52 protein-coding genes (2 of these 52 running past the window's edge) are annotated in these 57,671 nt (G+C 41.5%); 47 read left to right on the top strand and 5 right to left on the bottom strand.

The window, feature by feature from the left end; genetic code table 11:
- The 5 genes from A5870_RS10660 to A5870_RS10640 all read left to right on the top strand — a co-directional run.
- Window positions 1-158 carry the 3' portion of a sensor histidine kinase gene (locus A5870_RS10660; protein WP_077452577.1) on the top strand. 910 nt of this gene lie to the left of the window's left edge, so only the last 158 of its 1,068 coding nucleotides appear in the window; its start codon lies off the left edge, out of view; the stop codon is at window positions 156-158.
- Window positions 159-161: 3 nt separating this feature from the next.
- The gene (locus A5870_RS10655; protein ID WP_077452576.1) at window positions 162-791 is read left to right on the top strand and encodes a response regulator transcription factor; all 630 of its coding nucleotides are present in this window, start codon (window positions 162-164) and stop codon (window positions 789-791) included.
- Window positions 792-877: 86 nt separating this feature from the next.
- Window positions 878-1,543, top strand: coding sequence for a potassium channel family protein (locus A5870_RS10650; protein ID WP_005229566.1), 666 nt, complete (start codon window positions 878-880; stop codon window positions 1,541-1,543).
- 11 nt (window positions 1,544-1,554) lie between these two features.
- Window positions 1,555-1,854, top strand: coding sequence for a HesB/YadR/YfhF family protein (locus A5870_RS10645; protein ID WP_086292793.1), 300 nt, complete (start codon window positions 1,555-1,557; stop codon window positions 1,852-1,854).
- Between the two features lie 58 nt (window positions 1,855-1,912).
- On the top strand, window positions 1,913-2,857 hold the full coding sequence (locus A5870_RS10640) for a glycosyltransferase family 2 protein (protein ID WP_170924078.1): 945 nt from the start codon (window positions 1,913-1,915) through the stop codon (window positions 2,855-2,857).
- Window positions 2,858-2,921: 64 nt separating this feature from the next.
- On the opposite strand, the gene A5870_RS10635 is transcribed toward A5870_RS10640, so the two are convergent.
- Together A5870_RS10635 and A5870_RS10630 are read right to left on the bottom strand one after the other, a co-directional pair.
- Window positions 2,922-3,917, bottom strand: coding sequence for a phosphoglycerate dehydrogenase (locus tag A5870_RS10635; protein WP_086293418.1), 996 nt, complete (start codon window positions 3,915-3,917; stop codon window positions 2,922-2,924).
- A gap of 26 nt (window positions 3,918-3,943) precedes the next feature.
- The gene (locus tag A5870_RS10630; RefSeq protein ID WP_077452571.1) at window positions 3,944-4,753 is read right to left on the bottom strand and encodes a DUF1189 domain-containing protein; all 810 of its coding nucleotides are present in this window, start codon (window positions 4,751-4,753) and stop codon (window positions 3,944-3,946) included.
- Window positions 4,754-4,885: 132 nt separating this feature from the next.
- Here A5870_RS10630 and A5870_RS10625 point away from each other — a divergent pair, with 132 nt between their 5' ends.
- The 14 genes from A5870_RS10625 (at window position 4,886) to A5870_RS10560 (ending at window position 19,465) form a co-directional block, all read left to right on the top strand.
- A complete protein-coding gene (locus tag A5870_RS10625) occupies window positions 4,886-5,329 on the top strand; it encodes a GtrA family protein (RefSeq protein WP_034878673.1) in 444 nt (147 codons plus the stop codon).
- A gap of 76 nt (window positions 5,330-5,405) precedes the next feature.
- Window positions 5,406-6,011, top strand: a complete 606-nt coding sequence (locus A5870_RS10620) for a superoxide dismutase (RefSeq protein ID WP_081119170.1) — start codon at window positions 5,406-5,408, stop codon at window positions 6,009-6,011.
- Window positions 6,012-6,155: 144 nt separating this feature from the next.
- Window positions 6,156-6,356, top strand: coding sequence for a cold-shock protein (locus A5870_RS10615; RefSeq protein WP_005229578.1), 201 nt, complete (start codon window positions 6,156-6,158; stop codon window positions 6,354-6,356).
- 109 nt (window positions 6,357-6,465) lie between these two features.
- On the top strand, window positions 6,466-6,867 hold the full coding sequence (gene tagD, locus A5870_RS10610) for a glycerol-3-phosphate cytidylyltransferase (protein WP_086292789.1): 402 nt from the start codon (window positions 6,466-6,468) through the stop codon (window positions 6,865-6,867).
- A 168-nt stretch (window positions 6,868-7,035) separates the two neighbouring features.
- Window positions 7,036-8,091, top strand: coding sequence for an ABC transporter ATP-binding protein (locus tag A5870_RS10605; protein WP_086292787.1), 1,056 nt, complete (start codon window positions 7,036-7,038; stop codon window positions 8,089-8,091).
- A gap of 45 nt (window positions 8,092-8,136) precedes the next feature.
- A complete protein-coding gene (locus tag A5870_RS10600) occupies window positions 8,137-8,946 on the top strand; it encodes an ABC transporter permease (RefSeq protein ID WP_086292785.1) in 810 nt (269 codons plus the stop codon).
- A gap of 186 nt (window positions 8,947-9,132) precedes the next feature.
- The gene (locus A5870_RS10595) at window positions 9,133-10,161 is read left to right on the top strand and encodes an LCP family glycopolymer transferase (protein ID WP_081119167.1); all 1,029 of its coding nucleotides are present in this window, start codon (window positions 9,133-9,135) and stop codon (window positions 10,159-10,161) included.
- Between the two features lie 311 nt (window positions 10,162-10,472).
- Window positions 10,473-12,593 carry a peptidoglycan D,D-transpeptidase FtsI family protein gene (locus A5870_RS10590; RefSeq protein WP_086292783.1) on the top strand — a complete coding sequence of 707 codons (2,121 nt, stop codon included), beginning with the start codon at window positions 10,473-10,475 and terminating at the stop codon, window positions 12,591-12,593.
- Window positions 12,594-12,783: 190 nt separating this feature from the next.
- A complete protein-coding gene (locus A5870_RS10585) occupies window positions 12,784-13,065 on the top strand; it encodes a hypothetical protein (RefSeq protein ID WP_008379625.1) in 282 nt (93 codons plus the stop codon).
- Window positions 13,066-13,068: 3 nt separating this feature from the next.
- Window positions 13,069-15,105: a cation:proton antiporter gene (locus tag A5870_RS10580; RefSeq protein ID WP_081119165.1), complete on the top strand. Its 2,037-nt coding sequence runs from the start codon at window positions 13,069-13,071 to the stop codon at window positions 15,103-15,105.
- Window positions 15,106-15,308: 203 nt separating this feature from the next.
- The gene (locus A5870_RS10575; RefSeq protein ID WP_086292781.1) at window positions 15,309-17,216 is read left to right on the top strand and encodes an ABC-F family ATP-binding cassette domain-containing protein; all 1,908 of its coding nucleotides are present in this window, start codon (window positions 15,309-15,311) and stop codon (window positions 17,214-17,216) included.
- Between the two features lie 17 nt (window positions 17,217-17,233).
- Window positions 17,234-18,181, top strand: a complete 948-nt coding sequence (locus tag A5870_RS10570; protein ID WP_086292779.1) for a thymidylate synthase — start codon at window positions 17,234-17,236, stop codon at window positions 18,179-18,181.
- A gap of 43 nt (window positions 18,182-18,224) precedes the next feature.
- The gene (locus A5870_RS10565; protein WP_086292777.1) at window positions 18,225-18,971 is read left to right on the top strand and encodes a hypothetical protein; all 747 of its coding nucleotides are present in this window, start codon (window positions 18,225-18,227) and stop codon (window positions 18,969-18,971) included.
- Between the two features lie 5 nt (window positions 18,972-18,976).
- Window positions 18,977-19,465 (top strand): dihydrofolate reductase, encoded by a 489-nt coding sequence (locus tag A5870_RS10560; protein ID WP_086292775.1) that lies wholly within the window; start codon window positions 18,977-18,979, stop codon window positions 19,463-19,465.
- Window positions 19,466-19,526: 61 nt separating this feature from the next.
- Here the strand turns inward: A5870_RS10560 and trhA are convergent, their stop codons facing one another.
- Window positions 19,527-20,180 (bottom strand): PAQR family membrane homeostasis protein TrhA, encoded by a 654-nt coding sequence (gene trhA, locus A5870_RS10555; RefSeq protein WP_086292773.1) that lies wholly within the window; start codon window positions 20,178-20,180, stop codon window positions 19,527-19,529.
- A gap of 126 nt (window positions 20,181-20,306) precedes the next feature.
- On the opposite strand from trhA, the gene A5870_RS10550 reads away from it, so the two are divergent.
- From A5870_RS10550 to lepB, 7 genes are all read left to right on the top strand, one after another.
- Window positions 20,307-21,149: a DegV family protein gene (locus tag A5870_RS10550; RefSeq protein ID WP_170924079.1), complete on the top strand. Its 843-nt coding sequence runs from the start codon at window positions 20,307-20,309 to the stop codon at window positions 21,147-21,149.
- A 210-nt stretch (window positions 21,150-21,359) separates the two neighbouring features.
- On the top strand, window positions 21,360-22,346 hold the full coding sequence (locus A5870_RS10545) for an SGNH/GDSL hydrolase family protein (RefSeq protein WP_086292769.1): 987 nt from the start codon (window positions 21,360-21,362) through the stop codon (window positions 22,344-22,346).
- Window positions 22,343-22,993, top strand: coding sequence for a YpmS family protein (locus tag A5870_RS10540; protein WP_077452560.1), 651 nt, complete (start codon window positions 22,343-22,345; stop codon window positions 22,991-22,993). Before A5870_RS10545 ends, A5870_RS10540 begins: the two co-directional genes overlap by 4 nt.
- Entirely contained in the window at window positions 22,993-23,514 is a 522-nt protein-coding gene (gene msrA / locus A5870_RS10535) for a peptide-methionine (S)-S-oxide reductase MsrA (RefSeq protein ID WP_086292767.1), read from the top strand. The genes A5870_RS10540 and msrA overlap by 1 nt, the downstream gene beginning before the upstream one ends.
- Window positions 23,507-23,728 carry a YozE family protein gene (locus A5870_RS10530; RefSeq protein ID WP_086292765.1) on the top strand — a complete coding sequence of 74 codons (222 nt, stop codon included), beginning with the start codon at window positions 23,507-23,509 and terminating at the stop codon, window positions 23,726-23,728. The genes msrA and A5870_RS10530 overlap by 8 nt, the downstream gene beginning before the upstream one ends.
- A gap of 75 nt (window positions 23,729-23,803) precedes the next feature.
- Window positions 23,804-25,234 carry a S41 family peptidase gene (locus tag A5870_RS10525; RefSeq protein WP_081119155.1) on the top strand — a complete coding sequence of 477 codons (1,431 nt, stop codon included), beginning with the start codon at window positions 23,804-23,806 and terminating at the stop codon, window positions 25,232-25,234.
- Between the two features lie 32 nt (window positions 25,235-25,266).
- Window positions 25,267-25,815, top strand: a complete 549-nt coding sequence (lepB, locus tag A5870_RS10520) for a signal peptidase I (protein ID WP_086292763.1) — start codon at window positions 25,267-25,269, stop codon at window positions 25,813-25,815.
- Between the two features lie 134 nt (window positions 25,816-25,949).
- Here lepB and A5870_RS10515 read toward each other — a convergent pair whose 3' ends face one another.
- Entirely contained in the window at window positions 25,950-27,434 is a 1,485-nt protein-coding gene (locus tag A5870_RS10515; RefSeq protein ID WP_086292761.1) for a helix-turn-helix domain-containing protein, read from the bottom strand.
- Window positions 27,435-27,768: 334 nt separating this feature from the next.
- Here A5870_RS10515 and A5870_RS10510 point away from each other — a divergent pair, with 334 nt between their 5' ends.
- The 15 genes from A5870_RS10510 to A5870_RS10440 all read left to right on the top strand — a co-directional run bounded on the left by A5870_RS10510 (window position 27,769) and on the right by A5870_RS10440 (window position 47,648).
- Window positions 27,769-31,344 (top strand): SpaA isopeptide-forming pilin-related protein, encoded by a 3,576-nt coding sequence (locus A5870_RS10510; RefSeq protein ID WP_086292759.1) that lies wholly within the window; start codon window positions 27,769-27,771, stop codon window positions 31,342-31,344.
- Between the two features lie 52 nt (window positions 31,345-31,396).
- Window positions 31,397-33,265, top strand: coding sequence for a SpaH/EbpB family LPXTG-anchored major pilin (locus A5870_RS10505; protein ID WP_086292757.1), 1,869 nt, complete (start codon window positions 31,397-31,399; stop codon window positions 33,263-33,265).
- A 22-nt stretch (window positions 33,266-33,287) separates the two neighbouring features.
- Window positions 33,288-34,193: a class C sortase gene (locus tag A5870_RS10500; protein WP_086292755.1), complete on the top strand. Its 906-nt coding sequence runs from the start codon at window positions 33,288-33,290 to the stop codon at window positions 34,191-34,193.
- 422 nt (window positions 34,194-34,615) lie between these two features.
- Window positions 34,616-35,482 carry a ribosome biogenesis GTPase YlqF gene (gene ylqF, locus A5870_RS10495; protein WP_016613223.1) on the top strand — a complete coding sequence of 289 codons (867 nt, stop codon included), beginning with the start codon at window positions 34,616-34,618 and terminating at the stop codon, window positions 35,480-35,482.
- Entirely contained in the window at window positions 35,466-36,230 is a 765-nt protein-coding gene (locus A5870_RS10490) for a ribonuclease HII (RefSeq protein WP_077452551.1), read from the top strand. The genes ylqF and A5870_RS10490 overlap by 17 nt, the downstream gene beginning before the upstream one ends.
- Window positions 36,231-36,298: 68 nt before the next feature.
- Window positions 36,299-37,177 carry a DNA-processing protein DprA gene (gene dprA / locus A5870_RS10485; protein ID WP_086292753.1) on the top strand — a complete coding sequence of 293 codons (879 nt, stop codon included), beginning with the start codon at window positions 36,299-36,301 and terminating at the stop codon, window positions 37,175-37,177.
- 142 nt (window positions 37,178-37,319) lie between these two features.
- On the top strand, window positions 37,320-39,398 hold the full coding sequence (gene topA, locus A5870_RS10480) for a type I DNA topoisomerase (RefSeq protein ID WP_086292751.1): 2,079 nt from the start codon (window positions 37,320-37,322) through the stop codon (window positions 39,396-39,398).
- Between the two features lie 150 nt (window positions 39,399-39,548).
- Window positions 39,549-40,850: an FADH(2)-oxidizing methylenetetrahydrofolate--tRNA-(uracil(54)-C(5))-methyltransferase TrmFO gene (trmFO, locus tag A5870_RS10475; protein WP_086292749.1), complete on the top strand. Its 1,302-nt coding sequence runs from the start codon at window positions 39,549-39,551 to the stop codon at window positions 40,848-40,850.
- 119 nt (window positions 40,851-40,969) lie between these two features.
- Window positions 40,970-41,395, top strand: a complete 426-nt coding sequence (locus tag A5870_RS10470; protein ID WP_086292746.1) for a hypothetical protein — start codon at window positions 40,970-40,972, stop codon at window positions 41,393-41,395.
- A gap of 13 nt (window positions 41,396-41,408) precedes the next feature.
- Complete coding sequence (locus tag A5870_RS10465) at window positions 41,409-42,845, top strand: flotillin family protein (protein ID WP_086292745.1); 1,437 nt, start codon at window positions 41,409-41,411, stop codon at window positions 42,843-42,845.
- A gap of 195 nt (window positions 42,846-43,040) precedes the next feature.
- Window positions 43,041-43,979 (top strand): tyrosine recombinase XerC, encoded by a 939-nt coding sequence (gene xerC / locus A5870_RS10460; protein ID WP_086292742.1) that lies wholly within the window; start codon window positions 43,041-43,043, stop codon window positions 43,977-43,979.
- 22 nt (window positions 43,980-44,001) lie between these two features.
- On the top strand, window positions 44,002-44,544 hold the full coding sequence (hslV, locus tag A5870_RS10455; protein WP_005229630.1) for an ATP-dependent protease subunit HslV: 543 nt from the start codon (window positions 44,002-44,004) through the stop codon (window positions 44,542-44,544).
- Window positions 44,545-44,558: 14 nt separating this feature from the next.
- Window positions 44,559-45,956, top strand: a complete 1,398-nt coding sequence (gene hslU, locus A5870_RS10450; protein WP_086292740.1) for an ATP-dependent protease ATPase subunit HslU — start codon at window positions 44,559-44,561, stop codon at window positions 45,954-45,956.
- Window positions 45,957-45,969: 13 nt separating this feature from the next.
- Entirely contained in the window at window positions 45,970-46,761 is a 792-nt protein-coding gene (codY, locus tag A5870_RS10445) for a GTP-sensing pleiotropic transcriptional regulator CodY (RefSeq protein WP_086292738.1), read from the top strand.
- 11 nt (window positions 46,762-46,772) lie between these two features.
- On the top strand, window positions 46,773-47,648 hold the full coding sequence (locus A5870_RS10440; protein WP_086292736.1) for an aldose 1-epimerase family protein: 876 nt from the start codon (window positions 46,773-46,775) through the stop codon (window positions 47,646-47,648).
- A 53-nt stretch (window positions 47,649-47,701) separates the two neighbouring features.
- Here A5870_RS10440 and plsY read toward each other — a convergent pair whose 3' ends face one another.
- Entirely contained in the window at window positions 47,702-48,340 is a 639-nt protein-coding gene (gene plsY / locus A5870_RS10435) for a glycerol-3-phosphate 1-O-acyltransferase PlsY (protein ID WP_077452543.1), read from the bottom strand.
- Between the two features lie 284 nt (window positions 48,341-48,624).
- Between plsY and parE the strand changes: the two genes are divergently transcribed.
- The 6 genes from parE to A5870_RS10405 form a co-directional block, all read left to right on the top strand.
- Window positions 48,625-50,652, top strand: a complete 2,028-nt coding sequence (parE, locus tag A5870_RS10430) for a DNA topoisomerase IV subunit B (RefSeq protein ID WP_086292734.1) — start codon at window positions 48,625-48,627, stop codon at window positions 50,650-50,652.
- Between the two features lie 11 nt (window positions 50,653-50,663).
- Complete coding sequence (gene parC, locus A5870_RS10425; protein WP_086292732.1) at window positions 50,664-53,126, top strand: DNA topoisomerase IV subunit A; 2,463 nt, start codon at window positions 50,664-50,666, stop codon at window positions 53,124-53,126.
- Window positions 53,127-53,395: 269 nt separating this feature from the next.
- Entirely contained in the window at window positions 53,396-55,624 is a 2,229-nt protein-coding gene (gene pflB / locus A5870_RS10420) for a formate C-acetyltransferase (RefSeq protein WP_077452540.1), read from the top strand.
- 104 nt (window positions 55,625-55,728) lie between these two features.
- Window positions 55,729-56,484: a pyruvate formate-lyase-activating protein gene (gene pflA / locus A5870_RS10415; RefSeq protein WP_010749400.1), complete on the top strand. Its 756-nt coding sequence runs from the start codon at window positions 55,729-55,731 to the stop codon at window positions 56,482-56,484.
- Window positions 56,485-56,578: 94 nt separating this feature from the next.
- The gene (locus A5870_RS10410; RefSeq protein ID WP_086292730.1) at window positions 56,579-57,508 is read left to right on the top strand and encodes a manganese-dependent inorganic pyrophosphatase; all 930 of its coding nucleotides are present in this window, start codon (window positions 56,579-56,581) and stop codon (window positions 57,506-57,508) included.
- Window positions 57,509-57,596: 88 nt separating this feature from the next.
- Window positions 57,597-57,671 carry the 5' end (the start) of a DUF1803 domain-containing protein gene (locus A5870_RS10405; protein WP_086292728.1) on the top strand. The gene runs 735 nt beyond the window's last position, so 75 of the gene's 810 nt are visible here — the first part of the coding sequence; its start codon is at window positions 57,597-57,599; its stop codon lies off the right edge, out of view.

The raw sequence follows: 57,671 nt of genomic DNA, 5'->3' as shown, positions 1-57,671 counted from the left end.
GAGTTGGCTTTGATCCCCAAGATCAAAAGGCCGGCAGCTATGGCTTGATGAATATCCGAGAACGGGTGAGTGCCGTTGGTGGTACGTTGAAAATTATTAGTTTTAAAAAGCAAGGAACTAGCATTGAAATCAAAGTTCCACTGTTGAAGGAGGCATAACGGATGATAAACGTGTTGTTAGTTGATGACCATGAAATGGTTCGTCTGGGGGTATCTTCTTACTTATCGATTCAAGACGATATAGAAGTGATTGGGGAAGCGGAAAATGGCCGAGTAGGTTATGAAAAGGCCTTGGAGCTGCGACCAGACGTGATTTTAATGGACTTAGTGATGGATGAAATGGATGGGATCGAATCTACGAAATTGATTTTAAAGGATTGGCCGGATGCAAAAATCATTATTGTCACTAGTTTTATTGATGACGAGAAAGTCTATCCTGCAATTGAAGCAGGTGCGGCCGGTTACCTGTTAAAGACGTCTACTGCTCATGAGATTGCGGAAGCCATTCGTGCCACCCAGCGAGGAGAGCGGGTCTTAGAACCCGAAGTCACCACGAAAATGATGGATCGTTTGACGAATCGGACACCAATCCTACATGAAGATTTGACCAATCGGGAACAAGAAGTGTTACTGTTGATCGCCGAAGGAAAGAGCAACCAAGAGATTGCGGATTCACTCTTCATTACGCTGAAAACAGTGAAGACACATGTATCGAATATCTTATCAAAATTAGAAGTAGAAGATCGTACACAAGCGACAATATATGCTTTTAAACACGGTTTGATAAAATAAATTCTCGATAATTATGCCTCCTCATGGTCAGTTGAGGAGGTTTTTGTTATACTAAATTATGATCTGGTAAAAAAGGAGCGTTTGTGGTGAAGCAAAATTATGCAATAATCGGTCTGGGCCGTTTTGGTGGCAGTATTTGTCGCACGTTGATTGAATCTGGACAAGAAGTACTGGCGATCGATAGTAACGAAGATCGGGTCAATGAATACATGAATATCGCCACCCATGCGGTGGTCGGCAATGCACAAGATGAGATGACCTTGCGTTCACTAGGGATTCGTAACTTTGACCATGTGATCGTTGCGATCGGTGAAGATATTCAAGCCAGTATATTGGTCACACTGATGGTTAAAGAAATGGGTGTTCCTAATATCTTAGCCAAAGCCCAAAACGAATACCATGCCCGTGTACTGGAAAAACTCGGCGCAGACCGTGTCGTCCATCCTGAACGTGATATGGGGATTCGCATCGCCCATAATCTAGTTTCCAAAAATATCTTAGATTATATTGAACTATCTGATGAATTTTCTCTAGCAGAAATTCGTGTGTCCAATCCACGCTTTTTCAATAAATCCCTGATTGAGCTGAATTTTCGACAAAAGTATGGTCTGACAGTTGTTGCGATTCGTCGGGGACCAGGACAAGTGATCGTTTCGCCAGATGCAGAGGCGATCGTGCGTGAAAATGACAATTTACTCGTGATCGGCAATACAGATGATGTAGATATACTTGATGAACATATGAATGATTAGGAGTGAAGAAAATGAACTTAACAATAAGTCCTGAAGCAATGCAATGGTTCAAAAAAGAATTGGTGGTAGACCAAGGAAGCGGGATTCGTTTTTTTGGAAAAATTTATGGCAAAACACAAGTGCATGACGGATTTTCCGTGGGGATGTCAGTCGATAAACCAGAACGTCCGATCGTTGAACGAACCATTGACGGCTTGCTTTTTTTTATTGATGAAGCGGATGAGTGGTTTTTCAAAGGCTATGATCTGACAGTTGATTATGATCAAACGTTAGATGAACCCAAGTATGATTTTAGTGAAGATAAAAAATAATATGAGTTTGGTCAAATGATGACCGATGTAACTCGATTGGCTCTAGGAGATGAAACCGATGTTATCAATTGTTGTACCTTGTTTTAATGAAGAGGCGAGCTTGCCGATATTCTTTGAGGAAACAGAAAAAGTGAAGAGACAATTAAATATGCCCTTTGAATATATTTTTGTCAATGATGGCTCTTCAGATCAAACACTACCTGTTTTAAGAGAGTTATATCGTGACCACCCCGAAAGTGTTCGCTATTTATCTTTTTCGAGAAACTTTGGCAAAGAAGCTGCACTTTATGCAGGCTTACAAGCGGCGAAAGGCGATTTTGTCACTGTGATGGACGCAGATCTACAAGACCCGCCGACATTACTGCCAGAAATGTTTGCGATGCTGGAAGCAAAACCAGAGCTTGATTGTGTGGGGACTAGACGGGCGGATCGCAAAGGAGAACCGAAGATCCGTAGTTTTTTCTCAGATGCTTTTTATAATATTATCAACAAAATTGCCGATACCGAAATGGTAAATGGTGCCCGAGATTTTCGCTTGATGCGCCGTAATATGGTAGATGCCGTTTTACAGCTGTCAGAATACAATCGCTTTTCAAAAGGGATCTTCAGTTGGGTCGGCTTTGATACAGAATACATCGCCTATGAGAACCGGGAACGAGTCGCTGGTGAGACTTCGTGGTCATTTTGGAAACTATTTCAATATTCGATCGACGGGATTGTCAACTTTTCGGATACCCCTCTGAACATTGCTTCGTTTATTGGGGCGCTTTCTTGCTTGGGCTCTCTGATTGCTTTGGTATTTATTGTGATCAGAACCTTTATCTTTGGTGATCCAACAACTGGTTGGCCATCGATGGTTAGCATTTTCTTATTTGTGGGCGGCTTGCAATTGCTTTGTTTGGGAATCATCGGGAAATATATTGGGAAAATTTTCTTAGAAACCAAAAATAGACCCTTATATTTCTTGAAAGAAACTGAAAAAGACCAAGAAAAACAACGATAAATTAAAAGTGTACAATCTGAAGGTTTCGCCTCCAACTGTACACTTTTTTTGCGGAAAGAATTTGTTAGTAGCCTTTATCCAAGTTTATCTCATTTTTTTCAAGTTCTTGTTTCGCCAAAAATTGTTGGAGATTCGCTAAGAAAATGTCCATAAATGCCTTTTGAAAATGGGGCGTATGCCCTGAGATATGGGGGGTTATCAAAAGGTTCTCGATGAGCCATAACGGATCATTCTCGGGCAATGGCTCTTCTTCAAAAACATCCAGTGCGGCAAATGCCAGCTGCTTTTTTTCTAGGGCTTTTGCTAATGCAGTGGTATCCACACTAGGCCCGCGGCCGACATTATAAAAGGAAGCACTAGGTTTCATTTGGGCAAAAAAAGCTGCATCATACAAGTGAGTGGTTTCTTCCGTCAGAGGAAGGATGTTGATGACGCAATCGGCGGTTTTTGCGCAAGCGTGTAAGTCAGATAACGCAAACGTTTTATCAAAACCCGCCACCTCATGCCCGCTAGTATTGATACCAATGGGACTTACACCAAAAAAGGTCAATGCTTGAGCTAACTTTTGACCAATTTGTCCCGTACCAACGATCAAAATTTCTTGATCCGACAATTTTGTATAGGGAATCGTATTCGGTGACCATTGCTGTTTTCTTTGTTGTTGGATTGCTTGGAAAATCCCGCGGTTTTCCATAAATAGTAGAGCCAATAGATGGTCTGTAATCGATTCAGCATGGATGCCGCTACCATTAGATAAGCGAATGCCGTATTTCGCAAACTCTTTTAAGGGTAAGGTGTCTACGCCAGCTGAAATTGCTTGGACCCATTTCAAATTTGTTTTCTCCTTTAGTAGGTAGTCCTTCCATTCGGGCTTCCAACCGATGGTAATTTCTACTTGTGACCAATCAATTGCTTGGTCCTTTCTGTACACAAGAAATTGATAGTCTTTTTCGATTTGTTTCACGTATGTGTCGCGAAACTCTCGAGTGGCTAAGATTATTTTTTTCATTGCCAAGCCTCCTTTTAACTTAAGTGTAGCAAAGAATGAGAAAAAAACCATGTTCAAGGAATTGAACATGGCCTAGATTAGGTTTTAAACTGAATTTTTGGAGAATGTTTGACCCCTTGTGTGAATAAGAATAAAGAACCAAACAAAATAAAGGTGGTTGCATCGAAGGAAGGCAATAGTAGTTGTACGATTACACTAATAAGCGTAGGCAATGCAGCACTTACGATCAGAATCTTTAAATTTTCAAAGAAAGTATAGGAGAATCGTTTTAATCTTGTATAGATCGTTGCAATAAAGGTCCCCATCACTAAGGTGATCAGCAAGCTGACAAATGATGGATACAATGCAACAAAAAAGACAATGAGTTTGATTAGCCAGGGGATCGCTTGATTTGATAGCGCTTCTCGAATCGCCTGACCGTTAAGATTGCGCAGCGCAGGCTCACTGTAATCAAATTCTAATTGATTAGAATCTAACATTGACGTCGATAAGCCAGAAGAGGGGATACGGATGACCAGCTGATCTTTTAACAAGGCAACAGCGATGACAGAGCCAGTGACATCAGATGCAATATCTGCTGGCGTACGGTTGCCATCTGGATCGAAAGTAAAGATGATCGAATCGGTTTGATAAATGAAACCTTGCGTACCCGGCGCTGTAGCAAGCTTGCCATTTTCGATCGTAAAATCTGGGATCGATTCTCCAATTTTTTGTCCGTCTGCTTGTACATCGCGAAAGACACCTAATACATTGATGGTCATCGGTACCGCGATAAGCACGGAGGCGCTTAATAGAAAAACGATTACTTTGGAAAATTCTGCTTTTTTGACAAATTTTAAATCAGGTATTCGGAAAAAAGCAATTTTAAATAGTTGGACGATAGTCATTTGCTGATGAACTCCTTTGTGGTATAACTAGAGTAATTGTAACGAAGGGTTCTTTGAATTACAAGGAATTCACAAAAAAAGAACCAATAATCGAATGAATGAATAAATAAAGAAATGAAAGTAGGCAAAAGAATGCAAAAGTACAACGAATACAAGCAGTTCTTGCAGCAAAAAAAGTTGTGGGAGCCGATTACGTATTTATTTTTTGGTGGATTAACGACTGTAGTCAACATTGTCGTCTACCTCGTTTTTCGTGAAGGATTTGGTTTTTATTACCAGACAGCGAATGTGATTTCCTGGATTGCTTCTGTTTTGTTCGCCTACTTTACAAATAAGTTATGGGTCTTTGAAGCAAAAACCGAGACAAAGCAAGAGTCATGGGCGGCATTTGGGAAGTTCATTTTCTTTCGCGTCTTATCATTAGGCTTAGATATGCTTTGTATGTATCTATTTATTTCAATTTTGGCAACCGGCGATCTAGTTGCCAAGCTGGTCACCCAAGTTGTTGTTGTTTTGGCAAACTATGTGTTTAGTAAATTTTTGATTTTCAATACGAAAAAAAGTGAGAAAAAGTAAGCATATTTTTTGAACAAAGTCTGATAGTCTGATAATGTTACTTATGTAAACATTATCATTGAGGAGGAATTTTTTTATGACTTACACATTACCAGATTTACCTTACGCATACGATGCATTAGAACCATACATTGATGAAGAAACGATGCATTTGCATCATGATAAACACCATAATACTTATGTAACAAACTTAAACGCAGCGATTGAAAAACATCCTGAATTAGGTGAAAAAACAGTTGAAGAATTATTAGCTGACTTTTCTTCTGTGCCAGAAGATATTCAAACAGCGGTTCGTAACAATGGTGGCGGCCATGCTAACCATACGTTCTTCTGGGAAATCTTAGGCCCAAATGCTGGTGGCGAACCTACTGGAGCCATCAAAGAGGCAATTGACGCAGCTTTCGGCAGCTTTGAAGACTTTAAAGAAGAATTCAAAACTGCAGCAACCGGACGTTTTGGTTCAGGTTGGGCATGGTTAGTCGTGAAAGATGGCAAATTAGCAATCACATCAACAGCGAATCAAGATTCACCATTGATGGATGGCCAAACGCCTGTTTTAGGTTTAGATGTTTGGGAACATGCGTATTACTTGAAATACAAAAATGTTCGTCCAGATTACATCAATGCTTTCTGGAGTGTTGTTAATTGGGACAAAGTAAACGAATATTTCGCAAAAGCTTAAACAATTTACTAGAAAGAAGCCTGCTAAAAGGCTTCTTTTTTTGTGGATAGAAAGAATCGTTTTGATATTGCTAACGCTTACATAATCAGCTATAATAAAGGCGACGGAATCGTCGGATTATAATTATTGGAGGCTTTACACACTATGGAACATGGGAAAGTAAAATGGTTCAACAACGAAAAAGGGTTTGGTTTTATTACAGTTGACGGTGGCGATGATGTATTTGTTCACTTTTCTGCCATTCAAGGAGACGGTTTTAAATCACTTGAAGAAGGTCAAGAAGTTGAATTTACGATCGTTGAAGGTGCCCGCGGACCGCAAGCAGCGGAAGTGACCAAAGTCTAAATCTGAACGGAAAAGCTGAGTAAGCCCTCAGCTTTTTTAATTTGCTATTTCTCGCCATATTTGGTATCTTCAATACATTAGTAAGATTAAGAAGCGAAGAGGGATAAGAATGAAACGAGTAATCACTTACGGAACATTTGATCTATTGCATTATGGACATATCAATCTTTTGCGTCGTGCAAAAGAGCAAGGCGATTATTTGATCGTGGCACTATCAACGGATGAATTTAATTGGAACGAAAAACAAAAAAAATGCTACTTTTCATATGAGAAAAGAAAGCAATTATTAGAAGCGATTCGATATGTGGATCTAGTGATCCCTGAAGAAGGCTGGACACAAAAAGTTTCCGATGTCAAAGAATATCATGTGGATACCTTTGTTATGGGAGACGATTGGGCTGGCAAATTTGATTTTATTCAAGAAGAAACCGATGCTGAAGTGATCTATCTAGCACGGACTCCGGAAATATCAACTACTCAAATCAAAAAAGATTTGAAACTTACCAATTAAAAGGACTATTATAAAAAAGCATCTTTTATAGATGTTTTTTTTGTTGAACGCAACTTCAAGAAATTAAGATTTTATTACTAGTTTTTCATTGATTATTTGTTCAGAACACAAAATGTGGTATGATGTTTTGTGAGTTGACTCGATCAATTAGAAATTCTATGAGAATGGATGAAGAAAGTGGAAAAAGAAATCAAAGTCCGTGCAACTTTAGTGACGAAAGAATACGACTTATATAAAAAGAAAGCGGATAAAGTAAAAGCGCTATTCAAGTTCTATCATCGCAATGTTCCTCGATTTTGGGCCTTAAAAGGGGTCAGCTTCGATGTGAAAGCCGGCGAATCAGTTGGGATCATTGGAATCAATGGTTCTGGGAAATCAACTTTATCCAACGTGATCAGTGGCATTATCCCACCGACATCTGGTACGATGGAAGTAAATGGTGACACCTCGATTATCGCGATCGGTGCGGGGTTAAAATATCAACTGACTGGATTAGAAAACATTCGACTTAAAGCCCTGATGTCTGGAATGACTAATAAAGAAATTGATGAAAAGATGCCTGAAATCGTGGCCTTTGCTGATTTAGGTGACTTTATCAACCAACCCGTTAAAAGCTATTCCAGTGGGATGAAATCACGGTTGGGCTTTGCTATTGCGGTTCATAATGATCCAGATATTTTAGTCATTGATGAAGCTTTGTCTGTCGGAGACGAAACGTTTTATCAAAAATGTGTGGATAAAATTATGGAATTTAAAGCAGCTGGAAAAACCATCTTTTTTGTCAGTCATGCTTTAGGACAGGTAGAAAAGCTTTGCGACCGGACGATTTGGATGCACTATGGTGATTTACGGATGTTTGGTCCTACTGAAGAAGTAATGGCTGAATATCGCAAATTCATTGATTGGTTCAAAAAGCAGCCAAAGAAAGAGCAAAAAGCCTATCAAGACAATTATAAAGAAGACCAGAAAGCCTTTAATTTGGAGAAATTAGCAGAAAAAAGCCGTGAAGATCACTTCTTGCAACAACAAAATCTTTCGGACCAAATGATTCAAATAAACTTGAAACGTACGCCTTTAGGGGAAAAAATGAGCTGGCCAACTAAAGGGATCCTAGGTTTGGTAGTCGCCGCAACGATATTTTGTTCGCTGGTTTCTTTTAGTGGGCGTTCGATTACTTACGCAATTAAGAATCCTGTTGAGACGATCAGTCAAGTTTTCAAATAAAGAAGATGTTTCTTTGTTTAGTTCATATAGAAAAGGAAGAAGTTTGTGAAAGAGATTGCTGCAGTCATAAAAGAACAATTTAAGCATGCGGGAATTATATTCCGGATGTCTCGCTATGAGGATAAGGCTACTTATCAGAGCCATTATTTGGGATTAGCTTGGCAAATATTAAATCCTGCGATTCAAATCGGTATTTATTATTTGGTTTTCGGATTAGGAGTGAACGGGAATAGGAAAGTTGATGGCGTTCCTTTTATTATCTGGATGCTGATTGGGATCACTGCTTGGTTTTATATTAATGCATCTGTACTAGGCGCTTCTAATAGTATTCACCGACAAGTTGGAATGGTAGCAAAGATGAAGTTTCCAGTCAGTATTTTACCATCGATCAATATTATAAGTAATTTGTCATCCTACATTCCTATGGTGGCAATCGTGGTAGGTTCGTTATTTATAGCAGGTGTAACACCAAGTATCTATTGGTTACAATTTATTTATTACTTTCTTGCGATGGTCATATTCCTATTTGCTTTTGGTCTATTGAATGCGACCATAACAGTACTGATACGTGACTATCATATTTTTCTACAGTCTGTTTTGAGATTATTATTTTATGTTTCTGGTCCGATTTGGGATATTAATAACCGAAACATGCCTGTTTGGTTGATCAAGATTCTTCGCTTGAACCCTTTTTATTATCTAATCGAAGGATTTCGTGATACTTTTCTTTCCCGTGCATGGGTTTGGGAAAAAACGACTTATACACTTATCTTCTGGTGTCTAACTTTGATGCTTCTTATTTTAGGAAGCCATCTGCATATGAAGTTTCGTGCTCGTTTTGTGGATTATATTTAAAAAAGTGACTATTTGCGGTGCACTCTCTAACTTAGAGGGTGCACTTTATTTATGTTTTATTTTTGTTTATTTCAAAGAAGTTACGGAAGCATTAAATATGAAGTTGATTCATGATAGCGATTGCTGAAAGATGCGTTTTGTGGGAAAATTTATTTGATGAGTGAATTTTTATTGGTGAGGTGTAAGATGCGGAGATATCAAAAGGTAATTTTAGGTATTTTAGTCGTGTTAGTAGTTGGAATCATTGGAGTAACGATCTACGGGATGCAGGTTTATCGAGAGACAAATGCCACGTTTAATCAAATCTCTCACGCTGTTGATCGGAAAACAGACAAACGAGAGGAAGCGATCAGCATTGAAGATCGAGATCCGTTTTCCATTTTGCTGATGGGAATCGACACTGGGGCATTAGGTCGAACCGAGCAAGGTCGCTCGGATAGTATGATGGTGGTGACGGTCAATCCTGAAAAAAAACAGTCAACGATCATTAGCCTTGATCGTGATATTTACACACAAATCGTTGGTTACAATACGATCGATAAGCTGAATCATGCCTATGCTTTCGGTGGGGAGGCTATGGCCATGGACTCTGTTGAAAATCTCTTGGACATTCCTATCGATCACTATGTGACGATCAATATGCAAGGGATGCGGGATCTGATCGATGCAGTTGGAGGTATCGAGGTGACAAATGCTATCGATTTTACTTTAGAAGGTGTTCATGTCCCTGAAGGGCGAATCACCTTAGATGGGAAAACAGGTTTGGCTTATGCAAGGATGCGCAAACAAGATCCGGAAGGGGATATCGGTCGCCAAAGACGGCAAAGAGAAGTGGTTACGAAAATTCTTCAAAAAGTTATGAGTCTGGATGGCATCAGTAATTACCAAAAGATTCTCAAAGCGGTTGAAAAGAATTCGAAGACGGATCTTACGTGGAATGATATGATGGACATCGGTACCAATTATATTCCTGCTTTTACGACCATCAAACAAGAGCAACTCCAAGGAGAAGGGCAACTGATTGGTGGAGTGTATTATCAGTTATTGGGGACGAATCAGTTGTTGCATACGCAAAATTTGTTAAAGGAGCAGTTGCAGCTTCCGACGAACGAGGGTTTGACCCAAGGCGATGAATATACTAACGGATCGCCTAATTATCAGTTATACGACGACAGTTTGACCTTCTCAGAAGAAAATTCAACAACTGGGGAGTAGCTAGTATCTTTAGAAGCCTAAAAAAGCAGGGTGACCGAAAGTCCTCCTGCTTTTAGTTTTCCACAAAAGTACCAGGGGGAATCTTGTTTCACGAGATCATCAAATGAAAAAACATAAGAAAGCTTAAAAAAACAATTTTTTCATGAAAGAATGAAAATGAAACAATCAAACTGTGAAACATTTACTCGGAATGACGCCAATTTTTATAGTTTTTTCTAAGGATTAATGGATATTTTTTGTTTTTTCTGTTTCGAATCGAATTTTTTGGTAAAATAGGACAGTAGTCATTATAGATTGGAAGGATAGATGAGATGAAGAATTTGAAAGATAAAGTTGTCCAAGGGATACGTAAGGGGCCAGAAGAACCAAAGGCTAAATCGTATCGCAAATCTCATGTTCCATTTCGATTGAACTTTTTGTTTTTTATTATTTTTGCTTTGTTTGTATCTTTGATCGTTCAATTAGGCTATCTACAGATCGTCAATGGCGACAATATTGAGCAGCAGTTGAAAGCTTCATCTGTAGTGGAAGTCAAAGGAAGCGCCCCACGGGGAATGATCTATGACGCTTCTGGAAAAGCGCTGGTGGAAAATCAAGCCAATGCGGCAATCACATTTACCCGCGGAAACAAAATGACCGCTCAAGATCTGTTAGAAACGGCCAAAAAATTGAGCGAGTTGATCGAAGTTCCTGTGGACAAAAACTTGTCTGATCGAGATCTTAAGGATTTTTGGCTGGCAGATGAAGACAATCTTGAAGCAGCAACTGACCGATTGAGTGATGAAGAGCGTTCTTTAGGTACTTCTGAACAATATGCGGCAACCGTTGATAAAGTGACAGAAGATGAAATCAATTTTTCTGATGCAGAATTAGAAGCAGCCACGATTTTTAAGCGGATGAATAGCGCCCAATCTTTGAGTACGGTCTTTATTAAGACGTCGGATGTGTCTGACCGTGAATTAGCTATTGTTGCTGAAAACATGGTCGATTTACCGGGAATCTCCACCGGTACCGATTGGACACGAAAGATCGTTGAAGGAAGTTCTCTGGCTAGTTTGATCGGAACGGTGACTAGTGAAGAACAAGGAATTCCTGAAGAAGTTCTAGACGAATTTTTAGAAAAAGGCTATGCTCGTAATGACCGTGTTGGACGTAGCTATTTAGAGCAGCAGTATGAAGAAGTCTTACAAGGTACAAAATCCATTTCTGAGATCTCCCTTGATAACAATAATAATATTGAAAGTCAAAAAGAAACCTTTGCTGGAGCAAAAGGGGATAACCTTGTTCTAACATTGGATGCTGAGTTTCAGGCGAAAGTTGACAAAATTTTGCAAGACAATTTCCAAAAACTGATTGATTCTGGGGCAGCTGAATATTCTCCAGGGGTATACGCAGTGGCGTTAAATCCAAAAACCGGCGGCGTTTTGTCAATGTCTGGTTATCATCATGACACAGGTTCAAATGAATTGCAGGAAAATGCCATTGGTACCTTCATTAATTCCTTTGTACCAGGGTCCGTTGTCAAAGCCGGGACTTTGGCTGCCGGCTGGGAAAATGGGGTCTTAAACGGCAATGAAGTGTTATTGGATCAACCAATCAGAATTGGCTCCGATGTCAAAGCCTCAATTTTCAACCCAACTGGGGCAAATAATCGTAACCTTTCTGCGGAGCAGGCGTTGGAAGTTTCTTCTAACTCCTATATGATGCAAGTCGCTTTACGTTTGATGGGCATCAATTATCAGTCAGGTATTTCGATTCCAACAGTGGATCGTCAAGGGGATGTCTATGAAAAACTACGTTCGTCTTTTGCCTCTTTTGGTATGGGAACTGAAACTGGGATCGATTTACCGGGAGAAGCGACTGGTATCAGCACATCGATCGATAACATGGACCCGGTCAGTGATGGTGGGAAGATCCTTGACTTGGCTTTTGGTCAGTTTGATACCTATACGACGTTGCAACTGGCACAATATGCAGCAACTGTTGCTAATGGTGGCAAAAGATTGCAGCCTCATATCGTCGACGGTATTTACGGCAATGATGAAACTGGCGGTCTTGGCTCACTGATTGAAGAGATCGAACCAACGGTATTGAACGAAGTTGGTTTAACAGATGCTCAAATGCAAATTGTTCAAAATGGATTTTATGATGCAGTTCATGGAACGGATGCTTGGGCAACTGCCAAAGGCTTGGCTTCTGCGAAAATGGAGGTCTCTGCCAAAACAGGTACTGCCGAAACACCAATTGTGGATAGTAATGGCAATACCATCAGCTTAGTTAACCTAAACATCGTTGCCTACGGGCCAAGCAGTGATGCGGATATTGCCATCGCGATCGTAATGCCTCAATTAAAAGGGGACACAGATACCCATCCAAATATTCAAATCGCCAAAGAAATCATGGATGCTTACTACGACTTATATATGAAATAAGCATAAAAAATCGCAGTGAAGACTGCGGTTTTTTTGTTTTATAAGAAAACTGATAGAAAACCAACATTTAGTGAGAAAGACTTGCTATTTTTGAATGATTGGCTTAGAATACTAGCGGTCAAGAGATAATTTTGATTTGCACGTTAAATAAAAAGATAAACTGATGATAAAAGGGGTAAAAAACGTAATTATGAACAAGGAATGTTTAAGTAAGCAAGAACTAATGAAGCAGTTGGGACAATTTACACCAGCTGAAAAAAAGGAGATTCGGGATTATTTGCAACGGAAAAATCCATTGCTTTTCCGAAAATTTGAACGAATGAAACACGATTTATATCGCTTGGAATCACGGCGTGTCCAATGTGAGATTGAAAATAACGAAAAGGAGTTAGGTCTTCTAAACGATAAGATCCTTTTGAAAAAAGAAGATTTTCTTGAGCTGTTATTAGCAATTCGAAAGAAAAGAGGGTAATGGATGGAATTTATTGAACTCGTCATTATCATTGCAATTCTTGTCACATTATCAAATGTGGCGAGCAAAATATTGCCCTCGGTACCGATCTTTTTTATTCAAATTATTTTAGGAATTTTATTAGGTCTTACAGAGATGGGCCAAGAGATCGCCTTTGAGCCAGAAATGTTCTTAGTAATGATCATTGGTCCATTGCTATTTCGTGAAGGGGAGCGGGCAGACGTTCCGGAAATCTTAAAAAACAGCAAGATCGTGCTATTTTTGGCTTTTGGTGGCGTTTTAATGACGCTGTTTGCGGTCGGCGGAACCCTCCATTGGTTGATGCCGACGATACCTCTGGCTGCTTGCTTCGCTTTTGGGGCTGCTTTAGGACCAACTGATGCGGTGGCAGTCTCCTCATTAGCAAAGCGTTTGAAAATTTCCAAAAATATTATGCATATTCTGGAAGGCGAGGGCTTACTGAATGATGCTTCGGGGGTTACCGCATTACAGTTTGCTATCGTAGCTTTGACCACCGGGAGTTTTTCAGCAGCCAACGCAGGTTTCCAACTCCTTTTCTCTAGTATCGGCGGCGGGCTTATCGGTTACTTGATTGTGTGGCTGAAACGCCGGATTTTACGTTTTATTGAAAAAATCTCGGCACAAGATGTCACAGTATACTTATTGATTGAACTACTCTTGCCATTTGCTGCCTATTTGCTGGCAGAAATGATCGGAGTCTCAGGGATTATCGCAGCCGTTGTGGCTGGGGTTGCCCAAGCCCAAAGAAAACGGCGAATCTCGTTGTTTGATGCAGAGTTGGCGAACATTTCGGAAAGCACGTGGTCGACCATAGTCTTTACATTGAACGCATTAGTGTTTCTCTTTCTAGGGATCGAGTTGTCACAAGTCTTCTCACCGATCTGGGAAAGCAAAAACTATGCAAACTGGCATCTAGTTATCACGATTTTAGTCGTCACAGCGGTGATTTTCCTCGTTCGTTTTCTCTTTTTACTATTTTATTATTGGTTCTTACAGTCAAAAAAACAAGTATCCATGAATCAAGTCGCCTTGTTGACCTTTGGTGGCGTCAAGGGAACAGTCAGTTTGGCAGCCATCTTTATTTTACCGGTGATGGTGCATGAGACACCGTTTCAGGAACGGAGCTTGCTCTTGTTTTTGACCGCCTGTGTGATTTTGCTGACATTGATCATCAGCGTGATGGTCTTGCCTTATTTGGCAGATGGTGAAGCTGCCGAAAGTGTCGACTTCAATCACTTGCTGATCTTAGAAGACGTCATCGAACAATTGGAAGCAGAAGAAAAACAAGAGCTTTCTGATAAAGGTCGCTTAGCGATTGATGCTGTCATCAATTCCTATGAAAATCGCCGTTGGGAATTGTATCGCAATAGTTTGACAGATTCAGAAAAACAAGAAATCCAAGAAATTCAAGGGTTGATCTTGTCGATCGAACAAGATGGCTTGGATGAAGCCTATCGAAATGGGAAAGTCAGTCTAAATGGCTATCGTTTTTATTCACGGTTTATTTCTCAGCAACAGCATTCCCTCGCAAAACAAATTCTCTCATTCTTTAGTTTTTGGCTCTTCTTTATTCAGCGCTTTATTCGTGTATTGATCCATCCTCGTTTGTTTTTACAGCGACGGCAGCAACTGAAAGATGCCTTGAAACAACGAGACATTTCTGAAGTACAAAAAATCTACTTAAAAAACAGCGAATACATTTTTCACAGTTTGAGCAATTTAGAAGATGTCTATGATTCCTCGCTGATCAATTTCTTTATTCGTCAACGAGAAATGAGCATCAAACGGTTTGAACATAGCAATTTCATTGAAACGATCATGATCGAGCAAGAGCCGATTTTTGTCAAGAAAGTCCTTTGGGGCTATTATCTCGAGCGCAAGACGATCGATGAATATGAAGTGGCTGAAAAAATATCGACGATTTCTGCGAATGAATATCGACGCAATGTCAATCTGTTAGAATCGTATGCGATGTCTCGAGCAGAAGAACAGCCGAAACAGCGAATGTTCCGCCGATAATATGTCTCAAAAGGTGCATGAAGTGATGCTCGTTTTATGGAGTGTCTTCGTCAGGTTATTCCCCGTAGGTGATCAACATGGATCATCCAAGGGAATAAACTGACGAAGGCATTCTTTTTTTACAAAAATTGATTTTTTTCTCTCATCGTCTCCGTTGATGAAATGTGGTACAATGAGCGAAGAAAAAACTCAGGAGGGATTCTGTGAAAGAATTAAAAGTAAGTGAATTAACCAAAACTTACGGTGAAAAAACACTGTTTGATCAGCTTTCTTTTCTGATACATGAAAAAGATCGGATCGGTTTGATCGGTGTCAATGGCACGGGGAAATCAAGTTTGTTACGGATCTTAGCCGGTTTGGATCGCGGAGATGGCGATCGCCAAACGGTATTTGCCGCCCAAGATTATCGCATCGGTTTCTTGGCTCAAGACAATCAGTTACAAGAAGAATTATCTGTTGTAGATGCTGTTTTTCAAGGCACCAGTCCGCTGATTCGCGTTGTTCGTGACTATGAAAAAGCGCTGATTGCTTTAGAAAATAATGGTATGGATCAACAAACGCAACGGAATTATCAGTTGGCAGAAGAAGCGATGAATAAGGCCGATGCTTGGAATACAGATACAACTGCCAAGATTATTTTACAAAAGCTTGGGATCAGGGAGTTAGAGAAAAAGGTCAGTGAGTTATCTGGAGGTCAAAAGAAACGAGTGGCTATGGCTCAAGTATTGATCGATGAACCAGACCTGTTGTTATTGGATGAACCGACTAACCACTTAGATTATGATGCGATCCAATGGTTGGAAGGCTATTTAAAGAATTATCGGGGTGCGTTACTGATGGTGACCCACGATCGCTACTTTTTGGATCGAGTCGTTAATCGGATTTTCGAATTATCCTTTGGCAAGTTGCATGAATATCAAGGCAATTACGAGACGTATCTTCATGCTCGAGCAGAACGAGAACGTGTGGAGGAGACGCAAGAAGACAAGCGCAAGCAGTTGTACAAACATGAGTTGGCTTGGATTCGTACTGGAGCAAAAGCCCGTACAACGAAACAACAGGCCCGGATCGATCGTTTCGATGATTTAAAAGAAAACCTACATCAAGTAAAACGGAACGGCGAAGTGGCCATTGATGTTGCTACGACACGCTTAGGTAAACAGGTCCTAGAACTAAAAGATGCGAGTTTCCAGATTGAAAATAAAACGATTTTGTCTCACTTTGATTTGTTGATTCAATCAAGAGAACGCTTAGGGATCACAGGAGAAAACGGTGCGGGTAAATCAACGTTGCTCAATATTTTAGCTGGTCGCCTGCCTTTAGAAGAAGGGGAGCGTACGATGGGCGTGACGGTGAAAATGGCTTATTATACGCAAACGATTGAAGCGATGAACCCTGATCAGCGAATGATTGCTTATTTGCAAGAAGCAGCGGAGGAAGTGCAAAAAGTGGACGGCTCCCAAGTCAGTGTCGCAGAAATGCTGGAACAGTTTTTGTTTCCGCGATCCATGCATGGCACCAAGATCGGCAAGCTGTCTGGCGGGGAAAAACGACGACTATTTTTACTCAAGCTATTGATTGGACAGCCAAATGTTCTCTTGTTAGATGAACCGACCAACGATTTGGATATTGATACCTTGACGATTTTGGAAAATTATTTGGAAACATTTCCAGGTGCAGTCATCACTGTTTCCCATGACCGTTACTTTTTAGATAAAGTTGCCCAAAAATTGCTGATCTTCGAAGGAGACGGCCGGATTAAGTCCTACTTTGGTTCCATTAATGAGTACCTAGCAGCCAATACCAATAAAGCTAGTTCGAGTGTACTAGAGCCAAAAGAAACAAAAACCGATTCCCTTTCTGCTGAAAGTGAGGAGACTGCTGCAGCGCCTATCAAAAAGAAACTGAGTTATATGGAACAAAAAGAGTGGGCGACGATTGAGGATGTTATTGCGGCATTAGAAGAAAAAGCAGCCGCTTTAACTGAAGAAATGAATCATCAAGGTGCGGACTTTACGAAGCTCCAAAAATTACAGCAAGAAATCAGCGAGGTTGAAACGCAACTGGCAGAAAAAATGGATCGTTGGGAATATTTGAGCGAATTTGTCTAGAGTAAAGGAGAAAAACGATGGAACAAGCATATTTAGAGCTAGGAAAAAAGATTTTAACAGAAGGCAATGATAAAAGCGACCGTACAGGAACGGGAACGCGCAGTGTCTTTGGTCACCAAATGCGTTTTGACCTGTCCCAAGGCTTTCCATTGTTGACAACCAAGAGAGTTCCTTTTGGTTTGATCAAAAGTGAATTATTATGGTTTCTAAAAGGAGATACCAACATTCGTTATCTGCTAGAGCATAATAACCACATTTGGGATGAATGGGCGTTTGAACGCTATATTAAAAGTGATGCCTATACAGGTCCTGATATGACAGACTTTGGTCGCCGTTCATTGGTGGATGAAGCTTTCAATGAACAGTACCAACATGAGTTGAAACAGTTTTGTGAAAAAATCTTAGCCGATGATGCTTTCGCTGAAACTTTCGGCGATTTGGGTCATGTTTACGGGTACCAATGGCGGCATTGGGAAAAAAGTACGGGTGGGTTTATCGATCAAATCAAAGAAGTGATCGACATGATCAAAACAACGCCAGACTCTCGTCGCTTGATCGTCTCTGCTTGGAATCCAGAAGATGTACCGACGATGGCGTTGCCGCCTTGTCACACAATGTTTCAATTTTATGTTCATAATGGGCGCTTAAGCTGTCAGTTGTATCAACGCAGTGCCGATGTCTTTTTAGGTGTTCCCTTCAATATTGCTAGTTATGCGCTATTGACGCACCTGATTGCTCATGAAACTGGACTAGAAGTTGGAGATTTTGTCCATACATTAGGCGATGCTCATCTTTATAGCAATCATATGGAACAAATGAAAGAACAATTGACTCGAACAGTACGTCCTGCGCCAACCTTACAGCTAAATCCTGAAAAACAATCAATCTTCGATTTTGAAATGAAAGATATTACGCTGGTTGGGTATGATCCGCATCCAACGATCAAAGCGCCGATTGCAGTTTAAGTGGTTGTTTGGTTTCATTTCATAAAGAAAGGAATGAGGCGTAATGGAAAATACCCACAAACGAGGCTTTGCGGCGACCTTTCATCAGAGACATGCTGGATCGATTCATACAGTGCTCATTGAGCAAGTCATTGATTTCTTGGATCAGCACTATGATGCAGTTTGGCTATCCGTATCCGAAGAAACGGTGCCGGAGCTAAAAGAAGCCATTCGGTCAAATCAGCAGTGCACTGCCATTTTTATACCAGCAAAAGGAGCGGCAGATGCCCGCAGAAGGCTTGTTTTTGCTGCACAGCACAACCTACCAATGCTGGATTCATTGCATATTTGTGATTTTGATCGCGTAGTGACGTGGATAGAGACGTACCCAGAAGAACTTGTGGCAATAAGCAAACAGCCATTACCGGAGAATACGTATTGTATCCTAGGACGAACTGCAAGGGCATTTGCGAGTCATCCGCAAACATGGCAAAGAACGGAGTGCTTGATCAACGAGATCGCCGCCGACTTTTTTCAAATAGAAGAAATTGATGTCGCAGCTGGCAGTGCTCTCTTTCCGATCTCCCTGATACCGACCTTGCTGAAAAACAACAACGCGCGTTTAAACGATGGAGAATGGCCAAGAAATGTCCAAAGAAGTGGCGGAACAATTACCTACCAAGCCTGTGATGGCTTGCGCTTTGATGAGCGCAACAAAGATCCATTTGAGCATGAATCGGCTTTTCAGCTGATGCAGCGACTGCAAGTCGCTGCGGATATTTCTGAATCATTTTATACAGAAGGGATGTAATATTTATGTTGATCGCACTTTGGGCACAAGATCAAAAGGGGTTGATCGGAGCGGATGGCACACTGCCGTGGCATTTGCCGAATGATTTGAAATTTTTTAAAGAGCAAACCATCAATAATACGATCATTATGGGGCGCAAAACCTTTGAAGGCATGGGAAAAAGATTGTTGCCACAACGGACGACGATCGTTTTGACAAGTGATCGAGATTATCAAGCCAACGGTGCCTTGGTGATGCATGACCGTGAGGAAATTTTGACGTATGTGAAGCAGCAAGAGCATCCTGTTTTTTTAACTGGTGGAGCGGGTGTTTTTGAAGCGATGATTGACGATTGCGATCAATTGTACCGTACAGTGATCGATGCGGAGTTTAACGGAGATGTGTATTTCCCAGAGATTGATTGGACGCAATGGAAACTTGATCATATGGTCGATGGGATCATCGATGAAAAAAACCATTATCCTCATCGATTCGAGTTTTATCATAAAAAATAAAAGATCAGGGACCTTTCTCTAATGAAGGTTCCCTGATCTTTTATTTAATCGCACTTACTGTTTAGGTATAAAACAAGACAGAGAAGTACATTAGTCCAGCACCTAACATAACGAATAAGTGCCAAACCACATGCATGAATCGAACGGATTTTAAACTATAGAATAGCGCACCCACAGTATAAGAAACACCACCGCTTGCTAGTAAAAATGTTCCCCAATAGCCTAAATGTTCGATCAGGGGTTTAAAGGCGACGACACATAGCCAGCCCATGATGATGTAGATCAGGGTGGAAATTTTAGAGACGGTCTCTTTTTTATGAAGAGTCAGTGACTTATAAACGATGCCGCTAATTGCGAGTAGCCAAATCAAGACGAAGAGTGACCAGCCAAGCCAGCCTTGGATACTAAGCAAACAAAAAGGAGTATAGCTTCCGGCGATCAGCAAGAAAATGGAGGCATGATCAAAGACTTGGAAGACCTTTTTTGCTTTGGTAAAAATCAAACTGTGAAATAAGGTAGAAAAGAGGAAGAGCAAAATCATCATTGACCCATATATGGCATAGGAAACGATGTGGATAGGTGACCCTAGATTTGCCCCCTTGATTAAGAGAATGACCAGTCCTGCGATACTCAGTCCTAATCCGATCCCGTGGGTTACTGCATTTAATACTTCATTGACGATCAAATATCTGCGACTAAACTTCATGTGCTGCATTCGGCACCGTCCTTTCGAATCGAAATTAGATGAAAAAAAATTTTCTCTCTGTTATACTTAGTATAAATGGTCTGTGGTTATTTTACCATGAAAAAAGACTTGATTTAAAGAGAGAGTGAATATATGATGGCAAATCTTAAAATTGTGACAGATTCTTCCAGTACAATGGAACCAAGTGTCCGTGATGCTTTGGCTATCCATGTTGTGCCTTTATCTGTAATGATTGATGGTGTCGTTTATCCAGATGATGAAACGCTACCGGGAGAAAAATTTATGCAAATGATGGCGCAAGCCAAAGAATTACCTAAAACTAGCCAGCCGCCGATCGGTCATTTTGTAGAATTATATGATGAATTAGGCAAAGATGGCAGTGAAATTTTATCGATCCATATGACCAAAGGCCTGAGCGGAACCGTGGAAGCGGCTCGTCAAGCCAGTCATTTATCAAAAGCCAAAGTCACGGTGATCGATAGCGACACAACAGATCAAGCGCTGGCTTTTCAAGTGATTCGGGCAGCTGAATTGGCTAAAGCCGGTAAGACACTAGAAGAAGTGTTACCTGAAGTGGATTTGGTGCGTGAACATACGAAATTATTTATCGGCGTTTCAACGTTAGAAAACTTAGTAAAAGGCGGTCGTATCAGTCGTGCCAAAGGTCTTTTATCGAGTTTGCTGAACATGAAAGTAATCATGGATTTTGATCATTCAGAACTGATTCCAGTCGTCAAAGGACGCGGTGTCAAGACGTTTAATAAATGGTTTGAGGAATTAAAAGTAGAATTGAAGAATATGCCTAAAGTGACGAAAATTGGTATTTCTCATGCTGAAGGATTAGAAATCATGGAACGTTTCCAAAAAGAACTAGCAGAACTGTTTCCTGACTTGGAGATCCCATTGCTTCACACAACACCGATCATCGCCACTCACACTGGCAAAGGTGCTTTTGCGATTACTTACAGTACGGAATAAAAAGGATGTTTCTTTCAGCGATTCGTTTGACGACGAATCGCTTTTTGGTGTATGAAAAGCTGAAAAGAAGAAAAAGCAGAATGAAGCTGCGATTTTTGCCTACTCAGAGAGTAGGGAGCTGTTTTCTTTCTTAAGTTTGAAGGATTGCGACTAGGAATTTTATGAGAATTTTGTTAAAATAGCAAAGATTACAAAGGAGTTTGAATACCTGTGAAATGGAAAAAAATAGTAACTTATTTACTTGTTGTGGGACTGATAGCCATTGGAACGGGCTTCTTGTTTCATTTTGCTGTTCCCAAAGCGCAACCACTACTGACCCCTGTGGATAAGCTAGCAGCCAATGATTCGAAAAAATCCGCCATTGAATACCTCGCACTTGGGGATTCATTAACGGAAGGGGTTGGTGATGAAACAGCTCGTGGCGGCTTTGTGCCAATTTTAGCGGGGGATTTAGAGGACCGCTATGATTTGAACAATTTGGTAACCAAAAATTATGGGGTCGCTGGTGAAAGAAGTGATCAGATTTTAAAGCGAGTCAAAAATGATGAAGACTTGCGGCAAGACCTCAGTCAAGCGGATTTGATTACCTTGACTGTCGGTGGTAACGATGTGCTAAAAGTGATTCAGAGCAATTTCTTCGGCTTGAGCATTGAGACGTTTACGGAACCGATGGAAGATTACAAAGAACGTTTAAAAGACTTGTTTGCTCAAATTCGCGATTTGAATAGTGATGCACCAATCTATGTCTTGGGCATCTACAATCCATTTTATCTGAATTTCCCAGAAATCACGGATATGCAGACGATCATTGATAACTGGAACCAACAGACGGAGTCCTTCGTCAATCAGCAAGAAAAGGCCTTTTTCATACCTATTAACGATCTGCTTTATAAAGGATTGAGTGATGAAGTCGGGATTGCTGATACCGAAGGAGGGGAATCAGAGGGAACTGCCGAATCATCGGATTCAGAAAGTTTATCTGATTCATCAACGACAGCTTCGGATGAAACGCAAAGTAGTCCTTCAACGACCACTGATTCATCGCAAGCCGTTGGAAATAACATTACAAACAATGTTTTGTATGAAGGCGATCGCTTCCATCCCAATAATCTTGGGTATCAACTGATGGCGAATGCCGTTCGCGATGAAGTGATCAAAACGCAAAACTATTGGTTGCTAGAGGAGGATACAAAATGAAACCAAGCGAATCAACGAAGCAGCCGGAAAAAACAGCTACAACGAATAAAAAAGCGATCAACTACTGGAAAATTGCCTTCCTAGTGTTGGTCGGTATCCTTTTAGGGACAACGGTTTTCTTTGCTTCAAGAATTTTTCAGCAGCGGGAAACCGGCTTAAATGAAAGTGCCGAACTTGTTCAACGGGAGGGCAGTCCTGTTCTGACCGTTAACAGTAACAAAAGCCAAGTCAATCAATTGATTGATTTTTATCTATCTGATTTTCAAAAGGATCAAGAGGTCAAATATAATTTTGAGCTAAGAAATGAAGCACTCTTAACAGGCGAGTTTCAAGTATTAGGATTTCCTATCACCTTCTATCTTTATTTTGATCCTTACGTGACGGAAGAAGGCAATGTCCAATTAAAGGCCAAAAGCTTATCAATCGGCACCTTGGATCTGCCCACCAGTGAAGTGATGAAAATGATCAAACGTAGTTTTAAATTTCCTGAATGGATCGATGTCAATGCCGATGAACAAATTATTTTGATTCGATTGGATCAATTCCGCATGCAAAACGGCTTGTTTATCAAAGCCAACAAAATCAATCTTGTGGATGATGAAATTCAAATGAGTTTATATTTACCAGCTGAAACGGAGGATGAATAATGGAACGAGCAATTTTTGCCGGTGGGTGCTTCTGGTGTATGATCCAACCCTTTGATGAACTAGAGGGCGTGCATTCGATTTTTTCTGGCTATACCGCAGGACATACCGAAAATCCAACCTATGAAGAAGTCAAAAGCCATCAAACCGGGCATACCGAAGCAGTGGAAATCATCTTTGATCCTGAAAAAATCAGTTATGAAGATCTTTTGACGATTTATTGGCAGCAAACAGATCCAACGGATGCTTTTGGGCAATTTGAAGATCGTGGCGACAATTATCGTCCGGCTATCTTCTATTTGAATGAAGAGCAACGACAAAAAGCCGAAGCCAGCAAAGAGGCACTTCAAGCTTCCGGTCGCTTTACCGATCCGATCGTGACCACGATCGAACCAGCCCAACCCTTTTATTTAGCGGAAGAAGAACACCAAGAGTATTACAAAAAGAATCCTGAGAATTTTGCTCGCAATCATGCCCGTAGAGCAGCCTTTTTAGAAAATCATTGGGAGCAAGAACATGCGTAAAAGTTTTTATAGCTATTTAATGGCAGTCAAAGGACCGAGTCATACAGATGAGGCCCAGATCTTTGCTACTCATGCAAGTCATGATATCCAGTTTCCGAAGCACAGCGATGACTATAATGAAGTCTCTTCTTATCTGGAACTAAATGTTGATTATTTGCCATCCATGGATATTTTTGATCGTATTTGGGCAGAGTATCTCGAAAATAACAAATAAAAAACTGTCCTTCGTTTTGTATGGTTGCATAAAATCCACAGAACGAAGCTGTTTTTTCTCAGAGAGGTGTTGTGAATGAAAGGTTTAACGACGAGCCGATATATCGTTTCTCTCGTTTGTGTCGCAATTTTGTCAGGAGGCGGTGTCTATTTATGGCAAACGGCTCAGCAAAATCAGCAGACGACGCAACCGGTGACAGAAACGAGCACAGAAGCCAGCGGGATGGAGAAAATCCAGTCGCTATATGACCAGATCCTCGCGAATTATTACCAAGAAGTCGATGAGGATGCCTTGATAGAAGGCGCCCTACAGGGAATGACTGATGCGCTAGATGATCCTTATACAACGTATTTGAATCAATCAGATGCGGATAACTTAGAACAATCACTTTCTGGCAGTTTTGAAGGGATTGGTGCTACCTTGTCGATCGTGGAAGACTATCCAGAAGTCGCACAAGCCCCGATAAAAAATACGCCTGCTGAAAAAAGCGGCCTGCGAATGAATGACCGAATCGTCAAGGTAGATGGTGAAGATACGCAGGGACAAGAATTATCTGAAGTCGTGGGTAAGATTCGTGGTGAGAAAGGGACGAAAGTCACCTTAACGATTCAACGTGGAGAGGACACTTTTGATGTGGAGATCACTCGGGATGTGATCCCCATCGAAACGGTTCATGGAGAAATCGCTGAAAGTGATGAAACGATCGGTCGTATCGACATTACTTCCTTTGGTGAAAACACGGCAGCTGAGTTGAAAGAAACCATCACCGAACTGCGGGAAGCCGGTGCAAAGTCGTTTGTACTAGATTTAAGACAAAATCCTGGTGGACTGCTAGACCAAGTCCAGATCATGGCGAGTATGTTTTTGGAAAACGGTCAAACGATCGTGAAATTTGCCAATAACCAAGGGGTAATCAGTGAAACCAAAGCGAGTGAAACCTTGGACGAAGGATTCAAAGTCACAGAGCCGGTCGTTGTTATAGTCGATGGAGGCAGTGCCTCCGCATCGGAAATTTTTGCTGCAGCCTTGCAAGAATCAGCGGATATTCCTGTCGTTGGTACGGAAACCTTTGGTAAGGGGACTGTCCAGAATGTGAAGGATCTGGGGGATAACAGTGAATTAAAAATGACGGTCATGAAATGGTTGACCCCGAATGAAAATTGGGTCAATGATCAAGGCGTGATGCCGGATTATGAAGAGGACTATCCAGAATATGCGTATTTCCCGCCATTACCACGGGACCATGCTTTAAAAGCTGGCCAATCGTCAACGGCAGTCAACAATCTAAATCAGTTTCTTAAAGCGTTGGGGTATTCAACCAGTGGTGATACCTTCAATGATGAGACGACCGCAGCTGTGCAGTCCTTCCAAGAAGACCATGATTTAAAGGGAACTGGGGAAGTCGATGCAGACACGGCCCAAGCAATTGAAAAAGAAGTAACGGCGAAACTCAAAGCAGAGGACCCAGCATACTTAAAAGCACTGTCCTTGCTTTCTGAACAATAAACTAAGTGAAAAATTGGAGAGGAGGCAGACGTGTGGAGTCGAAAAAACTTTGGGTTGATCGTTTTTGGCTAGTAGTGAAATATGCGTTGATCGCTTTTGCAACAGCCTTCTTGATTCGGGCATTCTTGTTGATCCCAGTTCCTGTTGAAGGAAATTCGATGGAAGGAACTTTAAAACAAGGAGACATGGTGGTCATTGAGAAGATTTCGCCGATCCAACGTTTTGATGTCGTTGTTTTCCAACTGCCGGATGGTTCGACCTATATCAAGCGGGTGATTGGCTTACCGGGTGAGTCAGTGAAATATGTCAATGATCAGCTTTACATTGATGATGAACCAGTAGATGAAGATTTTCTAGTGAAAAACCGTAGCAATGACCACGAGTCTGCTTCTTATACCAATGATTTTGATTTAGAATCTTTATTAGGCGTTGAGAAATTAGGGAAAGATAGTTACTTTGTCATTGGTGACAATCGACGTGCCTCCAAAGATAGTCGTTCCTTTGGACCAATATCAGGAGAGGCTATTTTAGGCAATGCCCGTTTTGTTTATTATCCATTGACCCATATTCGGTTGATTTAAGCTATGTAATTATACACACAGTCAAATAATGCATAACCCCTTGGATTCATCGATTGATTCCAAGGGGTTATTTGTATAGCTTTCAATCTTTTTCAAAAGACTTCCTTAGGTTTGCCGAAGTGCGCCAGTTGTTATTAATCCGTCAACTTTTTGATTTTTTCATTAAAAGCAGCCAATAATTTCTGACAGAGATCTGTTTCAAAGTCATAATAGCGACAAAAATCAATGATTGCCGAATTCTTTTCGGTTGTATATGGAGGGAAAAGCTGAGGCGCACTCAGGATATAAAAATCAAATGGTTCTTCTGTTGGCAGTGTGATCCGCTCTATCGCAACGAATGGTAGTCGCTCACATATATTAAAAACTTCCATTGAAACTAAATAATTGGATACATAGACGAAAGCAACTTTAAGCTTATATTTCTGTTCCTTTTCGATGTAAACGGGGTAAAGCAAACAGGCTTGATAAAAGGCAAGATCGGCATAACAGGTTTTCAACCATTCATAACCTTTACGATTTGCTATTTTACGCCAAAAACTTTGAATGGTATTTTTCAAAATCGTATGCAATGGGTATTTATCTTTGATCACGTTTGCTTCGAAAAAATTGGAAAGAGGGACTTTTTGCTTGAATATGCAAAATTTCAGCAAGGTAAGATATGTATTCATATAAAGAAACGATTGGTGATCAAAGTCAAAATCGCAGAGAAATTTTTGGCAATGGTCTTCAAATTCAGTCATCAGTTCTTTTAGTTCCTGTTTTTCATGCTTGTAACAATTTGCAACGATCGGCAGACGCACATCGTTTGCGGAAGTCAGCATCGGCCAGTAATAAAAAAGAAAAAACAATGAATTGATCTCAAGAATGTCTATTGCTGAATCAATGAGCTTAAAGAAAGCAGAAAAGAAATCAAGACTTTCGCAACTGGGAATAAAGGACTTATTCGTTAATTCATAAAGATTCGTTGAGTGACCATCCTTGATCCGGAAAAGACAAATTTTGCAATGGAGTAATGCTTCTTTTTTACCAATTTCATATTTAATTTGGTATTTTGTTCCTTCATAGGTAACAAATAACTCTTCGATCTCTTGATTAAATGCCTGTGCCAAACTATCTCCTAAAGAAATATGCCAGATAAAATTAAACAACAAGATGCGAATCACCATCTCTGAACCGGTAAGCGTCATGGCCGATTGATTTAAGGTTATGTTGAATTCCTTTAAATGATCCTGCAGCTTTTTAGTTTGTCGGAAACAAGTCGAACGACTGATATAGTTTCTTTGGCAAAATGCCAGCAAGCTTTCATCTTGGTTGGTCAAGATACTTAACAACATTTTATAAGAAATACTTACTTGGGCTAAAAACTGCTGATATTGATTGTATTCAATCAAATTTTTAGGGAGACTGAGGGTGTTTTTATGTAATGAAAGATTTACTGGGGAAAGGTTTTGCAGGTCCTCTTGGATCGAGGAAAGTAAACTTTTCAATCTCGTTGTACTTAAATGGGTCAGATTTTTCACGAACTCTATGTTGTATTCACCCGGAGCAATTGATAATAATTTTCCGTAGAGTCCGATTTTGTCTAATGCTCGGGAATCTAAGAGTATTTTTTCAATCAAATGATCACCTTCTTATTTTAGTAATAACTTATTTATATAACTGTGTAAAGACACGTCTCAAAATTTTTGCTTTTTTTTTATAAAAACTGAGACAAATCTTTTCAGAAAGTGTCTCATAAAGAAGAAAAATACAAAGAGGATTTGAAAATTGTTGATTTTCTTCAGTTTTTAAATAACATAAACTGATAGGTTTTAATCAGAAAATCTGCGCCTAAATTCTGTTTAAATAACGCACGAAAATAAGAGTTTTCCCATTTTTCTGAAAATGAAAAAAAGCGGTGTATTGTTCTTCTTTTTTGTATGATCAGCTTGTAATTTGAAAGGAGGTCTTTTTATGTTTTTTGCAAAGAGACACCACTGGTTCTCTTTCATTTTCTGTATGTTAGGGGGGATATTATTTATCATTTATTCAGGTTTGCAAACAAATGGGACAGCAAGTGCACAAGAAGAAAATACGATCGCTATTACCGAAACGGAGCAGATCAAGCTGACAGGTCAACGGGAGGGCAATCAATTTACTTTACGTTATCAGCTATCACAAAAAAACAAGCAGCAACGCATCTGGCTGCAATTATATGCATTGGATGAAACGAAAGAACAACCGCTAACGAAAACGAACAACAAAGAGGTGGTTTTTATTGAGGATGAATCTGCACAGTCTTGGCTAACAACACAAGACTTCTTGAAAACACCCTGTGAACAAGAAGTAACGTTTCAACTACCCAATGAAACAAAAAAACTCAAGTTGGCGCTTCAGATTGAAGAATATGATCATGAAAATCAAGAGTCGCACAAATTGGCGTCTTTGGATGAATTGATAGTTGATATTCCGCTTGCGACAGAATCTGCTTCCTCAGATAGGGTGGAAGTCAGCTCAACTGATTCGCAAGCTGCAGAAACCGGCACGGAGTCAACTTCGGAACAAGTGTCGAATGAAGACTCAAAAGGTGTTTTTAACGAAGAAACGCAGGAAGAGACAAAGGAAACAGGAACGACGTCAAGTTCTTCTGAAGATGAAACACTCATTGAACCGTTTAAACAAGAACGTCTTTATCAAAAAATGACCGTTTCACAGGCTTTTGCTTCGATTGAACCAGATTATACGACAGACCAAAGCGGGACGTATCCTTCGGCGAATTGGAAAACCGATGAAAAGAGTAACGTCTTAAATCATCAGGGGAACAAGGATGCAGGAGAAACCTGGGATGGCGTAACTACCTGGAATGGTGATCCAGAAAATGTGACCAACTCGTATATTGAGTATGGTGGTGTAGGTGACGAAGCAGATTTCGCTCTGCGAAAATTTGCCAAAGAGACGAATACCCCGGGACTATTTGATGTTTACCTAAATGTACGAGGGAATGTTCAACGTCAAGTCGATCCTATCGATGTCGTGTTGGTCGTGGATTGGTCAGGCAGTATGAATGATATGGGACGCATCACTGAAGTAAAAAAAGGTGTGGAACGCTTTTTGAATCAAATTGAAGGAAGCGGCATTCAAGACAGTGTCTACATGGGCTATGTCGGTTATTCCAGTGATGGTAGCAATTACCAAAACAAAATCTGCCAATTAGGAAAATTTTCGGAAGTCAAAGAGACGATCCGGACCATGACGCCAGAAACTGCAGCTGGGGGGACCTTTACCCAAAGAGGGCTGCGCCAAGCAGGGGATATGCTATCGACGCAAAATGGACATAAGAAAGTCATCGTTTTGCTAACAGATGGCGTGCCTACTTACAGTTACCATGTGTCCAAAGTGCAGACGCAAGCAGACGACAGTTATTATGGAACCGCCTTTTCACTTACTCAAGATCAGCCCATGAATACATCGTTTATCCACGATTGGTATTTTGCACCTGATCAATACGGTAACTCTAAACGGATCGACAATACGTTTGTCGCTACGATCGGTGAGGCGATGGCGTTAAAAGAGCGCGGGATTGAGATTCACGGATTGGGGATTCAACTGCAAGGAGATCAAACAGCTGGGTATACAAAGGCCGATGTTGAGAACAAAATGAGACAGATGGTTTCTGCAGATGAAGAGGGGCATCTTTATTATGAGTCAGCCAATGAAGCAGCGGATATTGCCGACTATCTCGAGAAAAAAGCCCTTCATATTTCGGCGACAGTCACTGATGGAGAGATTACTGACCCCATTTCGCAGCCATTTTTATACGAAGAAAATAGCTTGTCCATCAAAAGTGTCGGTTCTGCTGATCTAACGGTGCAGCCTGAGGTCACGGTATCTGACAATACCCTCAGCGCTTCTAGTCTTTATTTAGGCGAAGGACAGGAACTGCAAATTCATTATCAAGTGCGGATTCAAACAGAAGCAGCGGATTTTAAACCAGATACTTGGTATCAAATGAATGGTGAAACGGTGTTTTATCCGAATCATCAATCCGATCAAAAGGCATTGTTTGGTGTGCCATCTGCCAAAGCACCTGGTAAGGAGTTGACGATCAAAAAAGTCTGGGAGGAATACGATGGTGATGTGTCAAGTCGCCCAGAATCCGTTTATTTTGAAATAAGTAGAAGCCCGGTTACTAGCAAGGAGAGCTGGCAAACAGGATATCTCGAACTTACTGAGACCTATGCGCAAGATCAGACAACTTGGGAACGAAGCAAGGTTCCCGCGGTTTCTGAAAAGGATGGAACGAATTACGAAGAAACCCGTCTACTGCCGCTTTATAATAACCAAGGAGAAACTTTTGATTATCAAGTCACAAGTGAACGAACAGTGTCAGGCTATGAAGCGACAAAAGTGGACGCTTATACATGGAAAAACACAAAGATGTTTGTGCCCCTGGCATTAAACCTGATCAAAAAATCCGCTGTAGGAGAGGTGAAGTTGACAGGTGCCGTTTTTGAATTGACGGGGGCAGGGGAGACAGTGACCCTTGTGGATCAAGGGGATGGAACGTACGGGCTACCAGCAGATACTGCGTTGCAAAAAAGTCAGACGTATCGTTTAAAGGAAGTCACTGCACCGGCGGGACATCATTTGGCTGAGCAAACCCAGTGGCAGATTCATGTCGATGCGCAAGGGCATGCGACGATCGATGGGCAACCCGTCACACTGGACGATCATACGATTACGCTGGAGATCACCAATCCCTTTACAGAAATTCCAGTCGCTATTCGAAAATACACGGTACAAAAAGAACAGCAAGTACTGTTAGCTGGGGCTGTCTTTTCTCTGCAACAAAAAACTGCAACGGGGGATTATCAAGAAATCGCCTCAGAAACGTCGGATGATGCTGGGATGGCTGAATTTACGATCTTTGAGCCTGGCGCTTATCGTATCTCAGAAACAGCCGGTCCGCTCGGATATGATACGGTTGCCGGTGATTATGAATTTGGCGTTGGTACAGACGGAAAAATCCAGTATCAAGGGGAAAACGTTGATGGGGATGCCAATTGTTGGACCCTTACCCACGCCAATCAGTTAAAACCATTTGATCTAGTGGTTAATAAACAAGACGAACAGGGACAAGCGCTTGAGGGGGCAAAATTCCGGCTAAGTGGAAACGGTCAGACGATCGAATTACCCGAAGCCCAAGAATCACTGGCGGTATTCCATTTCCAGGAGCTAGCGCCCGGCAGCTATACCTTGGAAGAAATAGCTACCCCTGAAGGCTATGCTGGTTTAACAGCACCTGTCCAAATCAAGATTGAAGAGGATGGTCAAGTCTTTATCGATGAAGAACGACAACCGAATCTTCTTGTTTCTGGAGAAAAGAACAATCAAATAGAATTGATCGTAACCAATCAAGTGAAAGTGTCTCTTCCTGAAACCGGAGGGAATTGGCATGGATGGCTGGCGATTCTTTCAACAGGTCTGCTAGTCCTTTTAGCTGGAAGCTATTTGTACGTTAAGCGCAAAGATAAGCCTTCATTAAAGTAATTCTTCCATTAGCGAAAGAAAAACAAAAAAATTTAGAAGAGAGGAAAGAAAAATGAAAAAGATTTTTAATCATACGAAAATGGTTTGTCTCCTATTTTTACTTTTGCCATTTGTCTTTTTTGGAACAAAAAATCAGCAAGTATCCGCAGAGACTAATTTGGCACAGGTTCATCTGCATAAAAAGAAAATGGTCAATCTACCAGGTTCATTGATTCAAAATAGTGGGACCGAGATGTCAGAGTTTGATCAATACCAAGGGTTAGCCGATGTTACTTTTTCTGTCTATGATGTGACAGCAGCCTATTACGAAAAACGATCTGCAGGGGCATCTGTTGAAGAAGCTAAGCGTCAAGTCCAAAACTTGACGCCAGGTTCTCCTGTAGCTAGCGGGAAAACAGATACAGCCGGTAATTTGATTTTTGAATTGCCGAAAAAACAAGCCGATCGGGATGCTGTTTACACCATTGTGGAAGAACCTAAAGACGGCGTTACCTCTTCTGAGAATATGGTGATCGCCTTTCCTGTATATGAAATGATCCAACAAGCAGATGGCTCTTATGTATATGGAGAAGAAGAGCTTGACACGATCCATCTTTATCCGAAAAATCTCGTCACAAATGAAGGAACGCTCCTGGTGAATAAGCGAGGAACGGGGGAAAACGAACCACTGAATAATGCGGAATTTGTTGTTTCAAAGCAAGAAGGAAACCAACAGACTAAGAAATATATTTTAAGTGCAGCTGATGGACTCTATACGTGGACGACCGACAAACAAGCAGCGTATCGTTTTTTAACAGGGAAACAATATGCTGCCGGAGACGCTGGTATCAATGTGAGTGAGAACCAAAAAGGACAGCTAAAGATTGCACAACTAGAAACAGGCGCCTATCAATTAGAGGAAACGAAAGCCCCAAGTCAAGCCGCCTTAATCGAGGAAGAAAGGATCAAGGATTTCACGATTGATTCAGGAAGTAACGTTACTGTTGAGCTAACAATCAAGAATGACACAACAAATGTTACCAAAACAACACCACAATTAGACGGAAAAGACGTGGAGATCGGCGAAAGAATCCAATATCACCTAACGGTCAATATCCCATCAGGTATTCAAGATAAAGTAGGAGCTGAAAACAAATACAAACATTTTCAATTGATCGATGCCCATGATCCAGCATTAACTTTTGAAAATACAGCTGAAGGAGAAACAGGCTATGCGTTGTATGATGGAGAGCAGAAAATCGACGCGGCGAATTACCAAGTAACGGAAAAAGAGCATGGCTTTACGGTAACTATCAATCCAGAATTTTTGCCGCAATTAACGCCGGGAAATCAATTACGCTTTGTGTATTATATGTATTTAAATGAACAGGCTATGCCTATCAATGGCTTTACGAATGAAGCAAATGTAGAAACGGATTTCATGACGGATCAAACGCCTCCAAGCGTGGAAGTTTTGACAGGGGGCAAACGGTTTTTAAAAGTCGATGGGGCTGTGACCGCTACCGAAGCATTGGCAGATGCAGTTTTTGTTGTACGGGATCAAGACCATGATGAGGCCAACTACTTGAAAATCGAAGAGGGAACCAAACAAGTATCTTGGGTGCAAACAGCGGATGAAGCGACGAAATTTACCACTGGTGCAGATGGATTAGTCGATATTATCGGGTTGAAATTTGGCACCTACTATTTGGAAGAAGTAAAAGCACCAAAAAATTATGTGCTGTTAACAAATCGCATCGCTTTTGAAGTCCATGAAACATCCTATGGAACGAAAGAGCAATTGCTAGAACCTGAAAAAGTCCCTAACCGCCGCAAAGGAACCTTACCGGCAACTGGTGGTGCCGGCACATATTTAATGGGCGCTATCGGAGTGGTGATCGTTGGTTTAGCTGGGTGGTACTTTGTAAAACGGAAAGGGTAAGTAAATGAGATGAAAATGCACGATGACAATCAAAAGGAAAAGAAATGGCGCGAAAACACTTACTAAAAAAGTGACTTTGTTGGATGTTTTAATGGGTATTTTGCTGCTGATAGGAGTCCTGATTATCAGTTATCCTTTTGTAAGCAATCAACTCAACACGTTTTTGGATCAGCAGTTGATCAGTTACTACCAAAGCCAAGCCAAAAAAATGAGTGAAATAGAAAAACAACAAAAAAGGAACCAGTTGGAACGAGTAAATCAAGAGCTGGCACAGCGGGCAAGTACTCCTGGAATCAAAGAAACGCAAGCTTCAGCAGAAACAAAGGACTCAGAATCAGTCGACACCCCTGATTACTATGAACGACATACGATCGGCGTTCTAAAGATCCCTTTGATTGGTGTTCTTCTCCCGATTTTTGATCAAACCACCGATACGTTGTTAAAAAGAGGCGCAACATTATTGGAGGGCGCTTCGTATCCAATAGGTGGGGAAGATACCCATGCAGTTCTGTGCGGACACCGTGGGTTAACGAGTGCAACCCTCTTTACGGATCTGCCTAAGCTGCAGATCGGCGATGCGTTTTATATCGAAACGTTTGATGATACGTTGGCGTATCAAATAGATCAGATCAAAACGGTCGCCCCTGATGATACCGAAGCACTAAAAATTGTCAAAGGCAGTGATTATGTCACCTTACTGACCTGCACACCCTATATGGTCAATAGCCATCGTTTATTGGTTCGCGGCAAAAGGGTTCCTTACAATGAAGAAAATGAAACAAATGCCGCAAAAAAAGCAAACCAGCAGGATTTGTGGGTGCTGCTAGTTGTAAGCACCATACTATTACTACTCCTACTGATGATTAGCAGAATCAAAAGAAAAAAACAGCATGATTTGATCACTCCCAGTGATAAGAAGCAAAGATAGCAGGTTTTCCTCTAGATCCACTAGAAAATGACTTGTTAACCTTACTCAGAACGAAACATGTCGTGTGAAATATGGTACAATAACGAAGATAAAAGGTAGTAAAAAGCAGTCGGTCTAATGGTAAAGGTGTCAGAAAAAAGGAAGAATGAGTGGGTAGACAAGCTTTTTCCAACCACTTCCCCAAATTAAAAAGCGAGAAAGCGCGTATGACGCATGAGAATCGCGCTGAAAGCTTTACCTATGCACGAGGTTGGAACAAGAACATTGTCCTAAAGCAACTTTAGCAAAATGCCCAGTGTGACTAGTATCTCTGATGGTTTTAGAGCAAATAGTCCTCGTTCTTGTCAGGTATATACTGCAGGGATTTAGACACTACTATCTTTTTACCAATTCGAAGAAGTACCAAGGAGGAAAACGTTCAAATGACCATTCAATGGTTTCCAGGCCATATGGCGAAAGCCAGACGTGAAGTAAGTGAGAAATTAAAATTCGTGGATATCGTTTTTGAACTCGTGGACGCACGCTTGCCGATTTCATCCCGCAACCCCATGCTGGATCAATTATTACAGCAAAAACCACGTTTGATCTTGATCAATAAAGCGGATCTCGCAGATCCCGTTCAAACCAAAAAATGGGAGCATTATTTCCAAGCACAAGGCTATTTAGCCTTGGCGATCAACGCCCAAGACAATCAAGGCGTCAAAGCCATTGTCCCGACGGCTAAGCAAGTCTTGAAGGAAAAAATTGCTCGCGACAAAGCGAGAGGCTTGAAGCCTCGTGCGATTCGAGCGATGGTGATCGGCATCCCGAATGTCGGAAAATCAACCTTGATGAACCGCTTAGTAGGGAAGAAAATTGCTCAGACGGGCAATAAACCTGGTGTGACCAAAGGGCAGCAATGGCTGCGTTTTGGTACTGATCTAGAGCTGCTAGATACGCCCGGGATCTTATGGCCAAAATTTGAAGATCCAGAGATCGGCAAGAAGCTGGCATTGACCGGAGCGATCAAAGACCAGCTGATCCATTTGGATGATATCGCATTGTATGGACTTGATTTTTTCGCTCGTTATTATCCTGAAAGAATCGCCAATCGTTACCAATTAAAGGCGGAGGAAGAGGCGTTATTAGCGCCAGACCTTTTAATGAAGATCACGGAAAAACGTGGCTATAAAGACAATTATGATCGAGGAAGCGAACTTGTTGTCTTTGACATTCGGCAAGGAAAATTAGGCCGTTACACACTAGATCGAGTGGAGGAAATGGAAAGTCAAGATGAAACAATCGATTAAGACAATCAAAGAGCGATTATTTGATCCAACCTTTAATGACCCGGCATTTTTGCAGGAATTGCTAGCAGATGAACGCGCGGGGGTCCAAAAGCTGTTGCAACAATATGAGAAACAATTAGTCAAACAGCAGCTTTTGCGGGAGAAATATGAAGAAATGATGCGTTTTGAAAACGAAGCATTTCAACAAGGCGCCCGTTTTATCGCCGGTTTAGATGAAGTAGGACGCGGACCTTTAGCAGGACCCGTGGTGTCAGCTGCGGTGATTCTGCCTAAAGAATGCCAGATTTTGGGGTTGAATGATTCAAAACAGCTTTCTGCGAAGAAAAGAGAAGAACTGTTTATCGAAATTCAAAACAAGGCTGTTGCTGTCGGTATCGGTGTGGTTAGTCCTGAAGAAATTGATCGGATAAATATCTATCAAGCGAGCCGCCTGGCGATGAAAGAAGCTTTGATCGACTTAGCGGTCAAGCCGGAACATTTGCTCATTGATGCGATGACCATCGAGACCGATATTCCTCAACAAAGCCTGATCAAAGGCGATGCCCGCTCCATTTCGATTGCCGCAGCAAGTATCATTGCCAAAGTCTATCGTGACAATTTAATGAAAGATTTTCATGATGTGTATCCTTTTTATGGGTTTGATCAAAATGCTGGGTATGGGACCAAAGTTCATTTAGAAGGGTTAGCTGCCCATGGAATTTGCCCTATTCATCGAAAAACCTTTGCCCCAGTTAAACAATACCTATAAATTTCATCCATCCCTCTTTTTTTAGCGAATCTTATAAGTAAGATCACTAAGAAAAGAGGGTTTTGTTTATGAAGTATCAACAAGCAACAGATTTTGAAAAACAGTTGATAAAACTGTACTACTGTCAGGGAATCGGTCTGCAAGGCTGCTGGAAGATTATTTGGTATTGGTTGGAAACAAAAGAGATGCGTTGTTCGTTGGAAGAGATGATTGCCATCGGCGTCCTTCCACAGCATAGGACGGTTTTTCGGCGATCATGGGAACAATTGACAGAAGAGCACATCACACAAAAGATGGGGGAACAAAACTACCTCACCTTTTTTTCGGCGGAGTATCCGATGCTTTTAAGACAAATTGCGGACCCACCATTGATGCTTTTTTATGAAGGAAATCTGCAATTGCTGCAAACGCCCATGATTGGATTTGTCGGCGCAAGAACAGCTTCTCGCTACGCGCGTAAAGTTTGCGAAAAGCTGATTCCACCGCTAGTGACGGAAAATTATACGATCGTCAGTGGATTGGCAAATGGTGTTGACAGTTTTGCCCATGAATCAGCCATCAGAAATCGTGGGAAAACCATTGCCGTGATTGCGTCTGGGTTGGACCATTGTTATCCTGCTTCTGCGTTTCCATTATTTCAGCAGATTCGTCAAGAACATTTAGTACTGAGTGAATATTCTCGCGATACTAAACCGCAAAGACATCACTTTCCCTTGCGCAATCGCATCATTGCTGGTATTTCAAAAGCGATCTGTGTGATTGAAGCCAAAGAAAGAAGCGGTTCTTTGATTACGGCACAATTAGCAATGGAAAATGGCCGAGAAGTTTTTGCAGTACCTGGTGAAATGATTTCCGATCAGTCAAAAGGTTGTCACCACTTGATTCAAGATGGCGCAAAATGTACGATTAGTGTGTCAGATATTTTACAGGAGTTAGCCTTTTTTTGATTTTTCCAATCAACCTTCCTTGACAAACCTTTTCTTGAAAGCTATGATAAGCTACGATTTGTATGTTTCATCTGCATACGATAGGTTCACTGATTGATAGAATATAATAGTAGGAAAAATTCAGGAAGGAGCCATTCTTTATATGGCATATAAATATTTAGTAATCGTGGAATCGCCAGCAAAGGCGAAAACCATTGAAAAATACCTTGGACGAAATTACAAAGTCGTCGCAAGTGTCGGTCATATTCGTGATCTCCCTAAAAGTAAAATGGGAATTGATGTCGAAAATGACTATGAGCCGCATTACATTTCGATCCGTGGCAAAGGCGATGTGATCAAAAGCCTTCGTTCAGCTGCAAAAAAAGCCGAGAAAGTCTACCTCGCAAGTGACCCGGATAGAGAAGGAGAAGCCATTGCTTGGCATTTAGCTTTTCTGCTAGGGTTAGATTTAAAAGATAAAAACCGAGTCGTCTTTAATGAGATCACCAAAGATGCCGTCAAAGCAGCTTTCAAAGAGCCAAGAACGATCGATGTGGATCTCGTCGATGCCCAACAAGCACGGCGGATCTTAGACCGATTAGTCGGGTATTCATTGAGTCCGATCCTTTGGCGCAAAGTCAAAAAAGGGTTAAGTGCTGGCCGTGTTCAATCGGTGGCGCTTAAGATCATTATTGATCGTGAAAAAGAGATCCGTGATTTTGTGCCTGAAGAATACTGGAGCATCGATGGGAACTTTAAAAAAGCCACGAAGAAATTTAAAGCCAATTTTTGGGGACTAGATGGCAAAAAGAAAAAATTACCGAATGCTGAAAGTATTAAAGAAGTCACTGATCGCCTTTCTAGTAAAGACTTTCAAGTGACGAAGGTTGAAAAGAAAGAACGCAAACGCAACCCGGCGGCACCTTTTACCACCAGTAGCTTGCAACAAGAAGCAGCCCGTAAACTGAACTTTCGAACGCGGAAAACCATGATGGTTGCACAGCAGCTCTATGAAGGGATCGCCCTTGGCAAACAAGGCACCGTCGGTTTGATCACCTATATGCGTACTGACTCAACGCGAATCGCAGACACAGCCAAAGGAGAAGCGGCAGAATTTATTGAAACTACCTATGGTTCAGAGTTTTCAGCGCACGGTGGCAAAAAACGCGCCAATGCACAAGGGGCACAAGATGCCCATGAAGCGGTAAGACCAACCAGTGTGATGCGTACGCCAGAAGCCATGGAGAAATTCTTAGATAAAGACCAACTAAAACTGTATCGCTTGATCTGGTCTCGCTTTGTGGCTAGTCAAATGACGCCGGCGATTTTGGACACAATGAAAGTTACTTTGGAGCAAAATGGTGTCATCTTTATTGCCAATGGTTCAAAAATCAAATTTAAAGGGTTTATGCAGGTCTATGTGGAAGGGCGCGATGATGGCAAAGAAGACAAAGAGAACATCTTGCCAGAGTTAGTTGAAGGAGATGTGGTCCAATCCGTATCGATCGAACCAAAACAGCATTTCACTCAACCACCTGCCCGCTACAGTGAAGCCACCTTGATCAAAACCCTTGAAGAGAACGGTGTCGGCCGTCCTTCAACTTATGCACCAACGCTGGAAACGATCCAGCGGCGTTATTATGTGAAATTGACGCAAAAACGTTTTGAGCCAACTGAACTTGGTGAGATCGTCAATTCATTGATCGAGGAATTCTTCCCGCAAATCGTTGATATGCATTTTACTGCTGAAATGGAAAATAGTTTAGATAGTATTGAAGCTGGGAAAGAAGAATGGGTCAAAGTCGTCGATCAATTCTACCGTCCTTTTGAAAAGGAATTGACGACCGCAGAAGAAAGTATCGAAAAAATTCAAATCAAAGACGAACCTGCAGGCTTTGATTGTGATCTTTGCGGCCATCCAATGGTGATCAAATTAGGTCGTTACGGAAAATTTTATGCCTGCAGTAATTTCCCTGACTGTCGCAACACGAAACCAATCGTTAAAGAAATCGGCGTTGAGTGCCCGGTCTGTCATCAAGGGCAAGTCGTTGAACGCAAATCGAAGAAAAATCGGTTGTTTTATGGTTGTACCCGCTATCCCGACTGTGACTTTACTTCTTGGGATAAACCAGTGGGCCGTAATTGTCCGAAATGTGATAATTACTTAGTTGAGAAGAAAGTCAAAGGCGGCAAACAAGTCGTGTGTATCAATGGCGACTATGAAGAAAATGTGCAAAAATAACTAGCAGGATTCCCTGCAAAAAAGAATCGGCGCATTCTTTTGAACGGTCAGCCTCGATGTTGGCTGACAAAAGAAAGTGCCGGTCCTTTTGATTAATACAAGCAGTTTCTTATGAAAAGAGGCGAGCTTTTGAAATAAAAGGAGAGCACTATGAAAGAAATCAATGTTATTGGTGCCGGTTTAGCCGGAAGCGAGGCTGCGTGGCAAGCAGCGCAAGCAGGTGTCGCAGTAAAGCTTTATGAAATGCGTCCTAAGAAATCGACAGAAGCCCATCATACAAATAATTTTGCCGAGCTTGTTTGTACGAATTCACTACGAGGCAACAATTTAACAAATGCGGTCGGTGTTTTGAAAGAAGAGATGCGTCGCTTGGATTCAGTGATTATTACCTCTGCAGATAAAACAGCGGTTCCAGCAGGTGGTGCTTTAGCTGTTGATCGTGATGATTTTTCAGCGCTAGTCACCAAACGTGTCAAAGAACATCCTTTAGTCACTGTCATCGAAGAGGAGATCACTGAAATTCCAGATGGGATCACCGTGATTGCAACTGGACCTTTGACTTCTGAACCTTTATCCAAAGCGATCCAAGCTTTTAACGGATCAGAAGGATTTTATTTCTATGACGCAGCAGCTCCGATCGTCGATAAATCCACCATCAATATGGATAAAGTTTATTTGAAATCACGCTACGATAAAGGCGAAGCAGCCTATCTAAACTGTCCGATGAACGAAGAGGAGTTTTATGCGTTTCGTGAAGCTTTAGTCAATGCGGAAGTGGCCCCTTTGAAAGAATTCGAAAAAGAAAAATTCTTTGAAGGATGTATGCCAATCGAAGTTATGGCTGGCCGTGGACCGAAAACTATGTTGTTTGGTCCGATGAAACCCGTTGGTTTGGAAGATCCGAAAACCGGCAAGCGTCCTTATGCAGTGATTCAGCTGCGGCAAGATAATGCAGCTGCTTCTCTGTACAACATCGTTGGTTTTCAAACACATTTGAAATGGGGCGAGCAAAAGCGGGTATTCCGGATGATCCCTGGTTTGGAAGAGGCCGAATTTGTGCGCTACGGCGTGATGCATCGGAATAGTTTTATGAATTCACCTGAGCTTTTGCAACAAACCTATCAATCGAAAAAACGTGAGGACCTCTTTTTTGCTGGTCAAATGACAGGGGTCGAAGGGTATGTTGAAAGTGCAGCCAGTGGATTGATGGCTGGCATCAACGCGGCCAAACTTGCAAAAGGCGAAGCACCGATCATTATGCCGCAAGAAACGACAATTGGTAGTATGGCGTATTATATCACCCATGCTGAAGGCAAACACTTCCAACCAATGAATGCCAACTTTGGGTTATTGCCAGAACTTCCAGAGCGAATCAGAGACAAGAAATCTCGTTATGAAGCATTGGCAAATCGAGCGTTAGCTGCTTTAGAAAAAGCTAAAGAACAACTATAAGAGTGATGAGTCAACACCTTCTTACTAATAATTGGTAAGAAGGTTTTTTTTTAATTTGTCTTGAAACTTTAATCAAGGTGACTTATGATAGACAGTAACAATGAGAGAAGGTGGTGAAGATGGTGATCGGAGAATGGGTTCATTTGATTCAAAACTATTTACAGCGTTTTCCTACAGTGATCCAATTTTTAGGATGGCTGATCCTCTTGGTCGGGGTCATTTTCGTTGTCTTTGTTGCATTTAGCTTGCTATTAGGTCCCTTTATGTGGCTTTACAATCGCATCACAGACAAAAACCGCAGCAATGTCATTAGCCGCAATGAGTTTGTGATCGGCGAACTGACGGAAAAGATTGTCGGAGACACAATCGGTGAAGTCATGGAAATAGGGAGTCAAAGTGCACGTTCTGTTTATCCCGCTCGGTTTTTTCGGGAAGAAGATCGTGAAAACAATGTTCGATTGCCAGTCGGAACCAAAGTCATCATTGTCGATTTTGATAAAAAAGGGATCGCGTTGGTGGTTGAAAGTAAAAATTTTATAGAATAGGAAGTGTTAGGTTATGGTGGATACAGGATCAGCAGTCGATTTTTTAAGTAATCCAATTTTATGGATCGTTGTCCTCGTTGTTTTATTGGTTGCCTTTTTGATGATACGTTACCGTATCGGTAAACCCGATGAAGCGTTGATCGTTACAGGATCATTCTTAGGAAAAGAAGGCATCAAGATCTTAAAAAACAGTGGGACGTTTGTGATTCCTATTGTTCAAAAAGCTCATAAATTAAGTTTATTGACCCACAAGTTAGAGATTGGGACACCAGAAGTTTATACGGAACAAGGCGTACCGATCAAAGCCAGTGCGACGGTGCTTGTGAAGGTCGGTAATAGTACCGAATCGATCAAGACAGCCGCCGAACAATACTTAGGTAAATCCACAGGTGAATTGGAAGATGAAGCCCAAGAAGTCTTAGAAGGTCACTTACGGGCGATTCTAGGAACGATGACGGTAGAAGCTATCTACAAAAACCGGGATGATTTTGCGGAACAAGTGCAAGAAGTTGCCTCTACGGACTTGAAAAAAATGGGGTTGGAGATCGTTTCGTTTACGATCAAAGATGTCAGCGACAGCAATGGCTACTTGGATGCGTTAGGACGCCCTCAGATTGCTGAAGTGAAAAAAAATGCCGAAGTAGCGGAATCCAATGCCTTAAGAGAAACGCGGATCAAGCAAGCTGAGAATGAGCAATTGGCACAGCATGAAGAGATCCGTCGCCAAACAGAAATCGCAGAAGCGACTAAAGATATGGCATTGAAACAAGCGCAGTACAAACAAGAACGCGAAGTTGCGGATGCGAAAGCAGAACAAATCGCGGTCGGCGAACAAATGAAAGTTCAGTTGATCGAACAAGAAAAAAATATTGAGATCCAAGAAAAACAAGCGGAATTGACGGAAAAAGAATTGAATGCAACTGTCCGTAAAAAAGCCGAAGCAGATAAATATGTCGTTGAACAAAACGCTCTAGCAGACAAAGCACGTGAAATCGCCCGAGCACAAGCCGAAGCGGAAAAAGTCAAATTAGCTGCCCAAGCAGAAGCCGAACGAATTGAAAAACTAGGTAGTGCCGACGCGGAACGGATCGCAAAAGTCGGTCAAGCCGAAGCGGAAAGCCGAGAAAAAATGGCGATTGCTTTGACCAAACTGAACGAAGCTGGTATTTTGATGGAATTTATCAAAGTGCTGCCTGAAATCGCAAAAGAAGTCAATGCACCCCTTAGCAATATCGATAAAGTGGTCAGCTTTGGCGGCAATGATGGGCTTCAATCAATGGGAGAAGCTGGTTTAGCGCGAACCTTTGATACGATCAAAGAGACAACCGGATTAGACTTAGTTGGGTTGATCAATGACACGATGTCCACAAAACAAGGAAACAAAGAGCTAGTTCAGGCTGTATCTGAAAGCAATGGTTCGCATCAGCCAACAACGGATCCAATCGAATAAAAGCAAATAAGTGGAAACGTATCAGTCCCTCTATCTTTTGAGGAGAAGGACTGGTACGTTTTTCTGGCTTTTTTGAGGGATCTTTTGAAGAGTGATAAGAATCTTACGAAGATTCTTAGAAAGTTTTCACAATTATGTCTAAACTTTGAAATATTGATTAAATTCTGACAATTCATTTGTTTTTTTTTGTGGTCTATGCTAAAGTTATTTCGAATCATGAAAAGGGGGGTTACTTTGCAAACAGATCAGTTACAAGAAGATTTTTTTCGTTATCTTATTGTTGAAAGAGGGTATTCGGAAAAGACAAAAAAAGCGTATCAAGAAGATATGAGCGATTTTTTTAACTTCTTAAAAGAGTCTGGCAATGAAGACCCATTAGCAGTGGAGTACCGTGATGTTCGCGTCTATCTAAGCTATTTGACAGAACGAGAGTACAGTCGTAATTCCATTAGTCGTAAAATGGCTAGCTTGCGATCATTTTACCAATTTCTAACCAAGCATGAGATCGTCAAAGAGAATCCTTTTGCCTACATTCATTTAAAAAAGAAAAACGCCAAGTTGCCGCGTTTTTTTTATGAAAAGGAAATGGATGCTCTCTTTCAAAGTGTTGCCGGTGATGAGCCATTACAACAGCGCAATCAAGCATTGTTAGAAGTCCTTTACGGTTCAGGTCTGCGGGTCAGCGAATGTAGTAGTCTGACGCTGGGGGCGATCGATTGGGAAAGCGGCGTATTGTTGATCCACGGAAAAGGCAACAAAGATCGTTATGTTCCTTTCGGCAGTTACGCACAAGCGGCAGTCAAGCGCTATCTTTCCTCAGGACGCAAACAACTGATGGAAAAGCAGAACAAGGAACACGATATTCTTTTCGTGAATCATCTTGGTGATGGGATCACTGCAACAGGGATCGAGTATGTGTTGAATCAAATCATTCGAAAAAGCAGTTTAGACAGTAAAATCCATCCTCATATGCTTCGGCATACGTTTGCGACCCATTTATTAAACAACGGTGCCGATATGCGGACCGTTCAAGAATTGTTGGGGCATGCCAATCTATCGACGACACAGATCTATGCGCATGTCACCAAAGACAGTTTACAAAAAAATTATCGCCAATTTCATCCACGCGCGTAAAATTGGTACAGGAGGAACGTAAATGAAGTCAGAATTTCATTCAACCACCATCTGTGCGGTTGAAAAAGACGGCAAGTTTGCCATGGCCGGTGACGGACAAGTAACGATGGGAGAACAGGTCGTTATGAAAGGAACCGCTCGGAAAGTTCGTCGAATTTACAACGGTGAGGTGATCGTTGGCTTTGCCGGCAGTGTAGCAGATGCCTTTACCTTGGAAGAAAAATTTGAAGGAAAACTAAATGAATACAACGGAAATTTGCAACGAGCTGCAGTAGAATTGGCACAAGAATGGCGGACTCAGCAGTCAATGCAAAAATTAGAGGCGATGCTGATCGTCATGAATGATAAGGAGATGCTCTTAGTCTCTGGGACAGGTGAGGTCATTTCGCCAGATGAAGGGATTTTAGCCATTGGTTCAGGCGGAAACTATGCCTTGGCGGCAGCTCGTGCGATGAAACGTTATGGCGGTGAATTATCTGCCAAAGAAATCGCTGAAGGTGCCTTGAATATCGCAGCAGACATTTGTGTCTTTACGAATCACAATATCATTGTAGAAGAGTTTTAAAGAGGGATGACGATATGACAAACCAAAACAAATCACCACGAGAAATCGTGAAAGAATTAGATGAATACATCGTTGGGCAAACCAACGCCAAAAAATCAGTGGCTGTTGCTTTGAGAAATCGCTACCGCCGGTTGCAATTAGATGAAAAGATGCAACAAGATGTCACACCAAAAAATATTTTGATGATCGGACCAACAGGGGTTGGGAAAACGGAAATTGCGCGACGTTTAGCGAAGATCGTTGATGCACCTTTTGTTAAGTTAGAAGCGACGAAATTCACGGAAGTCGGCTATGTCGGTCGAGACGTAGAATCGATGGTACGTGACCTTGTTGAAAATGCGATCCAAATCGTGAAAAAAGAACAATATAAAAATGTGCGGATCCAAGCGGAAAAAAAAGCCAACCGTCGTTTAGTAAAAGTCTTAGTTCCTGGTATTAAAAAGGAACAGAAAAAGAATACCAATCCTTATGAACAAATGATGAATATGTTCAACGCCGCACAACAACCAGAAGAGCCAAAAGAAGAATTGACGGATGAGATTCGCAGCAACCGTCAAGCCATTTTCGAGCAATTAGAAAAGGGGCTTTTAGACAACCGGGAAGTGACGATCCAAGTCGATGAGCCGAAAAGTCAAGCACCAATGATGAACAATGGCTTAGAACAAATGGGGATCGATTTGAATGAAACCTTAGGGGCATTGAAACCGCAAAAGAAAATCGAGCGCACGGTAACTGTGAAAGAAGCACGAGAATTGTTGATTCAAGAAGAATCCTCTAAACTGGTCAACGACGCGGATATTCACAGTGAAGCGTTACGTTTAGCAGAATCTAGCGGCATCATTTTTCTTGATGAAATCGACAAGGTATCTTCGAAATCACAGCAGTCAGGAGAAGTTTCTCGTGAAGGGGTGCAAAGAGATATCTTACCGATCGTTGAAGGATCGCAAGTCAATACGAAATATGGCACGTTACAAACAGATCATATTCTCTTTATCGCCTCAGGCGCGTTCCATCTATCAAAACCAAGCGATCTGATCCCTGAGTTGCAAGGGCGTTTCCCGATTCGCGTGGAACTAGATGACTTGACAAAAGAAGACTTTGTTAAAATTTTAACGGAGCCAAACAATGCTTTAGTCAAACAATACATCGCCTTGTTAGGAACCGAGAATGTCAAAGTGGTCTTTACGATGGAAGCCATCGAAAAAATTGCCGAAATCGCGTATCAAGTCAATCGCGATACCGACAATATTGGTGCTCGTCGTTTGCATACAATTTTAGAAAAACTACTTGAAGATTTATTGTTTGAAGCATCTGAGATGCAAATGGGTGAAATTACGATCACAGAAGCGTATGTGGAAGAAAAACTTGCGTCCATCGCAAAAGATGAAGACTTAAGCCGGTATATTTTATAAAGGGAGCGGACCAATGAAAACATTATTAGAAAAGACAAGACAAATCAACGAATTATTGCAGCAAAAAAACACCTTTAATTTAGCTTCTGATTTGCCTTACGACAAAATGGCTGTCATTTTAGGAAACATCCTAGACAGCAATGCGTATATTATTAGCATCGACGGTAGTGTGTTAGGTTTTGTTGAGAACCACGATGTTAATAACGAACGTATCAAAAAAATGTTTGTTGAAAAACAGTTTCCTAAAAATTATACAAATTTAGTCGATCACCTGACCTCCACAGAAGCTAATGTGCCAATCAGTGATGATATGACCGCTTTTCCTGTGGAAGGCCGTGAGTTGTATCCCAACGGACTAACAACTATCGTACCGATTTACGGTGCAGGGGAACGTTTAGGAACAATCATTCTTTCTAGAATCGATAAATCTTTTGATGATGACGATTTGGTATTAGCGGAATACAGTGCAACAGTTGTGGGTATGCAATTCTTGTACCAAAAATCCCGCAGTATCGAAGAAGACGTTCGCAGTACAACGGCGGTTCAAATGGCAATCAACACCCTTTCTTATAGTGAGTTGAAAGCTGTTCAAGCGATCTTTGAGGCATTAGAAGGCGACGAAGGTCGTCTGACCGCATCAAGTATCGCTGATCGCATTGGTATTACACGGTCGGTGATCGTAAATGCTTTACGTAAATTAGAGTCTGCCGGTATTATTGAATCCCGCTCTTTGGGGATGAAAGGCACCTATTTAAAAGTGCTTAACAGTCGCTTTAAAGAGGAATTGACGAAACATCAATATTAGGAGATGAGACCATGACAGTTACCATCACGGCCGGTCATCTGCAAGCAAAAATTGCAGAAAAAGGGGCTGAGCTGCAAAGCTTAGTCGATACGAGCAATGACCTTGAATATATTTGGCAAGCTAATCCAAACCACTGGGGAAAGCATGCACCGATCTTATTTCCGATCGTTGGTGCCTTAAAAGAGGACACCTATCAGCATGAGGGCAAGAGTTATCATTTGCCTCGTCATGGATTTGCCAGAGACATGTTGTTTACTGTCGTTGAAAAACGCACAGATTACGCTTTGTTTTTACTAGAAAGTTCGACTGAAACCAAAGCAAAGTATCCGTTTGATTTTCAGCTGTATGTCAGTTATGAGTTAGGCGGTGATGGTTTAGTCGTCAAATACCAAGTGAAGAATAGCGGTCAAAAAGAGCTCTATTTCTCCATTGGTGGACACCCTGCATTCAACGTCCCACTTGAAAAAGGGCTGACTTTTGAAGACTATTATCTTTCTTTTTCTCCAAAGAAATCACGGGTGAAATTGCCGTTAAAAGGCAACTATATTGATTATGAGCAACGCACACTCGGTCAAACGAATACGGATTTACGCTTGACCCATGACATGTTTGCAAATGATGCGCTAGTTTATGAAACGAAAGGATTACATTCCTACTCGATTCGCAGTGAGAAATCGCCTCATAGTGTCACGTTAAGCTACAATAATATGCCGTATGTCGGTTTTTGGTCCACGTATCCAGTGAAATCGCCGTTTCTATGTATAGAACCATGGTGCGGTATCGCAGACACACTGGAAGCTTCCGGTGAGCTGTCAGAAAAGCTGGGGATTCAAGCACTTCCACCTGAAGAAGTATTTGAAACAAAGTATTCCATCACAGTTAAATAAACGTATGAAAAAAAGAAGCTGGGAAAAGCGCAATGACTTTTCTCAGCTTCTGCTTATTTGTTCGTTTGACGCTTATTCAGTCCAAAGGGTATTCGACTTTCGGTTCCGTCTTTGATGCGGGTAATGTTTTCACGATGGCGAATAAAGATAAAAATCGTTACGCCGATGGCGATAAAGGTCAGCAGCCAATTTTGCTCAGGCAAGATCGCAGGGGCGATAAAAGGCAAAACAATCGTCGATAAAGTGATCAAACACGCCGCGATCATACTGGTCAGACTCACCATACTGGTCACATAAAGACAGATAACAAAAATCAATGAAGAATAAATGAAAAAGAGCGGATTGTATCCTAAGAGCATCCCAGCACTTGTCGCCACTGCTTTGCCGCCTTTAAATTTGGCAAAGATTGGGAAGGTGTGGCCTAAGATTGCACAGACCCCAAACCAGAGCGGATTGACGGTATGGAGACCAAAGATGACTGGCAAGCTGGTCGCCAAAGTTCCTTTTAAGATATCCATCAATAAAACAACGATCCCGGCTTTTTTTCCTAAAACGCGAAATGTATTGGTCGTTCCCGTATTGCCGCTGCCGAATTGGCGAATATCTTTTTTGAAAAACAGTTGGCCAATCCAAACACCCGAGGGGATCGAACCTAAAAGGTAAGCAACAATAAATAAAAGAATCGTATTCATAATAACCAACTTTCTTTGCAAGGCTAGGGCAATTTTAGCATGAAAACGCCTTTCCAACAATAAGAAAATCTTTCGCTGGTTAGGGAAAGAAGAAAAACAGCTTTTTTCAGAGCTGTGAAACACAAACGAGCCATTTTGTGACTCTAGCTTGTGCAAACAAAGGAAAAAGGATAAGATAGTTTAGAAAAATGTTCGCTTGAAAAAAGCGTATTTTGTGTTAAGATTTTTTTTGCAGTTCTTTCAACAGCAAAAAAGGACTGATCAAGATTAAAGGAGCGGTGGGTTTGGCAAAGAAAACCACAGAATATAATGATGCTTCCATTCAGGTCTTAGAGGGCCTGGAAGCAGTAAGAAAACGGCCAGGAATGTATATCGGCTCGACCGATAGCCGCGGCTTGCACCACTTAGTGTATGAAATCGTCGATAATGCGGTTGATGAGGCACTCTCAGGATACGGCAATGAAATCGATGTTACGATCCATAAAGACAATAGTATCAGTGTTCGAGACAATGGTCGAGGAATGCCGGTCGGGACACATGCATCGGGAATCCCGACTGTTGAAGTCATCTTCACAGTATTACATGCCGGCGGAAAGTTTGGCCAAGGCGGCTACAAAACCTCTGGCGGCCTTCATGGGGTTGGTGCCAGTGTTGTAAATGCCTTATCCAGCTGGCTAGAAGTGGTCATCGTTCGTGACGGTATCGAATACAAACAGAGCTTCAAAGACGGTGGGAAACCAGCCGGTACCTTGAAAAAAATCGGCAAAACTCGTAAACCAACGGGAACAACCGTTACGTTCAAACCTGACGATACAATCTTTTCTGCAACCAAATTCTCCTATGAGATTCTCGCAGAACGTTTGAGAGAATCAGCCTTCTTGCTAAAAGGGGTCAAAATCTCCCTGACGGATGAACGTGGGGAAGAACCGATTCGTGAAGTCTTTTTATATGAGGAAGGCATCAAAGAATTTGTTGATTATTTAAATGAAGAAAAAGATACCTTGACCCAAGTGGTTTATTTTTCTGGCACGAAAGAAGCCATCGAAGTAGAGCTTGCCTTTCAATACAATGATGGCTATTCGGAAAATGTCTTGTCTTTTGTCAATAATGTACGTACCAAAGATGGCGGTACCCATGAAGTGGGGATGAAGACATCAATGACGAAAGCTTTCAATGAGTATGCCCGCAAGGTGAATTTGTTGAAGGAAAAAGATAAGAACCTTGAAGGCAGTGATTTTCGGGAAGGCTTAGCGGCCGTGCTGTCGATCCGTGTTCCGGAAAATCTTTTGCAATTTGAAGGACAGACCAAAGGGAAATTAGGAACACCCTTAGCAAGAAATGCGGTAGACAATGTGATTGGCGAGCAGCTAGGCTATTACCTGCAAGAAAACAGTGAAATGAGTCAAATGCTGGTTCGTAAAGCGATCAAAGCAAGAGAGGCCCGTGAAGCTGCCAGAAAAGCGAGAGAAGAAAGCCGCACTGGAAAGAAACGCAAAAAAGGGGAGTCACTGCTTTCTGGAAAATTAACGCCTGCACAATCTCGTAATCCTAAGAAAAATGAATTGTATCTGGTGGAGGGGGATTCTGCTGGTGGTTCAGCGAAGCAAGGACGAGACCGCAAGTTCCAAGCCATCTTGCCATTGCGAGGCAAAGTTATCAATACGGAAAAAGCCAAAATGCAGGATATTTTGAAAAATGAAGAGATCAATACCATGATCTATACTATCGGTGCCGGTGTTGGCCCAGAGTTTTCGATTGAAGACTGCAACTATGATAAAGTGATCATCATGACCGATGCGGACACCGATGGGGCACACATCCAAGTATTGCTATTGACGTTTTTCTACCGTTACATGAAACCGTTGATCGAAGCAGGAAAAGTTTACATTGCTTTGCCACCTTTGTATAAAGTGTCCAAAGGGTTAGGAAAAAAAGCAGTGGTCGAATACGCTTGGACGGACGATGAACTAAGCAAGCTGACCCAAAAAATTGGCAAAGGCTATATGCTTCAGCGCTACAAAGGGTTGGGGGAAATGAATGCCGATCAATTGTGGGAAACGACGATGGACCCAGAAACGCGGACGCTGATTCGAGTACGGATCGATGATGCTGCCCAAGCAGAACGTCGCGTCACCACATTGATGGGAGATAAAGTAGAACCACGTCGGAAGTGGATCGAAAGCCATGTTCAATTCAGTTTAGAAGAAGATGGCAGTATTTTGGATAAAAAAGAAGATACAGTACCGGAGTTAGTTGATGAAAAGTTAATGGATACCGAACAAGCAGAAAGCAAACAGTTAGTTAAGGAATAGGAGGTGGTCTCTTGGAACACAAAAGCAATATACAAGAATTGACATTGGAAGAAGTGATGGGAGATCGCTTCGGTCGATATTCCAAATACATTATTCAAGAACGGGCATTGCCAGATATTCGTGATGGGTTAAAACCGGTTCAGCGGCGGATTTTATTTGCCATGAACCAAGACGGCAATACGTATGACAAAGGCTTCCGCAAATCAGCGAAATCAGTCGGAAATATCATGGGGAATTTTCACCCCCATGGCGACTCAAGTATCTATGAAGCAATGGTCCGCATGAGCCAAGACTGGAAACTACGTCAGATTTTGATTGAAATGCACGGGAACAACGGGAGTATGGATGGCGATCCACCAGCAGCCATGCGTTATACGGAAGCACGGCTTTCAGAATTAAGCGGTGAGCTGTTAAAAGATATCGAAAAAAACACGGTCGAATTGGTGTGGAACTTCGATGATACCGAAAAAGAACCAACTGTTCTACCAGCAAAATACCCGAATCTGTTAGTCAATGGCTCAACAGGGATCTCAGCTGGGTATGCAACGGAAATTCCCACCCACAATTTAGGAGAGATCATTGATGGAACGGTCTATTTGATCGACCATCCGCAAGCTTCTTTGGATCAGCTGATGAAATATATTCCTGGCCCTGATTTTCCAACAGGAGGAATATTACAAGGGAAAGAAGAAATCAAGAAAGCCTATGAAACAGGTAAAGGCAAAGTGATCCTGCGTTCGAAAACCAAGATTGAAGACATTAAAGGCGGCAAACAGCAAATCGTTATCAATGAGATTCCCTATGAGGTCAATAAAGCCAATTTAGTCAAAAAAATGGATGAGATCCGTTTGAATAAACGGATCGACGGGATTGCTGAAGTACGGGATGAAACCGACCGTACTGGTTTGCAGATCGTTGTCGAGCTGAAAAAAGAAGCAAATGCACAAGGAATTTTAAATTATCTATTTAAAAATACCGAATTGCAGATCAACTACAACTTCAATATGGTAGCCATTGACAATATGCGCCCCCAACAAGTCGGTTTGAAACGGATTTTAGAGAGCTACATCAAGCATCGCCGTGAAGTGATTGAAAAACGCAGTCGTTTTGAACTGCAAAAAGCTCAAAAGAGACAGCATATCGTTGATGGTCTGATCAAAGCTCTATCGATCCTTGATGAAGTGATCGCCACCATTCGCGGCAGTAAAGACAAAAAAGATGCCAAAAACAATCTGGTGGTTCAACACGGCTTTACGGAAGAGCAAGCAGAAGCCATTGTGAACTTGCAGTTGTACCGCTTGACCAATACGGATATCACACAATTGCAAGCAGAGGCGAAAGAACTTGCTGAAACGATCGCTGAATTGACAACAATCTTAAATGAGGAAAGCGAATTACTGAAAGTGATCAAAAAGGAATTGCGGGAAATCAAGAAAAAATATAGGACCCCGCGGTTGACTGAGATCGAAGCAGAAATTCAAGAAATCAAGATTGAAACACAAGTCTTAGTTGCACAAGAAGAAGTCGTCGTAACAGTCACAAGAGACGGCTATGTCAAACGCAGCAGTTTGCGTTCTTACGGCGCTTCAAAACCAGAAGAGATCGGCATGAAAGAAGGCGACTCTTTACTTTATAGCAGTCAAATGAACACGTTAGATCATCTGTTGTTGGTAACCAATAAAGGAAACACGATCTATCGTCCGGTTCATGAATTGCCTGATTTAAAATGGAAAGATCTAGGCGAACATATTTCGCAAACGGTCATGACGCTGGCCCAAGATGAAATGATCATTGGAGTCTTTGCTTACAAAGAGATCGATCCTTTGAAAAACTTTGTGCTGATCAGTAAAAACGGCATGATCAAACAAACGCGGATGACGGAATTTGAACCTTGGCGTACCTATAAGACACGGCCAATGACGATCATGAAGCTAAAAGATGAAACCGATGAATTGGTCAATGTCTTTTTGACGGATCAAACGGAAGAAATGGATGTCTTTTTAGTCAGTCATCTTGCCTTTGGCTTACGGTATTCGCTTAATGAAGTGCCCGTTGTGGGACCAAAAGCAGCTGGAGTCAAAGCGATGAACCTTAAAGCGGGTGATTATCTTATCAATGGGTTGTTAGTTTATTCAGAAGGGGATACACCAATCGTTCTGATTACTCAACGTGGCGCAGCAAAACGCATGCTGGCTCAAGAGATTACCCAATTAGGACGGGCGAAGCGTGGTTTGATGGTCTTGCGTGAATTGAAGAAAAATCCTCATCGCGTCGTCTATATGGGCAGTGGGGAAAATCAGCAACTGCTAGTGACCAACCAAAAAGGACAAGCCTTTGAAGTCATCACGAATCAAATCCCGATCAATGATCGGACCTCCAATGGTTCATTTATTATGGATGAGAAAACAGGGGGACAAATCTACGAAGTGAAAACACAAATCAGTCCTGCAATCGCGGAGGATCCTGTACTATAAATTATAACAAAACAGCCATTCTGTACCAGTACAGGATGGCTGTTTTTTTTCTCTTAATTAATCTTTCACATTTGCTAAAAACGTACTTTAATAAAAGATTCACATTTAAAACATACCTATAAATCAACGTTTTTAATAATAAACATCTTAAAAATAATTAAATTGTTCAAAATAATTCTTGAAAATGCTTGCAATCATTCGGGCGTGTGTTATACTGTTCACGTAAAGCTGTTACATTAGTGAACAGAAAATTTAAGGAGGTCCATCAGATGGAACAATGGAATGGATTTAAAGGAAAAACTTGGAAAGAAGAAGTAAACGTACGCGACTTCATCCAAGAAAACTACACACCTTATGACGGAACAGATGAATTCCTAGCAGATGCTACTGAAGCAACGACAAAGCTATGGGATCAAGTCATGGAACTGAACAAGCAAGAGCGTGAAGCTGGCGGCGTATTGGATATGGATACAAAAGTCGTTTCAACGATTACTTCTCATGGACCTGGCTACTTAGACAAAGACTTAGAAACAGTTGTTGGTTTCCAAACGGAAAAACCATTTAAACGCAGCTTGCAACCATTTGGCGGCATCCGCATGTCAGAACAAGCAGCAGAATCTTACGGCTATGAAATTGATGCGGAAGTTTCTCACATTTTCCGCGACTACCGTAAAACACATAACCAAGGAGTATTTGATGCCTATACACCTGAAATCAGAGCAGCTCGTCGTTCTGGTGTAATCACAGGTCTTCCTGATGCATACGGCCGTGGCCGGATCATTGGTGACTACCGTCGTGTTGCATTATACGGAGTGGACTTCTTGATCAAAGAAAAACAACAAGACCTACTATATTGCGGAAACGGAACCATGTCTGAAGACATTATCCGCCAACGGGAAGAATTAAGTGAACAAATTCGTGCTTTAAGCGAATTGAAAGAACTAGGAAACATTTACGGATTTGATATTTCTAAACCTGCTCAAACGGCGAAAGAAGCATTCCAATGGTTATATCTTGGTTACTTAGCAGCCATCAAAGAACAAAACGGTGCAGCAATGTCATTGGGACGTACATCAACTTTCCTTGATATTTATGTAGAGCGTGATTTGAAAAACGGTGTGATCACTGAAGTAGAAGCACAAGAAATCGTTGACCATTTTGTCATGAAACTACGTCTTGTGAAATTTGCTCGGACACCTGATTACAATGCCTTGTTCTCTGGTGACCCAACTTGGGTAACTGAATCAATCGCTGGTATGGGTGAAGACGGACGTCATATGGTAACAAAAAACAGCTTCCGTTTCTTACACACTCTAGCAAACTTAGGCCCAGCGCCAGAACCAAACTTGACTGTTTTATGGTCAACACGTTTGCCTCATAACTTCAAAACATTCTGTGCGAAAATGTCGATCCAAACATCAGCGATTCAATATGAAAACGATGATGTGATGCGTGGGCATTGGGGCGATGACTACGGAATCGCTTGTTGTGTATCAGCAATGCGTATCGGGAAACAAATGCAATTCTTTGGTGCTCGTGCCAACTTAGCGAAAACATTGTTGTATGCAATCAACGGTGGGGTCGATGAAAAATCAAAAGCACAAGTTGGACCAAAATTCCAACCAATTACTTCTGAATACTTGGATTACAACGAAGTAATGGAAAAATATGACACAATGATGGACTGGATTTGTGATCTGTATGTGAACACATTGAACATCATTCATTACATGCACGACAAATATTCTTATGAACGCATTGAAATGGCGCTACAAGATACAGACATTTTACGTACGATGGCTACTGGTATCGCTGGTTTCTCTGTAGCAGTTGACTCATTATCAGCAATTAAATATGCCAAAGTTCGTACGATCCGTGATGAAAACGGCATTGTTGAAGATTACGAAATCGAAGGCGATTATCCTAAATACGGAAACAATGATGACCGCGTAGATGATATCGCAGTCAACTTGTTGAAAGCCTTCATGAAGAAAGTGAAACGCACCAAAACTTACCGTGATTCAAAACACACAACATCGATCCTTACAATCACTTCTAACGTGGTTTATGGTAAGAAAACAGGGAACACGCCTGATGGACGTCGTGCAGGTGCACCATTTGCTCCAGGAGCAAATCCAATGCATGGTCGCGATACTCATGGAGCGTTGGCAAGTCTTTCATCAGTTGCGAAATTGCCATATGATTACTCATTAGATGGTATTTCAAACACCTTCTCAATCGTACCTAAAGCACTAGGTCGTGACGATGAAACACAACAAGAAAATCTAGCAACAATGTTAGATGGCTATGCTGCAAAAGGTGGTCACCACTTAAATATTAACGTATTTAACCGTGATACATTACTTGATGCGCAAGCTCATCCAGAAAAATACCCACAATTAACGATTCGGGTTTCTGGTTATGCGGTTAACTTCATTAAATTGACCAAAGAACAACAAGATGATGTCATTGCTCGTACAATGCACGAAGCAATGTAATAAGGAACAAATTCAGGCGGCGGACGGGAAAATCCGCCGCCTCTTGTTTTGAAAGTATCAGACGGAACAAGATCATCCGTCGTTTCGAAGAAAGGAAGAGCATTATGGCAGTAACAGGACAAGTACATTCAACAGAAAGTTTTGGATCGGTAGATGGACCGGGTATCCGTTTTATTGTATTCATGCAAGGATGCCGCATGCGTTGCCAGTTTTGTCATAATCCAGATACTTGGAAGATTGGCACGGGTGTCGAACGAACGACCGATGACGTCTTAGAAGAAGCGTTGAAATACCGTGAATTCTGGGGGCAAAAAGGTGGGATCACTGTCAGTGGTGGAGAACCGTTACTTCAAATGGATTTTCTGATCGATCTGTTTCGCAAAGCCAAAGCAGAAGGGGTTAGCACAACATTGGATACTTGCGGAAAACCATTTACACGAGAAGAGCCTTTTTTCAGTAAGTTTCAAGAGTTGATGACTGTGACTGATTTGCTGTTGTTTGATATCAAACATATCGATAACAAAGCCCATAAAGAGTTAACTACTCAATCCAATGATAACATTTTGGATATGGCGAATTATCTTTCAGAAATCAATCAACCTGTCTGGATTCGCCACGTGCTGGTTCCATTTAGAAGCGACTATGATGAATTTTTGATCCGTTTGGATGAGTTTATCAAAACACTGAAGAATGTCGATAAAGTGGAGATCTTGCCTTATCACACGATGGGAAAATACAAGTGGGATGAGCTTGGTTTGAAATATCCCCTTGAAGGCATCGAACCACCAACAGAAGATCGGGTGAAAAATGCCAAACGTTTGCTTCATGTAGACGACTATAAAGGCTACTTAACCCGTTGATTAAAACAGGAAAGAAGAGATTGCTATTGCTTCTTTCCTGTTTTTTTACTATGATTAGAAAGTGAATATCAATTGAAATAGGAGCGATGAAGAAATGTCGAAAATATTAGTGTTCGGTCATCAAAATCCTGATACCGATGCCATTGGTGCAGCGATTGCTTTTGCGAACTTACAAAATCAACTCGGGAAAGACTGTGAAGCAGTAGCGCTTGGTACACCAAATGAAGAAACACAATTTGCACTAGATACCTTTGGTCTGGCTGCTCCTCGTGTGATCAATTCAGTGGCAAAGGAAACCCAAGAAGTAATGCTAGTGGATCATAACGAATTTCAACAAAGTGCAGCAGATATTGCGGATGTTACTGTATTAGCAGTGGTCGATCATCACCGTATCGCTAACTTTGAGACAGCTAACCCACTGTACTATCGTGCAGAACCTGTTGGTTGTACCAGTACGATCGTCTTGAAGTTATACAAAGAAAATCAAGTGGAAATACCAAAAGCAATCGCAGGAATCATGCTTTCAGCGATCATCTCCGATACATTGTTATTCAAATCGCCAACATGTGCCGATGAAGATGTAGCGGCAGCAAAAGAATTAGCGGTTTTAGCAGGTGTTGAACTGGAAGCATACGGATTGGACATGTTGAAAGCCGGCACAAACCTTGGGACAAAATCAGCAGCAGAATTACTGGACCTTGATGCAAAAAGCTTCCCAATGGGCGGGAAAAACATCCGTATCGGGCAAGTCAATACGGTCGATCTAAAAGAAGTCTTTGATCGTCAAGCAGAGTTGGAAGCTGCCATGAAAGAATCAATGTCAGCAAATGGCTATGATCTGTTCTTGCTGGTTGCTACTGATATCTTAGACAGTAATTCTGAGCTATTAGTTGTTGGTGAACCAATTGCCCCAGTAGAAGCAGCGTTTAACACGACATTAACCAACAATCGTGCCTTCTTACCAGGAGTTGTTTCTCGTAAAAAACAAATCGTTCCTCAATTAACCGCAGTTTTTGAAGGATAATTTGAATAAATGTCAGAATGCTGGTGAGATCTGTTTTGGTAGATCAAGCCAGCATTTTTCATGATTTTTTGAATAAGGAGTCCACACAGTGAAATTTTTTTATAGTCCCCATTATCGTTCATTACAACCGATAGTGGCATCTTCTGAATTCCATGATTTGGTT

The organism is Enterococcus sp. 2G9_DIV0600, assembly GCF_002140615.1.
Lineage (GTDB): Bacteria > Bacillota > Bacilli > Lactobacillales > Enterococcaceae > Enterococcus_D > Enterococcus_D innesii.
The sequence above is the reverse complement of the archived record's forward strand: the minus strand, read 5'-3'. Positions and strand labels throughout refer to the sequence as shown.

Coding starts and splice junctions, on each gene's coding strand:
- A5870_RS10655 (WP_077452576.1), top strand. CDS start 162: ATGATAAACGTGTTGTTAGTTGATGACCATGAAATGGTTCGTCTGGGG.
- A5870_RS10645 (WP_086292793.1), top strand. CDS start 1,555: ATGAACTTAACAATAAGTCCTGAAGCAATGCAATGGTTCAAAAAAGAA.
- A5870_RS10640 (WP_170924078.1), top strand. CDS start 1,913: ATGTTATCAATTGTTGTACCTTGTTTTAATGAAGAGGCGAGCTTGCCG.
- A5870_RS10635 (WP_086293418.1), bottom strand. CDS start 3,917: ATGGTTTTTTTCTCATTCTTTGCTACACTTAAGTTAAAAGGAGGCTTG.
- A5870_RS10630 (WP_077452571.1), bottom strand. CDS start 4,753: ATGACTATCGTCCAACTATTTAAAATTGCTTTTTTCCGAATACCTGAT.
- A5870_RS10625 (WP_034878673.1), top strand. CDS start 4,886: ATGCAAAAGTACAACGAATACAAGCAGTTCTTGCAGCAAAAAAAGTTG.
- A5870_RS10620 (WP_081119170.1), top strand. CDS start 5,406: ATGACTTACACATTACCAGATTTACCTTACGCATACGATGCATTAGAA.
- A5870_RS10615 (WP_005229578.1), top strand. CDS start 6,156: ATGGAACATGGGAAAGTAAAATGGTTCAACAACGAAAAAGGGTTTGGT.
- tagD (WP_086292789.1), top strand. CDS start 6,466: ATGAAACGAGTAATCACTTACGGAACATTTGATCTATTGCATTATGGA.
- A5870_RS10605 (WP_086292787.1), top strand. CDS start 7,036: ATGAAGAAAGTGGAAAAAGAAATCAAAGTCCGTGCAACTTTAGTGACG.
- A5870_RS10595 (WP_081119167.1), top strand. CDS start 9,133: ATGCGGAGATATCAAAAGGTAATTTTAGGTATTTTAGTCGTGTTAGTA.
- A5870_RS10590 (WP_086292783.1), top strand. CDS start 10,473: ATGAAGAATTTGAAAGATAAAGTTGTCCAAGGGATACGTAAGGGGCCA.
- A5870_RS10585 (WP_008379625.1), top strand. CDS start 12,784: ATGAACAAGGAATGTTTAAGTAAGCAAGAACTAATGAAGCAGTTGGGA.
- A5870_RS10580 (WP_081119165.1), top strand. CDS start 13,069: ATGGAATTTATTGAACTCGTCATTATCATTGCAATTCTTGTCACATTA.
- A5870_RS10570 (WP_086292779.1), top strand. CDS start 17,234: ATGGAACAAGCATATTTAGAGCTAGGAAAAAAGATTTTAACAGAAGGC.
- A5870_RS10565 (WP_086292777.1), top strand. CDS start 18,225: ATGGAAAATACCCACAAACGAGGCTTTGCGGCGACCTTTCATCAGAGA.
- A5870_RS10560 (WP_086292775.1), top strand. CDS start 18,977: ATGTTGATCGCACTTTGGGCACAAGATCAAAAGGGGTTGATCGGAGCG.
- trhA (WP_086292773.1), bottom strand. CDS start 20,180: ATGCAGCACATGAAGTTTAGTCGCAGATATTTGATCGTCAATGAAGTA.
- A5870_RS10550 (WP_170924079.1), top strand. CDS start 20,307: ATGGCAAATCTTAAAATTGTGACAGATTCTTCCAGTACAATGGAACCA.
- A5870_RS10540 (WP_077452560.1), top strand. CDS start 22,343: ATGAAACCAAGCGAATCAACGAAGCAGCCGGAAAAAACAGCTACAACG.
- msrA (WP_086292767.1), top strand. CDS start 22,993: ATGGAACGAGCAATTTTTGCCGGTGGGTGCTTCTGGTGTATGATCCAA.
- A5870_RS10530 (WP_086292765.1), top strand. CDS start 23,507: ATGCGTAAAAGTTTTTATAGCTATTTAATGGCAGTCAAAGGACCGAGT.
- A5870_RS10525 (WP_081119155.1), top strand. CDS start 23,804: ATGAAAGGTTTAACGACGAGCCGATATATCGTTTCTCTCGTTTGTGTC.
- A5870_RS10510 (WP_086292759.1), top strand. CDS start 27,769: ATGTTTTTTGCAAAGAGACACCACTGGTTCTCTTTCATTTTCTGTATG.
- A5870_RS10505 (WP_086292757.1), top strand. CDS start 31,397: ATGAAAAAGATTTTTAATCATACGAAAATGGTTTGTCTCCTATTTTTA.
- A5870_RS10500 (WP_086292755.1), top strand. CDS start 33,288: ATGACAATCAAAAGGAAAAGAAATGGCGCGAAAACACTTACTAAAAAA.
- ylqF (WP_016613223.1), top strand. CDS start 34,616: ATGACCATTCAATGGTTTCCAGGCCATATGGCGAAAGCCAGACGTGAA.
- A5870_RS10490 (WP_077452551.1), top strand. CDS start 35,466: ATGAAACAATCGATTAAGACAATCAAAGAGCGATTATTTGATCCAACC.
- dprA (WP_086292753.1), top strand. CDS start 36,299: ATGAAGTATCAACAAGCAACAGATTTTGAAAAACAGTTGATAAAACTG.
- topA (WP_086292751.1), top strand. CDS start 37,320: ATGGCATATAAATATTTAGTAATCGTGGAATCGCCAGCAAAGGCGAAA.
- trmFO (WP_086292749.1), top strand. CDS start 39,549: ATGAAAGAAATCAATGTTATTGGTGCCGGTTTAGCCGGAAGCGAGGCT.
- A5870_RS10470 (WP_086292746.1), top strand. CDS start 40,970: ATGGTGATCGGAGAATGGGTTCATTTGATTCAAAACTATTTACAGCGT.
- A5870_RS10465 (WP_086292745.1), top strand. CDS start 41,409: ATGGTGGATACAGGATCAGCAGTCGATTTTTTAAGTAATCCAATTTTA.
- xerC (WP_086292742.1), top strand. CDS start 43,041: ATGCTAAAGTTATTTCGAATCATGAAAAGGGGGGTTACTTTGCAAACA.
- hslV (WP_005229630.1), top strand. CDS start 44,002: ATGAAGTCAGAATTTCATTCAACCACCATCTGTGCGGTTGAAAAAGAC.
- hslU (WP_086292740.1), top strand. CDS start 44,559: ATGACAAACCAAAACAAATCACCACGAGAAATCGTGAAAGAATTAGAT.
- codY (WP_086292738.1), top strand. CDS start 45,970: ATGAAAACATTATTAGAAAAGACAAGACAAATCAACGAATTATTGCAG.
- A5870_RS10440 (WP_086292736.1), top strand. CDS start 46,773: ATGACAGTTACCATCACGGCCGGTCATCTGCAAGCAAAAATTGCAGAA.
- plsY (WP_077452543.1), bottom strand. CDS start 48,340: ATGAATACGATTCTTTTATTTATTGTTGCTTACCTTTTAGGTTCGATC.
- pflB (WP_077452540.1), top strand. CDS start 53,396: ATGGAACAATGGAATGGATTTAAAGGAAAAACTTGGAAAGAAGAAGTA.
- pflA (WP_010749400.1), top strand. CDS start 55,729: ATGGCAGTAACAGGACAAGTACATTCAACAGAAAGTTTTGGATCGGTA.
- A5870_RS10410 (WP_086292730.1), top strand. CDS start 56,579: ATGTCGAAAATATTAGTGTTCGGTCATCAAAATCCTGATACCGATGCC.